The organism is Aeromonas sp. 1805 (genome assembly GCF_013085525.1).
Taxonomy (GTDB): domain Bacteria; phylum Pseudomonadota; class Gammaproteobacteria; order Enterobacterales; family Aeromonadaceae; genus Aeromonas; species Aeromonas hydrophila.
Genome location: NZ_CP038515.1, coordinates 956,912 through 1,013,279, shown reverse-complemented (window position 1 = coordinate 1,013,279; position 56,368 = coordinate 956,912). Strand labels below are relative to the sequence as shown.

Here is a 56,368-nt window from a genome sequence, read left to right as displayed (position 1 = left end):
CTGCTAATTTTCGCCCCATTCATGAAATTGGTAATACCAATTTAACAAAGCAGCCTCATGCCCTATCTCAAGATTACTCAACCCAAGTTGGCCGACGCCATTGTCGCCGAGCTGGAACAGATGATTCTGGAAGGCAGTTTGCAGCCGGGCCAGAAGTTGCCGCCCGAGCGGGAACTGGCCATCCAGTTTCAGGTGTCGCGCCCCTCGCTGCGCGAAGCCATCCAGCGCCTCGAGGCAAGAGGACTCTTGTATCGTCGTCAGGGCGGCGGCACTTACGTACAAAACGCCTTGAGCAAAGGGATCGCCGATCCCCTGTTCGAGCTGCTCAGCACTCACCCGGAAGCCCAGTATGACCTGCTGGAGTTTCGCCACGCACTGGAAGGCATCTGCGCCTACTATGCTGCGTTACGGGGTACGGACGCCGATTTCGAGCGCATCCGTCAGGTGCAGTCCGCCATCGAGGAGGCCGGTCAGCAAGGCTCGCTGGTCAGCGAATCCGCTGCCGTCACCCAGTTCTATCTGGCGGTGGCCGAGGCGTCCCACAACGTGGTGCTGCTGCATCTGCTGCGGGCCATGGGCCCCATGCTTGAGCAGAACATTTTACGCAATAACGAAATTCTGAATCGCCGTCCGGGAGTGGTCGCCAAGATCCGTCGCCATCGCGCGCATCTGATCGAGGCTATCCTGTCGGGGGCTCCGGAGCGGGCCAGGGCAGCTTGTCATGAGCACCTGGCCTTTATCGAGGACACCTTGTTGGATATGCAGAGGGAAGACAGCCGGATCCAGCGATCCATGCGTCGGATCCGTCAGCAGGAAAACTAATCCCACAAGGCTTTATTGTCGAATGCTTGCGCCCTTCGCCGTGCAATGCCGTGCAATCACAACAAAATAGGAACCAGCCATGTCTGATATCCTGAAGAACGATGTGGACCCGATAGAAACGCTGGAGTGGCTTGCCTCTCTGGAATCCCTGCTGCGTGAAGAGGGTCCCCAACGCGCTCAGTTCATCCTTGAACAGTTGGCCGAGAAAGCCCGCGCAAGCGGTGTGGACGTGGCTGCCAAGGCAAACCGCGATTACATCAACACCATCCCGTCCAGCGAAGAGCCGGACTACCCGGGCGACCTGGAGATGGAGCGCCGCATTCGCGCCATCATCCGCTGGAACGCCATGATGATCGTGCTGCGCGCTTCCAAGAAAGACCTGGACCTGGGTGGTCACATGTCTTCCTTCGCTTCTTCCGCGACCATCTACGAAGTCTGCTACAACCACTTCTTCCGCGCTCGCAGCGAGAAGGACGGTGGCGACCTGGTCTACTTCCAGGGGCACATCTCCCCGGGCATCTATGCCCGTGCCTTCGCCGAAGGCCGTCTGACCGAAGAGCAGCTGGACAACTTCCGTCAGGAAGTGGATGGCAAGGGTATCCCTTCCTACCCGCACCCGAAACTGATGCCGGACTTCTGGCAGTTCCCGACCGTCTCCATGGGTCTGGGCCCCATCGCCGCCATCTATCAGGCTCGCTTCCTGAAGTACCTGACCGACCGTGGCATCAAGGATTGCTCCGAGCAGACCGTTTACGCCTTCCTGGGTGACGGCGAGATGGACGAGCCGGAAGCCAAGGGTGCCCTGACCGTTGCCGTACGTGAAAAGCTCGACAACCTGGTATTCGTGGTCAACTGCAACCTGCAGCGTCTGGATGGTCCGGTTGTCGGCAACGGCAAGGTCATCAACGAGCTGGAAGGTCTGTTCTCCGGCGCTGGCTGGGACGTCACCAAGGTTATCTGGGGTCGCAAGTGGGATGAGCTGCTGAAGAAAGACACTTCCGGCAAGCTGATCCAGCTGATGAACGAGACCGTGGACGGTGACTACCAGACCATGAAGTCCCGTGATGGCGGCTACGTGCGTGAGCACTTCTTCAACCGTTACCCGGAAACCGCCGCGCTGGTCAAAGACATGACCGACGAGGAGATCTTCGCCCTGAACCGCGGTGGTCACGATCCTCGCAAACTGTTTGCCGCCTTCTCCAAGGCTGCGGCGACCAAGGGCAAGCCGACCGTGATCCTGGCCAAGACCATCAAGGGTTACGGCATGGGTGAAGCGGCCGAAGGCAAGAACATCGCTCACCAGGTCAAGAAGATGGATCTGGGCTCCGTGCGTCACCTGCGCGATCGTTTCAACCTGCCGGTCACCGACGAGCAGCTGGAAACCCTGCCGTACCTGAAGATCGAAGAGGGTACCGAAGAGCACAAATACCTGCACGCCCGCCGTGCCGCGCTGAAGGGCTATGTACCGACCCGTCTGCGCGAGAGCACCACCAAGCTGGAAATCCCGGCGCTGGATGCTTTCGGTCCGCTGCTGGGTGAGCAGGCGCGCGAAATCTCCACCACCATGGCGTTCGTGCGTTCCCTGAACGTGATGCTGAAAGACAAGTCCATCGGCAAGCGCATCGTCCCGATCCTGGCTGACGAAGCCCGTACCTTCGGTATGGAAGGTCTGTTCCGCCAGATCGGTATCTACAGCCCGCACGGTCAGCAGTACACCCCGCAAGACCGCGACATCGTCTCCTACTACAAGGAAGACAAGCAGGGTCAGGTTCTGCAAGACGGTATCAACGAGCTGGGCGCCATGTCCTCCTGGCTGGCTGCTGCGACCTCTTACAGCACCAACGATTGCCCGATGATCCCGTTCTACATCTACTACTCCATGTTCGGCTTCCAGCGGATCGGCGACATGGCGTGGGCAGCCGGTGACCAGCAAGCCCGTGGCTTCCTGCTGGGTGCGACCTCCGGTCGTACTACCCTGAACGGCGAAGGTCTGCAGCACGAAGATGGTCACAGCCACATCCTGGCCAACACCATCCCGAACTGCGTCTCCTACGACCCGTCCTACGCTTATGAAGTAGCGGTGATCGTACAGGACGGTCTGCGTCGCATGTACGGTGAGAAGCCGGAGAACGTCTTCTACTACATCACCACCCTGAACGAGAACTACGCCATGCCGGCCATGCCGGAAGGCGCCGAGGAAGGCATCCGCAAGGGTATCTACAAGCTGGAAACCGTGGCCGGCACCAAGGCCAAGGTACAGCTGCTGGGTTGTGGCTCCATCCTGGGTCACGTGCGCACCGCCGCCCAGATCCTGGCCAGCGAGTACGGCATCGGCTCCGACGTGTTCAGCGTCACCTCCTTCAACGAGCTGGCTCGTGACGGTCAGGACGCGGATCGCTGGAACATGCTGCACCCGAACGCCGATGCTCGCGTACCGTACATCGCTCAGGTACTGGGCAGCGAAGCCACCATCGCCGCGACCGACTACATGAAGTCCTTCGCCGATCAGGTGCGTGCCTTCGTACCGACCGAGAACTACCGCGTGCTGGGTACCGACGGTTATGGCCGTTCCGACAGCCGTGCCAACCTGCGTCGTCACTTCGAAGTGAACGAATTCTACGTGGTGGTTGCTGCCCTGACCGAACTGGCCAAGCGCGGCGAGGTAGACAAGCAGGTTGTGGCCGATGCCATCGCCAAGTACGGCATCGATGCCGACAAGGTCAACCCGCTGTACGCGTAAGAGGATCAAGTGTCGTGCCGGGACTTGCTGCCCGGCACGACCTTGCAAAGGTTAACGCGAGAGACGCGTGACAGCAGTCGGTCACGCGGATGCACGCAAGAGGATAAAGCACAATGTCCAAACAGATTATGGTGCCGGATATCGGCGCCGATGAAGTTGAAGTCACCGAGATCATGGTGGCCGTGGGTGACAAGGTCGAACTCGATCAGTCCATCATCGCGGTAGAAGGCGACAAGGCCTCCATGGAAGTACCGGCCCCGTCCGCCGGTATCGTCAAAGAGATCCTGATCAAGGTGGGTGACAAGGTTGCCACCGGTTCCCAGATCATGATCTTCGAAGCCGAAGGTGCTGCCGCACCTGCGCCGGTTCAGGCCGCTGCACCGGTTGCAGCCGCGCCGGCTGCCGCTCCTGCCGCTGCCGCTCGCAAAGACGTGCACGTGCCGGACATCGGTGACGATGAAGTGGACGTGACCGAGATCATGGTTGCCGTGGGCGACATGGTTGAAGCCGATCAGTCCATCATCGCCGTGGAAGGTGACAAGGCCTCCATGGAAGTGCCGGCACCGTTCGCGGGCCGTGTGGTCGAGATCAAGGTCGCCGCCGGTGCCAAGGTCTCTACCGGTTCCCTGGTAATGGTCTTTGAAGTGGCTGGCGCCGCCCCTGCCGTTGCTGCTGCACCGGCCCAGGCTGCCGCTCCCGTGGCTGCTGCCCCGGTTGCCGCCGCTGCCAAAGAGGTCAATGTACCGGATATCGGTGGCGACGAAGTCGAAGTCACCGAAATCATGGTCGCCGTGGGTGACAAGGTTGAAGCCGACCAGTCCCTGATCGCCGTGGAAGGTGACAAGGCCTCCATGGAAGTGCCTGCGCCGTTCGCCGGTGTGGTCAAAGAGATCAAGGTGAAGGCGGGTGACAAGGTCTCCACCGGTTCCCTGATCATGGTATTCGAAGTGGCTGGTGCTGCTCCGGCCGCCGTAGCTGCCCCGGCTGCTCAGGCTGCCGCCCCGGTCGCTGCTGCCCCTGTTGCCGCAGCTCCGGCTCCGGTTGCTCAGGCTGCTGCTGCCTCCGACTTCGTTGCCAACGATGCCTACGTACACGCCTCTCCGGCCGTGCGCCGTCTGGCGCGCGAGTTCGGTGTCAACCTGGCCAAGGTGAAAGCCTCCGGTCGCAAGGGCCGCATCGTCAAAGAAGACGTGCAAGCCTACGTGAAGGATGCGGTCAAGCGCGCCGAGTCTGCTCCGGCTGCAGGTACCGGCACTGGCAACGGCAACGGCATGAGTGTGCTGGCGTGGCCGAAGGTCGATTTCAGCAAGTTCGGTGATGTGGAAGAGGTCGATCTGACCCGCATCCAGAAGATCTCCGGTCCGAACCTGCACCGCAACTGGGTCATGATCCCCCATGTCACCCAGTTCGACGAAGCCGATACCACCGAGCTGGAAGCGTTCCGCAAAGAGCAGAACGCGATGCTCGAGAAGCAGAAGGCAGACGTGAAGATCACCCCGCTGGTGTTCATCCTGAAAGCCGCCGCCAAGGCACTGGAAGCCCACCCGCGCTTCTGCAGCTCCCTGTCCGAAGATGGCAGCAAGCTGATCATGAAGAAGTACATCCACATCGGTGTGGCGGTGGATACCCCCAACGGTCTGGTTGTGCCCGTGGTGCGCGACGTCAACAAGAAGGGCATCATGGAGCTGTCTCGCGATCTGGCCGAGATCTCCAAGAAAGCCCGTGCCGGCAAGCTGACCGCTGCCGACATGCAGGGCGGTTGCTTCACCATCTCCAGCCTGGGTGGCATCGGCGGTACCAGCTTTACCCCGATCGTCAACGCGCCGGAAGTGGCCATCCTCGGCGTCTCCAAGTCCGAGATGAAGCCGAAGTGGAACGGCAAAGAGTTCGCGCCGCGCCTGATGCTGCCGCTGGCCCTGAGCTACGACCACCGCGTCATCGATGGTGCCGATGGAGCTCGCTTCATCACCACCATGAACGGCGTGCTGTCCGACATTCGTCGACTGGTCCTGTAAGTGAGAGGGCGGGCCCAGAGCCTGCCCTTTTTACTTCTCATTTCATTAACAGGATTGTAAACTTGCCCCGTTTTTTTCACGGCTGCAGCCGCCTCGTTCTGGTTTAAGACTGCGCTGTCCGGGGATATAAGAACGACAAAGAGGTCATGATGAGTAAAGAAATCAAAACCCAGGTCGTAGTACTGGGTGCTGGCCCTGCCGGTTATTCCGCTGCCTTCCGTGCGGCTGACTTGGGTCTGGATACCATTATCGTCGAGCGTTACTCCACCCTGGGTGGCGTCTGCCTGAACGTGGGTTGCATCCCGTCCAAGGCGCTGCTGCACGTCGCCAAAGTCATTGAAGAAGCCAAGGCGCTGGCCGAGCACGGCATCGTCTTCGGTGCCCCGCAGACCGACATCGACAAGATCCGTCTGTGGAAAGAGAAAGTCATCAACCAGCTGACCGGCGGTCTGGCTGGCATGGCCAAGATGCGTAAAGTACAGGTTGTTAACGGCTTCGGTAAGTTTACCGGTCCGAACACCCTCGAGGTGGAAGGCGCCGACGGCAAGACCACCGTGACCTTCGACAACGCCATCATCGCTGCCGGTTCCCGTCCGGTGAAGCTGCCGTTCATCCCGCATGATGATCCGCGCGTATGGGACTCTACCGATGCGCTGGAGCTGACAACCGTTCCTGGCAAGCTGCTGGTTATCGGTGGCGGCATCATCGGCCTGGAGATGGGGACCGTGTACTCCTCCCTGGGTTCCGAGATCGACGTGGTGGAATTTGCCGACCAGCTGGTACCGGCTGCCGACAAAGACATCGTCAAGATCTACACCAAGCGCGTGGCCAAGAAGTTCAACATCATGCTGGAGACTAAGGTCACCGCAGTTGAAGCCCGTGAAGATGGCCTGTACGTCTCCTACGAAGGCAAGCATGCCCCGGCCGAGCCGGTGCGTTACGACAACGTGCTGGTTGCCGTAGGTCGTGTGCCGAACGGCAAGATGCTGGATGCCGAGAAGGCCGGCGTTGCCGTGACCGAACGCGGTTTCATCGAAGTGGACAAGCAGCTGCGCACCAACGTGGCGCACATCCACGCTATCGGTGACATCGTTGGTCAGCCGATGCTGGCTCACAAGGGTGTGCACGAAGGCCACGTGGCTGCCGAAGTCATCGCCGGCAAGAAGCACTACTTCGATCCGAAAGTGATCCCGTCCATCGCCTACACCGAGCCAGAGATGGCCTGGGTTGGTCTGACCGAGAAGGAAGCCAAGCAACAAGGGCTGAACTTCGAAGTGGCTACCTTCCCGTGGGCGGCCTCGGGTCGCGCCATCGCGTCCGACTGCTCCGACGGCATGACCAAGCTGATCTTCGACAAGGAGAGCGGCCGCGTCATCGGTGGCGCCATCGTGGGTACCAATGGTGGTGAACTGCTGGGTGAAATCGGTCTGGCCATCGAGATGGGTGCCGACGCCGAAGACATCGCGCTGACCATCCACGCTCACCCGACTCTGCACGAGTCCGTGGGCCTGGCCGCCGAAGTGTTCGAAGGCTCCATCACCGACCTGCCGAACGCCAAGGCCAAGAAGAAGAAGTAATTTGCTTCTGCCTGTAAAAAAGCCGCTCAATCGAGCGGCTTTTTGTTTTTCAGCGTCTGCTGGCGGTTTAGCAGCGCCCTTTTTTGGCCTGTCCCGGCGGACAGAAGGTACCGTAGCCTCCCCGATCCCCGTCGCTGACCCGGATCCGGGTATCGTCCACGCTCACGTCGGCGCCGTGCACTCGCACCGGCCCGCTGCTGCAGGCGCTGAGCAGACCGCCCAGCAAGATCATCACTACCAGCTTGCCCATAACTCCTCCTCTCATTTTCCTGATTATGGGGCATTTTCAGAGGCGGGTGGCGGCGGCGCAAAGCCCCTGCGTCACGGCCTGCCGTGGTGGCGACAGAGGGCGCCGCAGCGCCCTCTGACAAGTTGTGTCGAGGCAGCCAAAGGCTACAGGCGGAAGTGCCCGACCAGCTTGTCCAGCTCGCCGGAGAGCTGCTGCAGGCCGCGACTGGCATCGGTCAGCTGGTGGGCAATGTCGGCGGTCTCCATGGTGAGCTGGTTGATGTCTTCCACGTTGCGGTTGAGTTCGCCCACCACGCTCGACTGCTCTTCGGTGGCGGTGGCGACCTGGATGTTCATGTCGTTGATCTGGGTGATGTGGGCGGTGATCTGGCCGAGCGCGCCGTTGGCCTCGTCGGCCTGGGTCACGACGGCCAAGCTCTGGCTGCGGCCCTGGGTCATGGCACTGACGGCGCGGGCACTCTGCTCCTGCAACCGGTTGATCATGCCCTGGATCTCGGCGGTGGAGGCGGCGGAGCGGTTGGCGAGGTTGCGTACCTCGTCGGCCACCACCGCGAAGCCACGACCCTGCTCACCGGCGCGGGCCGCCTCGATGGCAGCGTTGAGTGCCAGCAGGTTGGTCTGCTCCGAGATGCTGCGGATGGTTTCCAGAATGCTGCCGATGGAGTCGGTCTGGGTCGCCAGCGACTCGATCACCCCGGCGACCTGTGCAATCTCGTCGGAGAGACCGACGATGCCGTGGCGCGCCTGGGCGACCACGCCGGCCCCCGCATCCGCCTGCTCGTTGGCCTGTCTCGCCACTTCTGCGGCGAGGGAGGCGTTGCCGGCGATCTCGGTGACGGTGGCGCCCATCTGGTGGATGGCGGTGGCCACCTGCACGGTGCGGTCGCGCTGGGCGGTACAGTTCTGCTGGGTCAGCTGGGCCTTGGCGGCCACCTCGTCAGCCGTGGCGGCCAGTTGGTGGGAGTTGCGGGCCACCTGCTCGATGGCGCTGTGGATCTTGCTGACGAAGTGATTGAAGCTCACCGTGATCTCCGCCAGCTCGTCATTGCCGTTCAGCTGGGCACGGGAATCCAGCGCCAGGTGTTCGGCGGCATAGCCGATGTACTGCTGCAGGAAGCCGACCCGGCGCTTGAGGTTCATCAGGATGAGTACCGAGACCAGCAGCGAGATGAGGATGGCGCCGGTGATGATGCTGATCATCTGCAGCCGCCCGCTGGCATAGCTCTGTTCACCGAGCTGATGGCGCTGCTGGGCCTGCTGGATCAGGCCGTCGAGCAGGGCGTTGGCGTCCTTGCGCATGGTGCCATAGGTGACGGTATAGCGATCCCGATAGATGCCTCTTGCCGCTTCCATGTCACCTTGTTCCAGCGCTTGCAGCATGGGCGCCAGCTCGTTGCTCGCCATTCCTTCGAACTGGCTGAGCAGCTGCTGGGCATTGGCTTTGGCGGCGGGGTCGGTCTGGGCGGTGACGGCCTGTTGCATGGCCTGACGCATCTCGGGAATGTCCTCCTCCCGGCTCTCCTTGACCCGGGTGATCACCCCCTTCGCATCCTTGAGGGAGGTATCCTGCAGCAGCATCATGTCGATGCCGACCCGCATGCGGGGAATGCGCGACACCACCTCCGCCATGGCCCGCATGGGGGTGGCGGTGTTCTGGTAAAGCTCGGTGGATTGTTGCTGGATGGTGCCCATGCTCTTGAGGCTGGCACCGCCCACCAGCAGCAGGGCGAGACAGGGCACGGTGACAGCCAGGATCAGCTGCAATTTGAGCGTCAGTTTACCTTCTAGCATGGGTTTTCCTCGCTGATCATGACGATGTGAATTATCAGAGTATAAATCGACGGATTTGGCGCCAACTTGAGTTTTTGTTAACAAACGACCAACAAAAAGGGGCGCCATAGCGCCCCTTATGATGTCAGAAGTCTTAAAGCCGGAAGTTGCCGACCAGCTTGTCCAGCTCGCCGGAGAGGTGCTGCAGGCTGCGGCTCGACTCGGTCAGCTGGTGGGCGATGTCGGCGGTCTCCATGGTCAGCTGGTTGATGTCCTCCACGTTGCGGTTGATCTCGCCCACTACGCTCGACTGCTCCTCGGTGGCGGTGGCGACCTGGATGTTCATGTCGCTGATCTGGGTGATGTGGGCGGTGATCTGGCCGAGGGCGCCGTTGGCCTCATCAGCCTGGGTCACCACTTCCAGACTCTGGTTGCGGCCCTGGGCCATGGCGCTGACGGCGCGGGCGCTCTGCTCCTGCAGCCGGTTGATCATGCCCTGGATCTCGGCGGTGGAGGCGGCGGAGCGGCTGGCGAGGTTGCGCACCTCGTCGGCCACCACCGCAAAGCCGCGGCCCTGCTCCCCGGCGCGGGCGGCCTCGATGGCGGCGTTGAGCGCCAGCAGGTTGGTCTGCTCCGAGATACTGCGGATGGTGTCGAGGATGCTGCCGATGGAGTCGGTCTGGCTGGCCAGCGACTCGATGACCCCGGCCACCTGCTCAATCTCGCCGGAGAGGCCGACGATACCGTGACGGGCCTGAGCGACCACCAGGGCACCGGCGTCGGCCTGTTCGTTGGCCTGCTTGGCCACATCGGCCGCCAGCGAGGCATTGCCGGCGATTTCGCTCACGGTGGCGCCCATCTCGTGGATGGCGGTGGCCACCTGCACGGTGCGATCGCGCTGGGCGGTGCAGTTGTGCTGGGTCAGCTGGGCCTTGGCGGCCACTTCGTTGGCGGTGGCGGCGAGCTGGCGGGAGTTGCTCGCCACCTGCTCGATGGAGCCGTGGATCTTGGCTACGAAGTTGTTGAAGCCGGTGGCCACCTGGGCCAGTTCATCCCGCCCCTCCACCTTGAGACGCTGGGTCAGATCGCCGTCACCGCTGCCGAGTTCGCGGAACAGGCGGGCCAGCTGGTTGAGCGGGCGGCTCACCGAGCCGGCCAGCAGCATGCCGAGCAGTCCCATGCCGGCGGCGATGGCCAGGCTCACCAGCAGGATGTGCAGGCGGGCGCGATCCAGTTCGGCATAGATCTCCGCTTCCGGCACCTGAGCCACCAGATACCAGTCGAGCAGCGGAATGTAGCTGCTGGCCAGCACCACCGGCTGACCGTCGATCTCGGCGTGGGTGGCGGCAAAGGGCTGCTTGTTCAGCAGGTTGCCGCTGCCGCTTGCCAGCTGGGCCAGGCTATCACGGTCGATGCGGCTGGCGTCGGGGTGCAGCTTCACCTTGCCGCTGCCGTCGGTCATGAACACGAAGCCGCTGTCGCCGATGCGGAAGTTGGCGAGCATGCTGACCATGCTGTCGAGGGACTTGGCAAGGCCGGCGAGGCCGCGGCCATTGAGCTGCTGGAAGTTGACGAACAACTTCACCTCGCCGTTGCTTTCGCGAAAGATACTGAGCATCAGGTCTTGCTGGCTCTTGGTGTAGCCGTAGAACCAGGCATCCTGCTCCGGGGTGAGGTTGCGCAGGAAGCCATCCTGGTTGTAGTAGGCGGCGCTCTGGCGATCGGCGAAAGAGGCGGTGACCAGCCCGTACTGGGCTGCCATGTCCTTGAGCTGGTCGATCAGGATCGACTCCTGCTCCTTGGGCATGCCGCGGGCCACCCAGTCCAGCACGAAGCGATCGTTGGCCAGCTGTCTGGCGGCGCCGGCGACCGAGGTGAGATCCTTCTCGATCTCCTTGCCGATGCGCTGGGTCAGGTTGGGCAGCTCCTGCTCGAACATGCGGCTTTCGATCAACTGCTGCGCCGAGCGCTGGCTGAAGTAGCCTACCAGCAGGCAGGAGAGCACCACGGCCAGGGTGACCGTGGCCAGGATTTTCTGTTTGAGTGTCAGGCTTGCAAGCATAGGAGTGACTCGGGTGTGTGAACACGGGATTGAGGACATATTAGCGGCAGCCCGGCGCCACCCTTGATAGGCCGACCCACTTTATTGACGGATTACGTTTGCGCTCACATCGCCGCATGGGCGGCCAGCGTCGCAATGCATGCCGATATCCCCTGCGAACTGTTGCGGTTCGCCGGCCGCCCCTTATAGTAGGCTTCACTGCCTAGCTGGCTCGCCCTGGATTCAATGGAAAATCATATGCGCATCTTTCGTCGAGGATGGAACCCCCTGTTCCTGATATTGCTGGCCTGTCTGCCGCTGATGGCAGCGGCCCAGTCCGAGCGGCCCAAAATTGCCCTGGTGCTCAGCGGCGGTGGTGCCAAGGGGGCGGCCCACATCGGCATCCTCAAGGTGCTGGAAGAGAAGCGCATCCCGGTCGACATCATAGTGGGCACCAGCATGGGCTCCTACGTGGCGGGCATGTACGCCATGGGGCTCAGCGCCGAAGAGGTGGAGCGCACCACCCTTGCCATCGACTGGAACAAGGGCTATCAGGACAAGGTGGGGCGCGACGAGCTCTCCCTGCGCAAGAAGCAGCAGAGCGAGCAGTATCAGCTGCGTACCGACATCGGCGTCAATGGCGATTCGGTCCAGTTCCCCGACGGCTTCTTCCAGGGCCAGTCCATGGCCAGCCTGCTGCGCCACGCCACCTCCAATCTGCCGGTGCAGAAGAGCTTCGACGATCTACCCATTCCCTACCGCGCCATGGCCACCGACATGGAGACGGTGACCCCCTTCGTGCTGGACCACGGCAGCCTCGCCAAGGCGATGCAGGCGTCCATGTCCATTCCCGGCGCCCTCAAGCCGGTGGAGTGGGAAGGCCACATCCTGGCCGATGGCGGCACCGTCAACAACATGCCGGTGGACGTGGCCAAGGCGATGGGGGCCGACGTGGTGATCGCGGTGGACATCAGCGCCAAGCTGCGCACCCGCGAGTCCTTGAAGTCGGGGCTGGCCATGATCGATCAGCTCACCACCTACATGACCCAGGTCGGTACCGAGAAACAGAAGGCGCTGATGGGGCCCAGGGACGTATTGCTGACGCCTGAGTTCGGCAACATGGGCATCGCCGACTTCGCCCTGATGCCGGAGGGGATCAAGCTCGGGGAGCAGGTGGCCAACCGCGCCTCGGCCCAGCTCGATGTGCTCTCTCTCTCGCCCGCCGCCTATACCGCCTATCGCAACCAGAAGCTGAGCCGGCGCGCCGAGCGCAGCGGCCAGCCCGCCTACTACATCGACAAGGTGGAGATCATCAACAAGTCCCGTCTCTCCGACGAGACGGTGCACGCCATGCTGAAGGTGCGGCCCGACAAGATCCAGACCAACGAGAGCCTGGAGGCGGGCATTCGCCGGCTCTATGCGCTGGAGTCGTTCGATCGCATCACCTACGAGGTGGAGGAGCGGGGCGGCGAGAACGTGCTGGTGGTCAACGCCAGCGAGAAGAACTGGGGGCCGGGCTACCTCAACTTCCAGTTCGGCTTCTCCGATGACTTCGAGAGCAGCTCCAACTACAACGTGGGCATGTCCTACACCCTCACCAACGTCAACGACTGGGGCGCAGAGTGGCTGACCGAGGCATCGCTCGGCACCGCCAAGCACTTCAAGACCGACTTCTACACCCCGCTGGAGCCCTCCCAGACCTTTTTCGGCGAGGCGAGCCTGGCCTACGACAAGACCCAGCGTCGCATCTTCATCCCCGAGGAGACGCGGGCGGCGGATGAGGTGAGCTATGTCGACGCCGAGTACAACTTCACCAACGTCGATCTGGCGGTGGGCTGGAATCGTCAGCCCTGGAGTCGCCTCTCGCTCGGGCTGGAAGGGAAGGTGGGCGACATCGACGTGCGCAACGTGGCGGATGCCAAGGTGGATGCCTCCTCCTGGGGCCCCTATGTCCGCTTCGAGCACGATACCCTCGACAGCCGCTACTTCCCCTATCAGGGCGCCTACTGGGACATCAAGGGGGGGTACTCCGCCGTCCGGCTGGATAATAACAGTGACATAGATGATCGCTATGAGGGGGTCAACTACCACCTGGCGATGGTCAAGCCCTGGTCCTGGGACAGGCACAGCCTCAACCTGCTGCTGGAAGGCGGGGGTTCCACCTCCCAGGAAGAGTTGCCGCTGTTCGTGCAGGATCTGGGCGGGTTGTTCCGCATGTCCGGCTTCCAGCGCTATCAGCTGAGCGGCCGCTACAGCCTGTTTGGCGGGCTGCGCTACATCTACCGGGTGGCGGACAACGACTTCGGCGCGTTGCGGGCGCCGCTCTATCTGGGGGGCTCCCTCGAGCAGGGCGGGGTGTGGGACAAGGGTGAAGACATCAGCATGGAGAGCTCCTTCACCGCCGGCTCCGTCTACGTGGGGGTGGAGAGCTTCCTCGGCCCCATCTTCCTCGGCTACGGCATGGCGGAAGGGGGCAACGACATGTTCTATCTGCAATTGGGCAGCACATTCGAATAACGGTAAAATGATGCCTTTTTGTTAACTTATTTCTGGTGTGCCATTTATCCGTTTGTAAAACACCAGTAACTTTAGATGGTTATGTTGTTTTGATGAATATCTGTACAGGCTTTGGATTTTAATTAGTCGTTAAAACTTATATAGTGGGGGGCACCCTACGGGTGTCCCGCAAGGACGATCGCCGTGAGCGTGGGCGAACCCCAAAAAAAGACCAAAGAGGAATTAGTCGTGCTTGAAACATACCGTAAACACGTCGCAGAACGTGCCGCCGAAGGCGTGGTTGCCAAACCTCTGGACGCAGAGCAGGTCGCCGCCCTGGTTGAGCTACTCAAGAACCCGCCCGCCGGCGAACAAGACTTTCTGAAAGAGCTGTTGTCCTCCCGTATTCCCCCTGGTGTTGATGAAGCGGCCTATGTCAAAGCCGGCTTCCTCACCGCCGTCGCCAAGGGCGAAGCCCACTCTCCCATCCTGAGCGCTGCCGAAGCCGTCGAGCTGCTGGGCACCATGCAGGGTGGTTACAACATTCAGCCGCTGATCGACCTGCTGGACCACGCGACCCTGGCTCCTCTTGCCGCCAAGGGCCTCTCCCATACCCTGCTGATGTTCGACTCCTTCCACGACGTGGAAGAGAAGGCCAAGGCGGGCAATGCCCACGCCAAGCAGGTGATGCAATCCTGGGCCGACGCCGAGTGGTTCCTCTCTCGCCCTGAACTGGCCGAGAAGATCACCGTCACCGTGTTCAAGGTGACCGGCGAAACCAACACCGACGATCTGTCGCCGGCGCCGGACGCCTGGTCCCGCCCGGACATTCCGCTGCACGCGCTGGCCATGCTGAAGAACGCCCGTCCCGGCATCACCCCGGACAAGGATGGCGTCATCGGCCCCATCAAGACCATCGATGCCCTGAAAGAGAAAGGTTTCCCGCTGGCTTACGTGGGTGACGTGGTCGGTACCGGTTCTTCCCGCAAATCCGCCACCAACTCGGTGCTCTGGTTCATGGGCGACGACATTCCGCACGTGCCGAACAAGCGCGCCGGTGGTGTCTGTCTCGGCGGCAAGATTGCCCCGATCTTCTTCAACACCATGGAAGATGCTGGCGCCCTGCCCATCGAAGTGGACGTCTCCAAGCTGGAGATGGGCGATGTGATCGACATCTACCCGTTTGCCGGCAAGATCTGCAAGCACGGCACCGACCAGGTGCTGGCGCAGTTTGAACTGAAAACCGACGTGCTGATCGACGAAGTGCGCGCCGGTGGCCGTATTCCGCTGATCATCGGCCGCGGCCTGACCGACAAGGCCCGCGAAGCGCTGGGTCTGCCGTTCTCCACCGTGTTCCGCCGTCCACAGCCGGTGGCCGATACCGGCAAAGGCTTCACCCTGGCCCAGAAGATGGTGGGCAAGGCGTGCGGCGTGCAGGGCATTCGCCCCGGTACCTACTGCGAGCCCAAGATGACCACGGTCGGCTCCCAGGACACCACGGGCCCGATGACCCGCGACGAACTGAAAGATTTGGCCTGCCTCGGCTTCTCTGCCGACCTGACCATGCAGTCTTTCTGCCACACCGCGGCCTATCCCAAGCCTATCGACGTGCAGACTCATCACACCCTGCCGGACTTCATCATGAACCGCGGCGGTGTCTCTCTGCGTCCGGGTGACGGCGTTATCCACTCCTGGCTGAACCGCATGCTGCTGCCGGATACCGTGGGTACCGGCGGTGACTCCCACACCCGTTTCCCCATCGGCATCTCCTTCCCGGCGGGCTCCGGTCTGGTGGCTTTCGCCGCCGCCACTGGCGTGATGCCGCTGGACATGCCGGAATCCGTGCTGGTGCGCTTCAAGGGCGAATTGCAGCCGGGCATCACCTTGCGTGACCTGGTCCATGCCATCCCCTACGCCGCCATCCAGAAAGGGCTGCTGACCGTCGAGAAAGCGGGCAAGAAGAACATCTTCTCCGGCCGCATCCTCGAGATCGAAGGTCTGCCGACCCTGAAGGTGGAGCAGGCGTTCGAGCTGGCCGACGCCAGCGCCGAGCGCTCCGCCGCCGGTTGCACCATCAAGCTGGATAAAGAGCCGATCATCGAGTATCTGAAGTCCAACATCGTGATGCTGAAATGGATGCTGTCCGAAGGCTACGGCGACGTGCGCACCATTACCCGCCGCATCAAGGGGATGGAAGAGTGGCTGGCCAACCCGGTGCTGATGGAAGCGGACAAGGATGCCGAGTACGCCGAAATCATCGAGATCGATCTGGCCACCATCAAGGAGCCGATCCTCTGTGCGCCGAATGATCCGGACGATGCCCGCCTGCTGAGCGACGTGGCTGGCGACAAGATCGACGAGGTGTTCATCGGTTCCTGCATGACCAACATCGGCCACTTCCGCGCCGCTGGCAAACTGCTCGAGAAGTATCAGGGCGAGCTGCCAACCCGCATGTGGATCGCGCCGCCCACCAAGATGGACAAGGATCAGCTGACCGAAGAGGGCTACTACGGCATCTTCGGCCGGGTCGGTGCCCGCATCGAGATCCCGGGCTGTTCCCTCTGCATGGGCAACCAGGCGCGGGTAGCGGAAGGGGCCTCCGTGGTCTCCACCTCCACCCGTAACTTCCCGAACCGTCTGGGCAAGGGGGCCAACGTCTATCTGGCTTCTGCCGAGCTGGCTGCGGTTGCCGCCATCATCGGCAAGATCCCGACCGTGGCCGAGTACCTGCAGTACGCCAAGACCCTGGACGCCACTGCGGCCGACACCTATCGCTACCTCAACTTCAACGAGATCGCCTCCTACACCAAGAAGGCCGATGCGGTGATCCTGCAGCAAGCGGTATAAGGGTCGGCGTCACCATGGCGCTCCCGTGCTGATGCAAAGCCCCGGCCCGTGCCGGGGCTTTTGTTTGCATCCCCATCAGTTGTTGCTCGTTTTTTGCTCTCATTAGGGCCCGATTCAGCATCGGCTGTTAAGGTGGGCGGCCATGTTTGCTGTCTGGTCCCGCTATGCCGATATCACTGTCCAACCTGGATTTCTCCCGTCCCTGGCTGCGTCTGGGGTGTACCCTGCTGCTGTTCACGCTGCCCCTCGCACTCGGGTTGTGGATGCTCTACAACGGTCACCTGCAGATGCTGGATCGTCAGTCAGAGCGCTCGGCCCGGCAGGCGGTCACCCTGATGGAGACCATGCTGGCCCACGCCGAGAGCGCCAACCGTACCTTGCTGCCCTTGGTCGAACAGCCGTGCGAACAGGCCCTGTTCACCCTGCGTCAGCAGGTGGCGCTGGTGCCCTTCGTGCGTACCGTCAACCTGGTGGGGGAGCAGGGGATCTACTGCAACTCGCTGTTTGGCGCCATCCAGTGGCCGGATCGGGCCGAGAGTTACAGCGACGGGCGGCTGCTGGCGGGCAATCAGGTGCGGGCCGATCATCCCCTGCTGGTGCTGCGTGACAGCGAGGGCAGGGGGGCCGCCTTCAGTACCATAGACGGCGATTACCTGCGCTTCATGCTGGTGCTGAGCGGGCGGCCCTGTACCTTGCTGCTGCACGTAGGCAAGCAGTGGCTGGATGAGCGGGGCGTGCTGAGTGAAGGGGGTCAGCCGTTGCCAACCCTGGCCAGCCATGAAGTCCGTTCCGACCGTTACCCGCTCTCGATTTATGCCGGACACGAGATCCCCTCGCTCTGGTCCTCCCTGTGGCAGGCCCGGCAGTGGGCCATTATGGTGCTGTTTGGGCTCTGCTTCGGCTTTGCCCTGCTCATCTGGTGGTTGCTGGGACGGCCCCGCTCTCCCGTGGTGGAGCTGGCTCGCGCCCTGCGCAATCGGGAGTTTGTGCCCTATTTGCAACCGCTGGTGGCGGCGGGGAGCGAGCGGGTGATGGGGGCCGAGGTGTTGATGCGCTGGCAGCACCCGACGGCTGGGCTGATCCGCCCCGATCTCTTCATTCCCCAGGCGGAGGCGAGCGGTCTGATCGTGCCGATGACCAGCCTGCTGATGGAGGAGGTGGCCCGCGAGCTGAGCATGGAGCGCGACCTGGTGCCCGACGGGTTTCACATCAGCTTCAACATCAGTGCCGCCCACTGCCGCGACATGGCGCTGCTTGCCGAGTGCCGGCGCTTCCTCGATCACTTCGCGCCGGGCCAGGTGGTACTGGTGCTGGAGCTGACCGAGCGGGAGCTGCTGGTGGCGGATCCCCAGACCCTGGCGCTGTTTCGCCAGCTCGACGAGATGGGGGTCAGGCTGGCCATGGACGATTTTGGCACCGGCCACTCCAGCCTGCACTACCTGCAGCAGTTCCATGTGGACTATCTCAAGATAGATCAGTCGTTTATCGGCAGGATCGGCACTGAATCCCTGTCCGAGCACATAGTCGACAACGTGATCGATCTGGGGACCCGGCTCGGCCTCGCGCTGGTTGCCGAGGGGGTGGAGACGCGCCAGCAGGCCGACTACCTGAGAAGCAAGGGCGTCGACTACCTGCAGGGCTATCTGTTTGGCCGCCCGCTGCCGCTGCGCGACTTTCAGGCTGTGTTGGACCAGTCGCAGGCCGAGCCCGCGACGCCTGCGGTCTTGGCCTGAGCCATCAGGTGAGGGATTGCAGCCACTCCGCCAGTCTGGCGTGGGCACTGCCGGGAGCGGGCTGGGTGGGGGCGAGCAGGTGGTAGCCGGTGCCGTCGGGACAAAAGCCGAGCGGCGCCACCAGCAGGCCGGCCTCGATGTCGTCGCACACCTGCCGGTAGGGGCCGATGGCGACCCCCAACCCGGCGACGGCCGCCTGCAGGCTGAAGTAGAAGTGCTCGAAGGTTTGCCCCGGCGCCTCCTCGCCGGCGGACTGGCCGGCGTGCTGCAACCACTCCTGCCAGGCTCCCGGCCGGGTCTTGGTGTGCAGGCGGGGGGCAGCAGGGCGCAGGGCCGGACCGTTGGCCCCCGTCTCGAAGAACTGTGCCACCTTGCCCGGCTGGCAGACCGGCCCGGTCAGCTCCTCGAACAGCGGCTGGCTGTAGAGCTCGGCCGGCCACTGAAAGTCGTTGCGCCGGATGGCGAGATCGATGCCGCTGCCGAAGCTGAGAGCGCCGCCACCGGCCATCAGGTGCACGTCCAGCTCGGGATACAGGGCCTGGAAGGCGGGCCAGCGCGGGATCAGCCAGCGCATCAGCAGGGTTGGCTCGCAGGAGATGACCAGCGACGACGGCCGCCCCTGCCGGCGCAGCGCCTGCGCCGTCTGGCGGATACCGCCCAGCCCCTCCCTGACAGCCTGATAGAGCCGCTCCCCCGCCTCGGTCAGAAAGACCCGGCGCTGACGCCGCTCGAACAGCATGACCCCGAGATCCTCTTCCAGCAGGCGTACCGCCCGGCTGACCGCGCCGTGGGTGAGGTGCAGTTCGTCGGCGGCGCGGCTGAAGTGCTCGGTACGGGCTGCCACCTCGAAACAGCGCAGCGCGGTCAGGGCCGGCAGCGACAGGCTTTTCTGTGAATCATTCTCACCGTTCATGTCAGAAGTTATCGTTCGTTATTGGCGCTATGGCCAAATAAAATAGCCGATATTCCATGTAATCAGGACTATTTTCATGACCGAACTGTTAGCCGTAGTAGCCATTACCTTCTTTGCCGTCATCAGCCCGGGGCCCGACTTCGCCATGGTGTCACGTAACAGCCTGCTGCTCTCGCGCCGCAGCGGGGTGCTGACGGCGCTCGGCATCGGCGCCGGGGTCTGCGTGCACGTCACCTACACCCTGCTCGGGGTGGGATTGCTGATCCAGCAGTCGCTCTGGCTGTTCAATCTCATCAAGCTGGCGGGGGCCGCCTACCTTATCTTCCTCGGCATCAAGATGCTGCGGGCCAAACCGGTGACCGCCGAGGTGCTGGCCGAGCAGCCCGCTCTCTCCAGCATGGGGGCGCTGCGCACCGGTTTTCTGACCAATGTGCTCAACCCCAAGACCACCATCTTCATCGTCAGCCTGTTCATGCAGGTAGTGCAACCGCAGACACCGCTGGCGGTCCAGCTCGGTTACGGCGCCTTCATCGTGCTGGCCCACGCCGTCTGGTTCAGCGCGGTGGCGATCTTCTTCTCCACTGACTCGGTACGGGGTCGGCTGCTGGCGGTGCGCCACTGGATCGATCGGGTGTTTGGCGGGCTGCTGGTGGGATTCGGCATGCTGCTGGCACTGACCCAGCAGACGCGCTGAGGTGAGGGGAGAGGCGATCACCCCTATCCACCCTCGACTGTAGGGGCTTGTTTTTCATGCCTTGCGCCCCGCTTTTCGGTAGAATTGGCGCTCATTTTGACGTCAATAAAGATGAGGGGCGGTATGACGGTCAGGTTCCAGGCATTTCACAGCATCAAGGCGATAGGTCAGCGGGAGGTGCTGTTCAACTGGTCCAGGACCAATCCGCTCGGCGCACTGGAGCAGGTGTGGCGTCCGAAGAATCGCGACGAACTGCAGCAACTGCTGCGGGAAAACCCCGAGCGCAAGCTGCGCCTCATCGGTTCCGGCCTCTCCTTCGAACCCATCCACAGCGTCTATGCCGAGGGCAGCCAGGCGCTGCTGGTGGACTTGCACCACCTGCGTGGCCAGTTGGCGCAGACCGCCGACACCGTCACCTACCAGGCGGGCACCCCGCTCGACACCGTCTACGCCGATCTCATCGCCATGGAGCGGATGCTGCCTGCGTCCCCCGGCGTCATCGGCATCCAGACCCTGGGCGGTGCGCTCAGCACCGGCACCCACGGCCAGGGGCTGCACCAGTCCGCCCTGTGCGATGCGGTGGCGGCCATGACGGTCATGCTGGCCAGTGGCGACATCATCCGGGTGGATCGCACCGACTCGCGCTTCGGCGCCTTCGTGATGGGCATGGGGATGCTCGGCATCCTGCTCGAGGTCACCCTGCAGACCGTGCCGAATCGCATCATGCGCTGCACCAAGTTCACCACCGACTATCCCTTCCTGCTGGCGCACAATGAGCGGCTCAACCGCGAGCACGCCTTTGTGAAGAGCTGGTGGTTCGCCTGGACCGGCGAGAGCCACATCTGGCTGGTGGACCCGGCCTCCGAGGAGGAGGTGGCCCGCTACCGCGCCGGTGGCAGCGAGCCGCTGCTGCTGGATGGCGATATCGACGCCCGCATGAATGCCACCATAGATGCGACTCTGCAGAAGATGGCGAAAGATACCAAGGATGAGGCGCTGGCCGGCGAGCACTTCGAGACGGTGCGTCGCTTCAAGGATGCCTCCGATCTGGTGGGCAACGTCTATCAGATCCTCTGCAAGGGGATACCGGCGCCCCAGATCAACTGCGAAGTGGCGGTGCCGCTTCATCGCATGAACGAGGCGCTGGAGACTCTGCAAGCGTGGCAGCAGGCCAATCCGGGCGTGTTGCACTACCCCTTTATCCTGCGCTGTACTGGCCCTTCCGAGGCGTGGCTCAGCGCCGCCTATGATCAGTCGGTCTGCTGGATCGGGTTCCTGGTCTATCTGGCGGCGGACGGCACCTTCGTCAACGGCTCCATGGAGCAGATGCGCGAGCTGCAGCAACTGCTGGTGCCGCTTGGCGGCATCCCGCACTTCGGCAAGCACCTGGCGATGGATCTCTATGACTTCCCGGCGCTGCTGCCGCGCTGGCACGACTTCCTGGCCCTCAAGGGCGAGCTCGACCCCCACGGCCGCTTCGAAAACCGCTGGCTCGCCGACCTGTTTGCCAACCGGTAAGGATCTGACATGACCGATATGCAAGATACTCGTATCCCTGTGACCCTGCTGACCGGCTTTCTCGGCAGCGGCAAGACCACCTTGCTCAACCACTGGGTCAAGCAGCCCGAGCTTGGCGAATGCGCGGTGCTGATCAACGAGTTCGGCTCGGTAGGGCTGGATCACCACCTGGTGCAGCAGGTGGACGAGCAGGTGGTGCTGCTCGATTCCGGCTGCATCTGCTGCTCGGTGCAGGGCTCACTGGTGGAGGCGCTGCAGGGGCTGTTTATGAAGGCCATTCAGCGCAAGATCAAACCATTCAAGCGACTCATCATCGAGACCACTGGCCTCGCCGATCCGGCCCCCGTGCTGTTCACGTTGAGGGAGGAGGGCTTTATCGCCCAGCGTTACCGTTTCGACGGCACCGTCACCGTGGTGGATGCCGGCCATATCGAGCAACAGCTGGCGGCTCAGTATGAAGCGGTGAAACAGGTGGCGCTGGCGGATCTGCTGGTAGTGAGCAAGGGCGACCTGGTGGATGGCGAGCAGCTGGAGCGGGTCGAAGCCCAGCTGGCGGCCCTCAATCCGGCGGCCCCCATCGAGCGGGTCAGCAACGGGGTGCTCTCGCCCGCCGTGCTGGAGAAGCTGGGGGCCTACAACGAGGCGGCCGGGCGCGACGTTCGCCAGCTGCTGGCCTGGCTGCGCACCGAAGCCCCGAAACAGGGGCTGGCCTCGCCGATGCAGCCGAAGATGAAGCCGTTCGCCGCCAAGGTGGGCACGGCCGCGCCGACCCACTTCGAGCACGGCAACATCGAGAGTTTCGCCCTGCGCATCGGCGAGCCGCTCAAGCCGTCCCGCCTGCTGGCCGCCATCGACGCGGTGCAGGCGCAATACGGCGATGCGCTGCTGCGGCTCAAGGGCATATTGCAGCTGGAGGGGGAGAGCCAGCCGGTGGTGATCCACGGCGTCCATGGCCAGCTCTATCCGCTGCAGGCGCTGGGAGAGTGGCCGGAAGGCAAGGCCCAGTCCCGGCTGGTGTTCATCGTGAAGAGTCAGGACAAGGCGGGCATAGAGCGGCTGTTCCTTGATACGCTCAAGGCGCCCGAGCCCAGCCTGGAAGAGCAGCTCAGAGCCATGCTCGGCCAGCCTGATGCCTGATGTAATGAGATGACCCGCGCTTGCGCGGGTCTTTTTTTGTCTGAAGAGGAGGTGGCTGCAGATGCCCGATAGCACACACATGGTGACCCCTGCCCAGCGCAAATGGCTGCCGCCGCTCACGGCGGTCGGTTTCTTCATGCAGACGCTGGATGGCACCATCCTCAACACCGCCCTGCCGAGCATGGCCGAGACCCTGGGCGAGAGCCCGCTGCAGATGCAGTCGGTGATCATCGCCTACATGCTGACGGTGGCGCTGCTCATTCCCGCCTCTGGCTGGCTGGCGGACCGATTCGGCACCCGCCGCATCTATCTGGCCGCCATCCTGCTGTTCACCTTGGGGTCTTTGGCCTGCGCGGCCGCCAACTCCCTGCCGCTGCTGGTGGCGGCGCGGGTGCTGCAGGGGATCGGTGGCGCCTTGCTGATGCCGGTGGGCAGGCTGGCGGTGCTGCGGGTCTACAGCAAGCACGAGCTGCTGCGGGTGATGTCGTTCGTCACCATCCCCGGCCTGGTGGGGCCGCTGATCGGCCCGGCGCTGGGGGGCTGGCTGGTGGAAGTGGCGAGCTGGCACTGGGTGTTTCTCATCAACCTGCCGGTGGGGTTGCTCGGCTTTATCGCCAGCTGGTACTTCATGCCGGATCTGCGCCAGAGCACGGCCAAGTTCGACTGGCAGGGGTTCGTGATGTTCAGCGCCGGCATGGTGCTGGTGTCGGTGGGCCTGCAGGGGCTGGGGGAGCACAGCATCTCCACCGGCTGGGCGCTGTTTGCCCTGCTGTTCGGGCTGGCGGCGATGGCGAGCTACTGGCTCTACGCTGCCAATGCCGAGGAGCCGCTGTTCGGGTTGGGGTTGTTCAAGACCAGCACCTTCGCCATCGGCATCTGGGGCAACCTGTTTGCCCGGCTCGGCAGCGGCGCCATGCCGTTTCTTACCCCGCTGTTTCTGCAACTGGGGCTCGGCTTCTCGCCGAGCAAGGCGGGGATGACCATGATCCCCACCGTGCTGGGGGCCATGCTGACCAAGACGCTGGTGAACAAGCTCATTCCGCGCATCGGCTATCGCCGCATCCTGATCGGCAACACCCTGGCGCTCGGGGTGATGATCGCCAGCTTCTCCCTCATCGACAACCAGCTCCCCTACGGGGTGCTGCTGGGCTGGCTGATGGTGTTCGGCGCCATCAACTCGCTGCAGTTCTCCGCCATGAACACCCTGACCCTGCAGGATCTCAGCCCGGAGTTTGCCAGCAGCGGCAACGGCCTGCTGTCGGTGGTGATGCAGCTCTCCATGAGCCTGGGGGTGGCCATCGCCGCCAGCCTGCTGGGGCTCTTCTCTGCCGGCTCGTCGGCGGCGGATGGCCAGTGGTTGGGAGGTTTTCACCTCACCTACCTCTGTATCGGCCTGATGTCGATGCTGGCGGCGCTGATCTTTGCCCAGCTGGCGCGGGACAAGCGCTGAGCCGCAGGCTCAGGGGGCCGGCAGGTAGCTCACCTGGCAGGGCAGCTGGGTCAGCAGCCCGGCCAGGTGGGCGGTTTCCAGCAGGAAGGTCTGCTCGGGGTGGCCCGGGGTCCAGGTAAAGGCGTGGTGGGTCATGAGAGTGGGATCCACCAGCAGCGGGATGTCGGCGCGGGGCAGGAAGGGGCAGACCGCGCCCGGCAGGCAACCGATCTCGGCCTGCATCTCGTCGGCGGTGCAGATGGAGGGCTTGGCGCCGAGCGCCGCCTTGACCGCCTTGTTGTCGAGCCGGCCGTCCCTGTGGGTCAGCAACAGGGCGAAGCGGCCATCCTTGAACTTGAGAAACAGGGTCTTGCTGAACTCGGCCTGCCAGCCGAGGCGGGCTCTCACCTTTTCATCGGTGGCGTAGTCGAGGATGGGCTCGTGCTCGAAGCGCTGGTGGGGCAGCCCGGCCAGCAGCCGGCAGTTGAAGTCGTGAATGGTATCGAGTGGCATGGGGTTCTCCTGTGATGGCGGCCATCCTGCCACTTGCACCGGCGCAGGCCCAATCACGGTTTCTTATCCGTTATCAGCTCCGTCCATCAACGACAAGGGCACCGCGAGGTGCCCTTGTCGTTCAGTGGTGCTGCAATTCGCCCGCTGCCCAGTGAAAGGGGATGGGGCAGAGCCGTTGGGAAGCCTTGTCGTAACGCTCCCACAGCTCCCCGAGAGTACGGCCATCCAGCGGATGGCGCAGGGCAGGGGCCAGTTCGGCCAGCGGCCAGAGCACGAAGGCGTTGCTGAGGATCTCGCCGCGCGGCAGTACCAGCGGTGTCTCGCAGACCAGCTCGCCATAGAGCAGCAGATCGAGGTCCAGGGTGCGCGGGGCGAACTTCTTGGCGTCCGGCTCGCGGCCGTGGGCAAACTCCATGGCGCGCAGTCGCTGGCACAGGGTCGCCAGCGGCAGCTCGGTATCGGCGCCCACCACCAGGTTGTAGAAGGGGCGGCCGTTGAAGCCCACCGCCTCGCTCTCGAACACCCGGGAGACCTGCAGCTCGCCAAACTCGGCCTGCAGCGCATCGAGGCCGGCGCGGATATGACGCTCCCGCTCGATGTTGGAACCCAGGCTGATATAGATGCGGGTCATCAGTTGGCGCTCGCGGCCGGGGTGCGGTGACGCAGGATCTCGACGCCGACACCGGCGGCATTGGGGACGGCGCCCGGTTTGGTCAGGGTGACCTTGACCCACTGCACCCGTTCGTCGGCCAGCACCAGCATGGCGACCTGTTCGGCCATGGTTTCGACCAGCTCCACCACCTTGCTGGAGGCGTGATCACAGATCTTGCGAGAGAGGGTGGCGTAATCCAGTGCCAGCTTGATATCGTCGGTTGCGGCGGCGGGGCGGTTGTCGAACCCCATCTCGAGGTCGAAACAGAGCTTCTGGCGAATGCCTTTCTCCCACTCGTATACACCGATAGTGGTCAAAACCTCGAGTCCGCGAATAAACACCTTGTCCATGACAGTACTTCTTCTTTACTCTTGATGGGCTGTGATGACAGCGCAGGGATGCAGGCCTGGCCAGCGGATGAGTGCCGGCGGCCGGTTTGGGCGACAAGCGTTGGGCAACCCCACGTCGGCGCCAGAGAATGTGGCCCGCATCATACCCCATTCATATCGTGGTAAAAACGACCAAGATGACGGCCCTGACGATTTTGATGATTATTCTGGCCTACCTGGGCGGCTCGCTGTCCAGTGCGGTGCTGGTTTCCCGCATCACGGGTCTGCCGGATCCCCGTGATCACGGCTCCCACAACCCGGGGGCCACCAATGTGCTGCGCCTCGGTGGCCGGCTGGCGGCCGTGGTGGTGCTGCTGCTCGATGTGCTCAAGGGCACGGCTCCCGTCTACCTCGCCTGGTATCTGCAGATCAAACCCGTCTACCTCGGCTTTATCGGGGTGGCTGCCTGTCTCGGCCACATGTACCCCATCTTCTTCCACTTTCGTGGCGGCAAGGGAGTGGCCACGGCGCTCGGCACCATGATGCCCATCGGCTTCACCATGGGGGGCGCGGTGATCGGCACCTGGCTGCTGGTGCTGCTGGTGAGCGGCTATTCGTCGCTGGCCTCCATCATTACCGTGTTGCTGACCCCGCTCTTTACCTACCTGCTCAAACCGGAATACACGTTGCCGGTGTCGCTGCTCTCCTGCCTCATTCTGATCCGCCATCACGAGAACATTGCCCGCCTGCTGAAGGGGGAGGAACCCAGAGTCTGGGGCCGCCAGAATCGCGCCGAGCAGGAAGAAGTGCTGGAAATGGATGATCCTGAGCAAAAAAGAGACGAACGAGACAAAAAGTGAAATTTCCCGTTGACCACCTGCCTTAAAATCCGTTTAATAGCGCCCACGCCCAGATAGCTCAGTCGGTAGAGCAGGGGATTGAAAATCCCCGTGTCGGCGGTTCGATTCCGTCTCTGGGCACCAAATTTTGGTGCCATGAAATAAAAACTTGTTCATGCACAATGGTTTAAAGTGTGCCGGCTTAGCTCAGTAGGTAGAGCAACTGACTTGTAATCAGTAGGTCACCAGTTCGATTCCGGTAGCCGGCACCATTTGCCCAGATAGCTCAGTCGGTAGAGCAGGGGATTGAAAATCCCCGTGTCGGCGGTTCGATTCCGTCTCTGGGCACCACAATAAAGGCGATGAGATAGCGATATCTGGTCTCCAAAGTACAATTCCTCCTTAGTTCAGTCGGTAGAACGGCGGACTGTTAATCCGTATGTCACTGGTTCAAGTCCAGTAGGAGGAGCCAATTCAAAAGCCCAGCAGCAATGCTGGGCTTTTTCTTTGCCCGTTTGCCGCTGTCTGGCACTCACTGCGGACAATAAATGGGCCAACCGGCGCCAAGTTGTCGCATTGCTCACCCTGTCCCCTCCCCATCAGTGACTTCGTCGGCTCGGCTAGTATGATGGCTTGCTGAGTCCGTCTCCTGCCCGGTTCGGGTCATGCAGGCTTATCGGGTACCAGGCCCGGTGCAGGCAAACGGAACCGTTTCTTGAGCGAGGTCATCCATGAATGCAACAGAGCTTTGGCAGCTTTCCCCCGAACAGTTCAACGAGTGGCGCCGGGCCAACGACTATCCCCTGATCTGGGATCTGCTGGTGGCGTCGCTGCCCCATTTTGACGACTGGATGACGGAGCAGAAGATCGACAAGCAGGTGATCTTCCAGATCGGCATCGCCCGCTTCATCAGCTCCCGCTGCGTGCTGAGCCTGTGCCTCTACATGAGCGACGACAAGATCAGGCTCTATGAGACCGCCTCGAGCGCGCTGGAGTCCCTGCGCAAGAGCGGGTTGATCCGTGCCGAGACGCGCTTTGAACCCTACTGCATGTGGCTGGCCGGCAAGCACGGCAAGGACGAGGTGAAGCGGGTGCAGAGCCTGCTCTCGGTCTCCGAGAACAACAAGGGGGAGGCCCAGGTACTGGGCAAGCACCGCCTGCTCAACATCGGTGGCGTCGAGCTCAAAAGCCCCATCATCTCTGGCCGGCTGCTCGATTTCACCTGCCTGGATGAACTCTCGCTGGATGGCGCCGTCAACAACTCCAAGGTCTATCTGTGGCACTGCTCGGCCAAGGGGGTGAGGGTCAACGGCGGGGTGATCGGGCTCGATCTGTTCGACTCCCTGCTGTGGGACCACAGGGCCTGGGCCAAGAAACGGGAGCTGGCGCTGGAGGACGGGGTGTTTCAGGACTTCACCATCGAGTGCGAGGAGATCCGCTTTCACTCCTCCCGGGCGGTGCTGAAAAACTTCAACGTGCGGGCCAAGAACTTCGACGCCACCATGGAGCACACCAACCTGGACAAGGTGCAGGTGGCCTACAACGAGAATGGCCGGGTCGATCACAGCGAGGCCAGCAAGCTCTACCGCAATGCCAAGCGGCTCTTCTCCAGCGTGGGTGATACCGTCGATGCCGGCGAGTGCTACTACAAGGAGAAGCTGCACGAGATGAAGTCGCTGGCGAGCCCCAGGGAGCTGTTCAAGGAGTGCTGGCTGCGCAGCGGCTGGCTCAAGAAAGGCTGGCTCACCCTGCTGTGCTACCTGAAGTGCGCCGCCAAGTTCATCAGCTTCATCACCTGGGGCTTTGGCGAGCGGCCGATCCGCAGCCTGCTGCTGTCAATGGGGGTGATCCTGCTGGCGACCCTGACCTATTTTCTGGCGCCGGCCTCGGTCACCTACCACCACCTGGGCCGCTCGCTCTACTTCAGCATCGTCACCTTCGTGACCCTGGGCTATGGCGACATCTCCCAGACCTCCTCCCCGCTCCAACTGCTGTCCGCCATCGAGGCCTTCTGCGGCATGTTCCTGACCGGGCTGTTCCTGGCGGGGTTTGCCTCCAAGACCAAGCAGTATTGATGGGGTGTCGGCTACCGCTCGAGCGGGTCAGCCGGCTGGCGTGATCTCCTGCATCTTGAGCCAGAAGGCCTCCTGGCAGGGGTTGTGGAACAGCTTGCGGGCGGGTGTGATGGGAATGGGGCTGGTGACCACCCGGTAGCTGATCCAGCACTCCGGGCAGAGCTGCGGGGAGGACTCTTCGTCCAGCTCCAGCTGGTGGCAGAGGACCACGCCGTTGGCAAACCAGTAATGGGTCTGCCGATGATGCGTCAGGGGGCCGCTCTCGTCCTGCTCGCTGTGTTGTTCACTCTGCTGGCGGACGATGATCGCCGGCCCCGCCTGGCGATGGATGGCCCTGATGTAGGTCACGAGGTCGTTCATGGTGCTGCTGGATGAGTAGATGGATGGCCAATGGGGCGAGCTTACCCGCGCCGGCCGTGGACGGCAATCTCGCCCGCCGCTTGTCGGGTGGCGGGCATTCAGGAGAAAAGTGATGGGGATCCCTGCTGACAAGGCCGAGCTGCTGCTCGCCATCGAGACGAACTTCGGCAAGCTGCTCAAGGCCTTGCAGGCCGTCCCCGAGGGCCTGACACAAGAGCCGGTGATGGAGGGGCACAGCAAGGGCACCCGCATGAGCGTGGCCAATCTGGTGGCTTACCTCATCGGCTGGAATGAGCTGGTGATCAAGTGGATCGAGCGGGATGCGGCGGGTCTGCCGGTGGATTTTCCCGAGACCGGTTTTAAATGGAACGAGCTGGGCGGGCTGGCGCACAAATTCTATCGGGACTATGAGGGGCTGACCTACCCGCAGCTGCTGACCCGGCTGGTGGCGGCCAGGGCCCGCATCGTCGAGCTGATCGGGCAGTGCAGCGACGATGAGCTGTATGGTCGCCCCTGGTATGAACGCTGGCCGCTGGGACGGATGATCCAGTTCAATACCGCCTCGCCCTATCACAACGCCAACGGCCGGCTGCGCAAGTGGTTGAAGAGCGAAGGGGTGAAGCCGTAGGGCTCGTTGGCGGCCAGCATAGGCTAGAGGGCGGCAAGGCGCAGGTCTCCCCCCTTGTTTCGCTGGCAGGCCCCAGTTGTTATACTGCCGCCCCGTTTCGTCGCCGGGCTGGCCGTGGGCCGGCGCGCTGACGCGAGACGGGCAGACTGGACAGGATCGTCCGGCCACCCGTTTTTTCCTTCCTGGTTCAGCCGCGAGCGCGGCGAAGCGTCAATCCGTATGGCACGGGTTCGCGGCCAGCAGGAAGAGTCATTCAAGGAGCCCTTGTCGCAAGACAAGGGCTCCTGCTTTATGGGTGCCATAACAACAATACTCACCACACAGCGACAGATTTCAGGATTGGTATGGAAAATCAAGCAGTTAAAGATTCTCACCAGGGGGCAGCCTCCCTTCGCCGCTGGCTGGAGCCGGTATTGGTGCTGGTTATCCTCGGCAGCCTGTTTGGCTACCTCGGCAGCCAGATGGGCCTCTCCGCCCTGGTCAACACCCTGTTCAACACCGCCCACCAGCTGTTGCTCAATACTGTGCTCTTCATCATGGGCATTACCGTGCTGTCTGGCGCGCTCAGCCAGCTGCTCAGCGAGTTCGGGGTGATCCGCCTGCTGGAGGTGCTGCTGGCACCGCTGATGAAACCGGTGTTCCGGCTGCCGGGGCGCACCGCATTGGCGGCCCTGATGACCTTCTTCTCCGACAACCCGGCGGTGATCAGCCTCGCCAAGGACAGCCGCTTTCGCAAGGGCTTCACCCCCTGGCAGCTGGTGTCGCTCACCAACTTCGGCACTGCCTTCGGCATGGGACTGATCGTGGTGACCTTCATGGCCACCCTGCAACTGCCGGGCGGCGAGTCCACCGCCAGCGCGGCGCTGATCGGCCTGCTCGGCGCTCTCATCGGCTCCGTGGTGTCGACCCGGCTGATGCAGCGGATGATCCGCCCGCTGGTGGGGGAGACCCCGATCACCGACGAGGTGGCGAGCGTGGGGGCCAAACCGGGTCTGAGCCAGGAAGCCGCCCCGACCTGGCTGCGGGTGCTCAACGCCCTGCTGGACGGTGGCAAGTCCGGAGTGGAGCTGGGGATGGCGGTGATCCCGGGGGTGCTCATCATCAGCACCTTCGTGATGCTGCTGACCTTCGGCCCTGGCGAGCAGGGCTACAGCGGTGAGGCTTTCCAGGGGGTAGCGCTGCTGCCGGTGCTGGCGGCCAAGGTGGGCTGGCTGTTCGAGCTGCTGTTCGGCTTCACCCACGCCGAGCTGGTGGCCTTCCCGGTCACCTCGCTGGGGGCGGTCGGGGCCGCTATGTCGCTGGTGCCCCCCTTCATCGGCAAGGGCTGGATCACCGGCAACGAGGTGGCGGTGTTCACCGCCATGGGCATGTGCTGGAGTGGCTTCTTGAGCACCCACACCGCCATGCTGGATGCGCTCGGCTATCGCCATCTCACCTCCCGTGCCATCGTGGCCCACACCATCGGCGGCCTGTGCGCCGGAGTGGCGGCTCACCAGCTCTATCTTTGGCTGGGTTGAGCCATCAAGCAGCAAAAGGGCGCCTCGGCGCCCTTTTGCTTGCGTGGTCGTTCGGCGGCCTCACAGGTTGCCGGGTCTGGGGATGGGGATGCCGAGCAGGAAGTTGTCCATCATGCCGACCATGCGGCCCAGCTCCGGTTTGGTGATGGTGTCGTTGGCGCCCAGCTGCAGCGCCTTGTGGCGGTTGTCATCGCTCATCAGCGACGAGAACATGACGATGGGGGTGGTCTTGAAGGCGGGGGTATCGCGCAGCCGCTTGAGCAGGTGCATGCCATCCATGCGGGGCATCTCCACGTCGGTGATGATGCCGCTGACGAACTCGGCCACCGGGATCTTCTCCTCCTGCGACAGGCGATCGAACTCCATCAGCATTTCCAGCCCGTCGCCCCCGTCCTTGGCGGTCACCACGTTGTAGCCCGCAGTGCGCAGGGTGGTCTCGATCATCTTGCGGATGAAGGCGGAGTCGTCCACCACCAAAATGGTTTTGGCCTGGCGCATGGCCATCATGCGATCGTCGATGATGACCTTGCGATCCTGGGTCACATCGTACTTCTCCATGCTGAGCTCTGGGTTGATGTCGGCGATGATCTTCTCAAAGTCGAGGATCATGATGAGGTTGCCGTCGCGCCTGACCACGGCCACCACGCAGTCATTCTCGCCCGCCTCCAGGAACTGGCTGGGGGACTCCACATCCTCCCAGGAGACCCGGTGGATCCTGCTGACGCTGTCGATGAGGAAGCCGTTTGCCATCTTGTTGAAGTCGGTGACGATGACCACCTTGTTGCTGTTGTCCGGGTTGGTGCGGATGCCGAGCCAGCCGGCCAGATCCACCAGCGGGATCAGCCGTTCGCGCAGGGAGAAGACCCCCACCATGTGGCGCTGGGCATTGGGGTAGTCGGTGGTCTCTGGCACCCGGATCACCTCGCGCACCTTGGCGACGTTGATGCCGTAATAGGCTATTTTCTCGCGGCCATCGGGTAGCTGCTTCTTGAGGTGGAATTCGATGATCTCGAGCTCGTTGGTGCCGCTCTCGGTCAGGATGGATTTACGCTCTTCCCCGTCTTTGGACATCATGGTCACTCTCGTGCTTCTGGTTGCGCTGGCAGCACCCGCTGCGGTTTTCCCTCAGTATAGGAATGGATCCGCCGACGACGGCGGGATCCACACAAGATCGCCTCCATAACCGCTTGATCCCGCAGGCTGGAAGGCGCGTATCAGCCTATCAGGAAAAGCGCGGGGCGATGGAGAAGGCCATCACACTCGCCACAAGGGGGCTCGTCATGGAAGAGAGTGTTGTGGTGATCGGCGCTGGCGGAGGGCTGGGAAGCGCCTTGGTCGAACACTGGCTGGCGGCGGGCGCCGCGCCCGTCATCGCCGTCAGTCGCCAGCCGCAACCGGCGGGGCTCAACAGCAGCAAGCTGCACTGGCTGCGCTGCGATTACAGTGATGAACAGCTGGCAGAGGTGGTGGCCCGCATCGGCGAGCTGGCGCCGAGGCCGCGCTGGCTGGTGATCTGCAACGGCCTGCTGCAACAGGGCGGCATCCGGCCGGAGAAGCGGCTCGAGGCGCTCAACCTCGAGGCCATGACCCAGCTCTACCAGACCAACGCCCTGCTGCCGCTGCGCTGGATCAGCCAGCTGCTGCCGTTGCTGGGGTCGAGCCCCTGTACCCTGGCGGTGCTCAGTGCCCGGGTCGGCAGCATCGGCGACAACCGCGCCGGGGGCTGGTATGGGTATCGCGCCGCCAAGGCGGCTCTCAACATGTTGCTCAAGTGTGCCGCCATCGAGCTCGCCAGACGGGCGCCTGGCGTCAAGTTGCTGGCGTTCCATCCGGGCACGGTGGATACCCAGCTCTCGCGACCATTTCACGGCAACCTGGCCGCCGACAGCCTGCACAGCCCGCAACGGGCTGCCGCGCATCTGGTGACGCTGATGGCGCGGCTGACAGCGGATGGCGAGCTGAGCTACCTCGACTGGCGAGGCGAGCCTATCGAGTGGTAGCGGGCGGCAGCAGCCGGGCCAGCAGGCTGCGCAGCGCCTTGATGACCGCTGGCTTGCCAGCCAGTTGCAGCCTGGCCGCCAGTGCTCCCCAGTCGGCATATTGCCAGATGGTGGCGATCAGCAGTTGCCGCTCGGCGGGGTCAAGCTGCGCCAGTTGTGTCAGGTTGCCCGCCAGCCAGCGCTGCAGGCTGGGCTGGCACAGCTCGAACGGCTTGTGATGGTGGGCAAAGCAGGCCAGCTCATCCTGATCAAAGCCATCGAGCCCGCTCGAGCTGGCCTCACCATCTTGCAGGCACTGCCACACCAGCTCGGATTCAAGATTTTTCAGCTCGCCCGCCAGCAGGGTGGGCAGCTGGCGCACGAAACGCTGGTGCCAGCCGGCCAGCTCGGCGGTGCGGGCCGGTTGCAGCGCCTTGAGCAGCAGGGCGGCGTGGCTGCCGCTGGCGGCATCTCGCTGCAGGCCGATGCGCAGCACCCTGAGCCCGGCCTTGCGCCAGAATGGCAACAAGTCGGCGCTGGCCGAGAAGGCGGAGCCCAGATAGTCGAGCCCTGCCGCCTGATAATGCTGTTCGAGGTGGGCCAGCAGGAGCGACCCCAGCCCATGGCGATGGAGCGTCGGATGAATGGCGATGCGCATCACCCGGGCATAGCTGCGTGCGCCTGCGGTTTTGAAGCCGGCGTGCGCCAGCAGCGACTGGGGCAGCAGATGGCCGCGCGGACGGCGCCGCCCGGCCCAGATCGCCTCGGCCAGCTCGTCTGCTATCTTTCCTTCTCGGGCCACCAGCGCCACCCCGAGCAGATGTTGACCCTGCTCCAGCAGGTGGATGTCGAGGGCCGGGCTCTCCAGCAGGTAACGCAGGTCGCTCGGCGTGGTCTGGTAGTGGGCCAGCACCAGCAGGCCGAACACCCGATGGAGCAGCCCCTCATCGGCAGCCAGTGCATCCTGTTCTAGCCGGCGCCAGCCAGGCTGGGTGGGCGCTGGCGGCGTCTCGACCTCGGCATTGAGGCCAAGCAGCCGGAACACCAGCGGCTCCAGCGGATCCCGGCTGCTCCAGCGGATCGGCTCGGCCAGGTGGATCTCCTGCCAGCCGGGCGTCTCGCGATCGAGTACCCGCTTGAAGCGCAGGTGAAAACCGCGCCCGGTGCCCTCGTAGCCGTGCTCTGTGGTGGCGAAGACGATGCGGCCGTGCCGGGCCAGCATGGCTTCCAGCAGCGGGGTCGGAATGGCGGCCGCTTCGTCCACCAGCAGCAGATCGGGTTGCAGCGGTTCGTGCACCAGCCGATCCGGCGAGCAGTAGCTGAGCCTTGCCAGCAGCTGTGGCGCGTCTTCAAGGGCACGGGCGGCGTGGGCAAACAGGGTGGCGACCGTGGCCTGGGAGGGCGCCGTCACCACGATCTGCAGATCGGGTTGCTGGCGCAGCAGCTCGGCGGCGGCCAGCCCCAGCAGGCTGCTCTTGCCGCGGCCCCGATCCGCGCTCAACACCAGCGGGCGGCGGCGGTGACCGTGCAACACCTTGTGGATGGCGGGCAGGGCGTGCGCCTGATCACAGCTCCATGGCTGCGCTGGCCCAACCGGCTGCCACGGGGTCGTCGTGGCTGGTGGGATCAGATCGAGGGCAGGGTCACCCGCCAGCAGCCGCACCAGCCTAGCGAGAAAGCCGTGACCCGCCAGCACCATGTCCTCCGGTTGTGCCACCAGCCGTACCCGGTCTGGATCCGGCCAGGCTGGCCATTGGGTCCGCGGCGGGGTCAGCAACAGCAGCAGACCGCCTGCCCGCAAGGTGCCCGCCAGCGCCCCGAATGCGTCGGGGTGAAAACCGCTGAAAGTATTAAACACAAGCGTGTCGCACTCCTGACCGAGCCGCTGCAACGCCTTGGCTGCCGGTTGCGGGTGGTGCTCGCTCGGGCCGTCCCCCAGCCAGTAGCTGACGCCGCTTAGCAGCACCTCGGCTCGGGCGATGCAATCGGCCTCGTCACCTTCCAGCCAGATCAGCCGCCGTTCGCCGGTGCGGGTCAGCGCCTGGCGCAACTCGTCGAGCGCAGCCGGCATCATGAGGCGGTGCTGTCGGCCGGTTTGCGGGGCTCGAACATGCGATCCCCCATCTGGTCGATGAAGGTGTGCGCCTTCTGCACCATGAAGCGCTCCGCATCGGCGGGGTTGGCAAACAGATCGGAACGGATGAAGCGGTGGGTCTGCAGCACGCCATCCAGCTCCTTGGTGATGCGGCCAGCCAGTCGATACTGACCCCCTTCGGCCATGGGCTCGGGATAGATGAGGTAGCCGGCGTATTCGGTGGGAGTGACTTCGGCGACCGCAGCGGGCTGGCCGCCAAACAGGGCAGTGAACAGTTTCTTGAGCATGATGTTTCCCTCAGTGACAGGGCATTGTCACCAAGGGGTTGATGGCTGGCAAGCGGGGGATCTTATTACCAATCGTTATTTGCACTACGAACCATTCTCATTTAGATTTCATGGCAATCCAGCATGAGGTAAACACTATGTACGTCTGTTTGTGCCGCGGCATCACAGATTCCCAGATCCGCAAGGCGGTACAGGCAGGCAAGACCGAGTTTCGCCAGCTCAAGCAGTCGCTCGAAGTGGGTGCCCAGTGTGGCAAATGTGTGCGCATGACCATGGAGATCATCGCCGCCGAACTCGACAAGGCCGAGCTGGAACAGGCGCCGCTCTACTACGAGGTGGCCTGAGCAGGGCCTGTCGCCGGTTAAACCGGCCCGTCTTTTCAATCCCTTCCCGCAGGCGAGCTGGCTCGCCGGACCTTTTGTTGTCACTTTTCTGGACTAAGCTCTAAGGATCTCAGCCTCAGGCACGAACCAAGGAGCACTGTCGATGAAAGGAGATCCCAAGATCATTGCCCACCTCAACAAGGTGCTGGCCAATGAGCTGATAGCCATCAACCAATACTTTCTGCATGCCCGCATCTACGATGACTGGGGCCTCAAGGCGCTCGGGCACAAGGAGTATCACGAGTCCATCGATGAGATGAAACACGCCGACGAGCTGGTCAAGCGGGTGCTGTTTCTGGAAGGGCTGCCCAACTTGCAGGATCTGGGCAAGCTGCGCATCGGCGAGACGGTGGAGGAGATGCTGCGCTGCGACCTGTCGCTGGAGATGGATGCCATCCCGGATCTGAAGGTCGCCATCGCCTACGCCGAGTCGGTGCAGGATTACATCAGCCGCGACCTGTTCCAGGAGATCCTGGAAGACGAGGAGGAGCACGTGGACTGGCTGGAGACCCAGCTCGATCTCATCGATCGCATCGGGCTGGAGAACTATCAGCAGTCCCAGCTGCATCACGGCGGCTCCTGAATAGTTATGGCATGAAAAAACGATTTAAAAACCCGCTTCGGCGGGTTTTTTAATGTCTGGCTGCATAGCTTTTCATGAGGCTTATCATCATGAAAAGTAAGCTTATTTTTGTTAATCAGGTCGCAAAAAAGTACGCGGGAGAGATGCACTATTGGAACCCCTTATTGGGGACAAACAATAACAACGGTTAAAGGACTACACCATGCACTTCTTGCCCAACAAGCTGGCGCTGGCTTGCGCCATCGCACTCTCGCTCGCTGCCTGCAATGACAACAGCTCCAACGCCCCGGCGGATCCCGCCGCCACCAAGGCCTCTCTGATGCAAACCATGGACGAGGCCCTGCGCGAAGGCCAGGCGCTGGACCCCTACGGTTTTGCCATCGATGCCGCCAGTATCGCCAAGCGCAAGGCCCTCGACAGTTCCCTGCTCAAACGGCTGGATGCCCTGGACTCGAGCGTGCTGAGCGAACGGGACCGGTTGTTCTACGACATGATACGCTGGGATCTGCAGATCAACCTGGCGGGTTACGATCTGCCCCAGTCCCAGATCCCGATCCATCACTTCCGCAACCGGGTGGTGGATCTGGCCGATGAGGTGGGGGCCGCCCCGGCCAGCGGCAGGGCAACCCGCACCGTCGAGCGCGGCTTCGACTACTTCGAGCAGAGCTCGGCCGAGCGGGTTGCGCCGGGGGATGCCGCCTGGCGGCGCGATATCGATCGCCCGGCCGCAGCCCCGGTTCCGGTGAGCAAGGCGAGGGCCGCTACCGCGCCACTGGCCTGGTATCAGGAGCACCTCACCTGGCTCAAGGCCTATGACGGCTACCTTGCCGAGGTGAAGCACCAGTTCGAACTGGGCAGCGCCCAGGGCAACACCTTGCCGGACGAGCTGGTGGACCGGCTGCTGGCCCAGCTCAACAGCAAGCTGGATGGGGAGGCGATCGCCGGCGCCTATCTCGGCTGGCAGCAACTGCCGGGAGAGGCGGATGAGGCGCTGCGCAGCGAGTACAAGGGGGTGCTGGACAGCATCAACGGCCGCTATCTGGCGCTGCGCGACTACCTGGATTACCAGCACGGCGGCGCCTATGCGGTGCGCCTTGGCAGCGGCGAGTGCGACGACGGTTTCTGCGGCATGACCAACGGGCGCGACTGGTATCGCTGGCTGCTCAAGAAGCACACCACTACCGACATGACGCCGGAGCAGGTGCATGCGCTGGGGCTGAGCGAGGTGGAGCGGATCTTTGGCGCCATGGTCAAGGTGTGCCATACCGTCGGCAAGTGTGACAGCGACGACGTGACCCAGAGCAAGCAGAGCGGCCAGATCTACGCCTTCTTCCGCTATCTGAACGAGCCGGCCTTCTTCTATCAGAACCCGCTGGCGGTCTGGTCGGCCGGCCTCAACCCGGACAATGCAGCCGGGGCGACCCTGAGCGGGCCGCAGCAACAGGCGCTGGCCGAACACGAGCGGGCACTGCAGGAGTACAACGCCTTCAAGAGCAAGGCTGCGCTGGTGCTGCCGGACTTCTTCGATGCCGAGCGTACCATTCCCAAGCTGGATTACGAGGTGGTGCCCGTCTCCTATGCGGATGCGCCATACGGCGGGGTGGCCTGGTATCAGGACGGCAACCCGCAGACGGGCCGCAAGGGGCAGTTCTTCCTCAACACCTACTACCCCTATGGTCTGCAGAGCTGGAACATCAGCACCCTGCTGGCCCACGAGGCGGCGCCGGGCCACCACTTCCAGATCACCATCGCCCAGGAGTTGGCCGCCAAGGATCCCGACTTCCCGCAGTACGTGGCGAACGCCTCCTACACCGCCTATGCGGAGGGCTGGGCGCTCTACACCGAATACCTGGCGGATCACGACATGGGGCTCTATCAGGGGCGTGGTCTCTATGATCCGGCGGTGGGGGACGTGAAGGTCGAGGGCTCGTCCGCTTTCAACAACCAGCTGCAGTACTTCGGCCGCCTCAACGAAGAGATGCTGAGGGCCATGCGGCTGGTGGTGGATACCGGCATTCACTGGTATGGCTGGAGCCACGACCAGGCCGTCAACTACATGAAGGAGAACTCGGCGCTGGGGGCGGGGGACATCAGCTCCGAGGTGCCGCGCTACATGGCCTACACCGGCCAGGCGACCTCCTACAAGGCAGGCCAGCTGGCGCTGATCCGGATGCGGGAGTCGGCCGAGCAGGCGCTGGGCACAGGCTTTGACCTCAAGGCGTTCCACCACCATGTGCTGGAATACGGCATGCTGCCCATCTCGGTGCTGGAGCAGAAGAACAAGCAGTGGATTGAACAGTCGAAGTGATCACAGTTACGGCGCCCGGCAAGGCAACGGGCGCCGCTTTCGATTAGGATACGGCTCTATTCAAACAACACTGCTACGGATGATGTCCATGGAACAGATCGCCCGTGAGATGGCGGCCCACAAGCGAGTGGCGCTGGTGGCTCACGACAACATGAAGACCCCCCTGCTGAACTGGGTGATGCGGCGCAAGGAGGAGTTGAAGCTCCACCACCTCTACGCCACCGGCACCACCGGCACCATGCTCGGCAAGCAGGCACAACTGCCGATCACCTGTCTCTTCTCCGGCCCCATGGGGGGCGACCAGCAGCTCGGCGCCCTGATCGCCGAGGGCAAGATCGATGTGCTGATCTTCTTCTGGGATCCCCTCAATGCGGTGCCCCATGATCCGGACGTGAAGGCCTTGCTGCGCCTCGCGGCAGTCTGGAACATCCCGGTCGCCACCAACGAGGCGACCGCCGATTTCATCATGGACAGCCCCCACATGCGCCAGGCGTTCAGCGTGCAGATCCCGGACTACGCCGGCTATCTCAAGGCCAGAACCCAGTAACGGGGCAGAAACGACAGAGCCGGCCAAGGGGCCGGCTCTTTTTATTGGCGGGAACGAAGATCAGCGCTGGAAGCTTTTCTGCGCGAACTTGGGTCTGGCATTCATGATCTGCTCCACCTGCTCGTCGCTCATCTTGCCGCGCGATAACCCCAGCACCTTGTAGGTGAGCAGCGGCCGGGCCGGCAGGGCGATCATCAGGGCGCGGATCTGGTTCTCGTCCTCTTTCTCGCGCACCGGTTTGCCATAGGCATAGGTCAGTACGCCGGCATCCATCAGGTTTTTGACGGCAGGCTCGGTGATCGGCAAGTTTATGACGCTTTTGCGCTGCAGCACGAACTCGCGCAGTACCGCCTTCTCGTTGAAGTCGAGAAAGGAGATCATCTGGGCCAACTGATCCTGCTGGCGGCGGGACTGCCACTCGTCGCAGGCCCACTCCCAGGCGATCAGGAAGCCCTGACTGCAGAAGTAGGAGATGGCGATCAGCATGCCGACGCCGAGCCAGGCGGCGTGTGTGGCGGCCCACTGGCTGACGGCCCCCTTCATCAAACCGGCCGGAAACAGCAGGATGATGCTGCAGCAGAGCAGCAGCCAGACCATCAGCCAGTTGAGGCGGTTCAGTTGATAGAAATGTTGGATCCACCGTTTCATCGTTCACCCTTCCCAAATCAGTGTGGACAGTAGTCATCTCATAGCAAACGGTGTGCCAAGGAGAAGCATTCAGCGGCAGGGGAGTGGATCCGGACGGCAAAGATGGTGGATAGGGCGGTTACATTCCCTTACAACTTGTTGAGCGAATGATCATTAGTTTGCCTTGTGAGGCGGCGCTCAACTTGGTAAAAAGCCCGCACTGTCATAGGGGAGTAGCAACCCGCCCGTGATCCGGGCAGGGCTCATGTCAACATTCTTGGATCCTCAGATCCATGGCATGGGCGGCGATGGCATCCATCGCTCTGCAAGACCTTTGGCCTCGATATGCAAGCCAGCCGGGCGAGCCGTATCGGGTCCATTGGTTGTTCTGCTCGCCTGGCGGTTACTCATCATGCTGATCACCCTGCTGTTATTTCTGCTCTCTGCCGTCACCATCTATCTGGCCTGCGAATATTTCGTCAACGGCATCGAATGGACCGGCCACCACTTCAAGTTTTCCCAGAGCGCCACCGGCTCCCTGCTGGCGGCCCTCGGCACGGCCCTGCCCGAATGCATCGTTACCCTGACCGCATTGCTGATGGGGGATGCCCCCTCTCAGCAGCAGATCGGGATAGGCGCCGCCCTCGGCGGTCCGCTGGTACTCTCCACCATTGGTTATGCCGCCGTCGGCGTGACCCTGCTGTTGTGCATGAGCCGCGAGCACAGGGCCATCGATGGCGAGGTGCAGCGCGAGATAGGCCGCGATCAGGCCTGGTTCGTCGGCATCTTCCTGGTGGCGGTCGCCCTCGGCATGGTGGCCTTCACCGGTAAAACCTGGCTGGCCCCGCTGTTCGTGCTGGTGTATCTGGTCTATGTGCGGCGCGAGCTGAAACAGACCGACAGCCACGAGGTCGAGTTGCCAGAGCCCCTCAAGCTGGATCCGGGTGCCGAGATCCCGGCGCTCGGCAAGGTGCTGCTGCAAACCCTGGTGGCGCTGGTGGTGGTGGCGCTGGCGGCCCAGCTGTTCGTTCACCAGCTGGAGAGCATGGGCGAGCTGTTCGGCCTCTCGCCGGTGCTGGCAGCCCTGTTGCTGAGCCCGGTGGCGACCGAGATGCCCGAGCTGATGAACGTGCTGATCTGGGTGCGGCAGGGCAAGCACCGGCTGGCGCTGGCCAATATCTCGGGGGCCATGATGATCCAGGGCACCATTCCCAAGGCGTTCTGCCTGTTGTTCACCCCCTGGCTGCTGGACAGCACCATGATGGTTTCCTCGCTGGTGACGCTGCTGGCGGTTGTGCTGTTGTGGTGGGGGTTCAGTCGGGAGCGGATGACGGCGAGCAGGCTAGCCTGGGTGGGGCTGATCTATCTTGGCTTCTGCGGCTGGCTGATGGCGAACTGAGGCACCAGCCACATCGCATGCAAAAGGGCGGGATCATGTCCCGCCCTTGTTGTTGTCATCATCCCTTGCCGGCCGATGCCGGCAAGGAGGTCAGAACTGCTGGAACCAGCGCTGGATCTGGGCCGGATCCTTGCTCTGGGTGAGCGAGAGCATCAACAGGATCCGCGCTTTTTGCGGGTTGAGGGTCTCGGCGGCGACGAAGCCGTATTTGGCGTCATCGATCTCGGCATCCAGAGTGGTGGAGCCGGTCGGTACGCGGGCAGAGCGCACGACGCGGATACCATCCTTGCTCGCCTTGGCCAGGGTGTCGAACAGGGTGTGGTAGAGGTTGCCGTTGCCCACCCCGGCGCTGACGATGCCGTCGAACTTGGCATCCACCATCGCCTTGGCCGGCAGATCGGTGGCGTTGGCGTAGCTGTAGACGATGCCGACCTGCGGCAGCTTGTCGAGCTTGCTCACGTCAAACGGGGTCTTGCTGGTGTGCAGGCGGGCCGGGCTGCGCTGATAGTCGATCTTGCCGTTGTGGATGTAGCCGAGCGGGCCGAAGTTGGGGGAGGCGAAGGTCTGCACCCCTGTGGTGTTGGTCTTGGTGACGTCGCGGGCATCGAGCACGGTGTCGTTCATCGCCACCATGACGCCACGCCCCTTGGAGGCGGGGTCAGAGGCGGTCACCACGGCGTTGTAGAGGTTCATCGGACCGTCGGCGCTCATGGCGGTGGAGGGACGCATGGCGCCGACCAGCACTACCGGCTTGTCGCTCTTGACGGTCAGGTTGAGGAAGTAGGCGGTCTCTTCCATGGTGTCGGTGCCGTGGGTGATGACGATGCCGTCCACGTCATCCTTGGCCAGCAGCTCGTTGACCCGCTTGGCCAGCTTGAGCCACACCTCGTCGTTCATGTCCTGGGAGCCGATCTTGACCACCTGCTCGCCCTGCACGTCGGCCACGTTCTTCATCTCGGGCACGGCGGCGATCAGGGTCTCGATGGCCACCTTGCCCGCTTCATAGTTGGATTGGGTGGCGGACTGTCCCGCACCGGCTATGGTGCCACCGGTCGCCAGGATATGAACCTGCGGCAGGGCCATGGCCAGGGGGAGAGGGTCAGGCCAACGACGGCGGCGAGCAGGGTCTTGCGGATCGGGAGAGTCATGCAGCAAATCCTTCTGAGGTGAGAAAAATTGCAGCAAGTTTGCGCTTTCTGTCGCCGGGGTTTGTGATGACTCTCACCAAAAAACAGCTGGGTACAGAATTTTAACCTGTTTTATACCTATATGGAGATAATTTAACTCGCCGAAAAGCCCTTGGCTTCGATCAGGGCGATCAGCTCGGCCTTGCTCAGTTCGCTCTCGATGACGGCCTTGCTGCTGGCAAAGTCGACGCTGGCGGTGCTGACGGCAGGCTGGGCCAGCAGGGCTTTTTGCAGGCTGGCGGCGCAGCCACCGCAGGACATGCCGGAGACGGTGAGTTCGATGGTCATGGGATATCTCCTCTGTTGATAGGCAGTCAGCGTAAAGCTGCCGCCCGCGGCAAGGTCAAGGGGGTGATGAGGGAGTGAGGGCCAGCACGTTTGCTGCTGGCTAGCCCATCAGTCCCAGGTAGTTCATCAGGGCTGCGCCCAGGCTGGTGCTGACCAGCGAACCCAGCGTAGTGGTGGCGATGATGTTGGCTGCCAGCACGCTGTCGCCCCCCATGGCGCGGGTCATCACATAGCTGGCTGCGGCGGTGGGGGTGGAGCTGATGAGAAACAGGATGCCAAGTGCCTGCGGGCTGAAGCCCAGCGCCCAGGCCCCCATCACCAGCAGCACCGGGATGCAGAACAGCCGGTTGACGGTGGCCCAGCCGGTCAGCAGGGCGCCCCCGCGCAGGGCTTTGAGATTGAGGCTGGCACCGGTGCAGAGCAGGGCCAGCGGCAGGGTCATGTTGGCAAAGTAGTTACCGGTGGTGATCACCAGCTGGGGCAGCTCTATGCCCAGCAGGCCGAAGGGCAGGGCGGACAGAATGGCGATGATGAGAGGGTTTTTGGCGATCCCCTTGAGGATCGGCTTGATCCCCTTGCTGCCCCCCAGACTGCGGGTCAGGGTGATCACCGCGAGCACGTTGTAGAGCACGGTGACCGAGCCCACCAGCAGGGCGGCGGCGCCGATCCCCTCGGCGCCGTAGGCGTTCTGTACATAGGCCAGCCCCATGATCCCCATGTTGCCGCGAAAGCTGCCCTGCACGAAGATGCCGCGCTGGCGTCGCTCGGGGATGAAGCGGGCCGCCAGCAGCTCCAGCACCAGAAAGCCGGTGAGGGTGCCGAGCAGGCCGTAGAGGATGAGCCAGGGGCTCGGCATGGTGGAAAAGTCGGTGCGCACCATGCTGAGGAACAGCAGGGCGGGCAGGGTGACCTGGAACACCAGGCGGGAGGCGGACTCGACAAAGCTGTCGGGCAACAGACCCAGCTGCTTGAGCCAGATGCCGAGCAGCAGCACCACGCAGATGGGGCCCGTGATGGAGAGGGAGAAGTGCAGACTTGCCAACAGATCCATAATACGCGTCCTGTGCGATGGCGAATGGCACGGCGTTCGCCGGGGCCAAAGGGGCATTCTAACGCCATGGGCTTGTATTCACAGGGGTTAATCACAACAATGTGGGCAATTCCACCGCCGAGCCCCTGTGAGCCACTTCATGGACAAAAAACTGACCATCCTCGATATCGCCCGACTCAGTGGTGTCGGCAAGTCGACCGTCTCCCGGGTGCTCAATCAGGATCCCAAGGTGAAGCAGGCGACCCGCGATCGGGTGGAGCAGATCATCGCCGAACACGGCTTCGTGCCGAGCAAGTCGGCGCGAGCCATGCGCAGCCAGAGCCAGCAGGTGGTGGGGATCATCGTCTCGCGGCTCGACTCCAGCTCGGAAAACCAGGCGGTGCGCGGCATGCTGGAGACCCTCTACCAGCGCGGTTACGACGCCGTGCTTATGGAGAGCAAGTTCTCCCCCGCCAAGGTGCAGGAGCATCTGGCGGTGCTGGAGCGGCGCGGGGTGGATGGCATCATCCTGTTCGCCTTCAACGACCTGGACTATGCCGCCATGGCGCCGCTCAGGGAGAAGCTGGTGCTGGTGGCCCGCGATCACCCCGGCTTCTCCTCGGTCTGTTTTGACGATGCCGGTGCAGTGCACACCATGCTGGACCAGCTCGCCGCCCGCGGCATTCGCGATATCGCCTACCTGGGGGTGGATACAACCGACCTCACCACCGGACAGCGCCGGCTCGACGCCTACCTCGACTACTGTGTTGAGCAGGGGCTGGCGGCGCGCAGCGCCCTCGGCGATCTCAGCCTGCAGAGTGGCTACCGGCTGGCGGGGGAGCTGCTCACCCCGACTACCGGCGCTCTGGTCTGCGCCAGCGACACCCTCGCCATCGGCGCGGCGAAGTACCTGCAGGAGCAGGGGCGCAGCGAGGTGCTGGTGACCGGCCTTGGCAACAACCCCATGCTCAGCTTTCTCTTCCCCAACGCCCTCAGCCTGGATCTCGGCTACAAGGGGGCGGGCGAGCAGGCGGCCCGTCAGCTGCTCGGCCAGATCGAGCAGGATCTGCCCCCGCTGGCGACCATAGCCCCCAGCCACCCGCTGTGATTGCCATCACCTAGTCCTGCACAAAAACTGTGCTTTTTGTGAGCTCGGCCACGAAATGGGAACGTTCCCATTTTGATCTGGCCAGATTGTCGGCATGCTAAATGGGAAAGATACCAAAAACGCTCGGGCCCACTGACTGGCCCAAAAGGGCGACGCAGACCAATATCAATGGAGTCACAGAGGGAAGACTCATGTCCAAGATCAACGCACAACACCTGGCCACGCTCATCGACAAGATCGGTGGCAAGGAGAACATCGCCACCGTCAGCCACTGCCTGACCCGGCTGCGCTTCGTCCTCAACGATCCGGCCAAGGCCGACAGCAAAGCCATCGAAACCATCCCGGCGGTGAAGGGGAGCTTCACCCAGGGCGGCCAGTTTCAGGTGGTCATCGGCAACGAGGTGGAGCAGTGGTACAAGGCGCTGACCGAAGAGATCGGCGTCAGCGGCGGCAGCAAGGAGGCCGCCAAGCAGGCGGCGCGCCAGAACATGAATCCGCTGGAGCGGGGCATCTCCCATCTGGCGGAGATCTTCGTGCCGCTGCTGCCCGCCATCATTACCGGCGGTCTGATCCTGGGCTTTCGCAACGTCATCGGCGACATCAAGATGTTCGACGATGGCACTCACACCCTCACCGAGATCAGCCAGTTCTGGGCTCAGGTGCATGCCTTCCTCTGGCTGCTGGGCGAGGCGATCTTCCACTTCCTGCCGGTGGGCGTCTGCTGGTCTGCGGTCAAGAAGATGGGTGGCTCCGAGATCCTGGGTATCGTGCTCGGTATCACCCTGGTCTCCCCGCAACTGATGAACGCCTACGGCATCGGTCAGCAGACCCCAGAGGTGTGGGACTTCGGCCTGTTCGTCATCCAGAAGGTGGGTTATCAGGCCCAGGTCATTCCGGCCCTGCTGGCGGGGGTATTCCTGGCCTGGGTGGAGACCAACCTCAAGCGCATCATTCCGGCCTATCTCTATCTGGTGATCGTCCCCTTCATCTCCCTGCTGCTGGCGGTGATCGTGGCCCACGCCTTTATCGGTCCGTTCGGTCGCTGGCTGGGTGACGGCGTCGGCTTTGCCGCCAAGGCCGCCATGACAGGTTCGTTTGCTCCCATCGGAGCCGCCCTGTTCGGCTTCCTCTATGCGCCGCTGGTCATCACCGGCATCCACCACACCACCAACGCGGTGGATCTGCAGCTGATGCAGAGCATGGGTGGTACCCCGATCTGGCCGCTGATCGCCCTCTCCAACATCGCCCAGGCGTCTGCGGTCGTCGGCATCATTCTGATCAGCCGCAAGGAGAACGAGCGGGAGATCTCGGTGCCTGCCGCCATCTCCGCCTACCTTGGGGTGACCGAGCCGGCCATGTACGGTATCAACCTCAAGTACAAGTTCCCCATGCTGTGCGCCATGGTGGGCTCCAGCCTCGCAGCCCTCATCTGCGGTTTCGCCGGGGTGATGGCCAACGGCATCGGGGTAGGGGGCCTGCCGGGCATCCTCTCCATCCAGCCGCAATACTGGGCCGTTTATTCCCTCGCCATGCTGGTTGCCATCGTAGTGCCTGTGGTGCTGACCCTGCTGGTCTACAAGCGCCAGCAGGCGGCCGGCAAGCTGGCCCAGGCCAGCGCCTGATCCCACGCATCAGGGCGACCCGCAGGGGTCGCCCTCTCCCTTTTTCATTCGAGACAAGAGCAAGACCCATGAGCCAAACACCCTGGTGGCAGAGCGCCGTGATTTACCAGATTTACCCCAAGAGCTTTCAGGATTCCGCTGCCCGTGGCACCGGCGATCTCAAGGGGATCATGGCCCGCCTCGACTATCTCAAGACCCTCGGTGTCGATGCCCTCTGGCTGACTCCGGTTTACGTTTCCCCGCAGGTGGACAACGGCTACGACATCGCTGACTACCTTGCCATCGACCCCGCCTACGGCACCATGGCCGACTTCGAGGCGCTGCTGGCTGCCGCCCACGCGCGCGACATCCGCATCGTGATGGATATCGTGGTGAACCACACCTCCACCGAGCACGCCTGGTTCAAGTCGGCGCTGGGGGATAAAAACAGCCCCTACCGCGACTACTACATCTGGCGCGATCCGGTGGATGGCGGTGTGCCCAACAACTGGCAATCCAAATTTGGCGGCAGCGCCTGGGAGCTCGATGAGCTCACCGGTCAGTACTACCTGCACCTGTTTGCCCGCGAGCAGGCGGATCTCAACTGGGAAAACCCGGCGGTACGTGCCGAGGTGAAAAACATCATCCACTTCTGGGCCAAGAAGGGGGTGGATGGGTTCCGGCTCGACGTCATCAACCTCATCTCCAAGGATCAGGCGTTCCCGAACGACGAGGTGGGCGATGGCCGCCGCTTCTACACCGACGGGCCGCGCATCCACGAATTTTTGCAGGACGTGAGCCGCGACGTCTTCGCCCCGGTCGGTGCCATGACGGTGGGGGAGATGTCCTCTACTTCGCTGGAGGATTGCCAGCGCTACGGCGCGTTGGATGGCTCCGAGCTCTCCATGGTGTTCAACTTCCACCACCTCAAGGTGGATTACCCCAACGGCGACAAGTGGACCAAGGCGCCGTTCGATTTCCTCGAGCTCAAGCGCATCTTCAACCACTGGCAGAGCGGCATGCACGGCAAGGGGTGGTCGGCGCTGTTCTGGTGCAACCACGATCAGCCGCGCATCGTCTCCCGCTTCGGTGACGAGGGCGAGCATAGGGTGGTGGCCGCCAAGATGCTGGCCAGCACGCTGCACGGTTTGCAGGGCACTCCCTACATCTATCAGGGGGAGGAGATCGGCATGACCAACCCCGGTTATCAGCACATCGATGACTACCAGGATGTGGAGAGCCGCAACATCTTCGCCATCAAGCAGGCTGAAGGGATGAGCGAGGCCGAGATCCTGGCCATTCTCGGCGCCAAGTCCCGCGACAACTCGCGCACCCCGATGCAGTGGAGCGCCGCCCCCAACGCCGGCTTCACCAGCGGAACGCCCTGGCTCAAGCCCGCCGCCAACTACCCGGTGATCAACGCCGAGGCGGCGCTGGCCGACCAGAGCTCGGTGTTCTGGCACTACCGGGATCTGATCCGCCTGCGCAAGACTCATCCCATCTTCACCCAGGGGGATTATCAGGAGCTGCTGGCAGGGCACCCGCAGATCTGGGCCTATGCCCGCCGTGCCAACGGCCAGACATTGCTGGTGGTGAGCAACTTCTACGGCGAGCCGGCCACCTTCGCCCTGCCGGACGAGCTGGCCACCGGCAAGGGGCGCCTGCTGCTGGGCAACTACCCCGATAGCCCGGCCCGGCCGCAGTCCTGTATGCTGCGCCCTTATGAATCCCTGATCTGGCTGGTGGAGTAGACGATGAGCGAGGTGATGACAAAGACGGCGGTGCGCGGCGTGGAGTGGCAGAAGATGGTAGCAGGGGCGCCTTATGATGCAGGCGACCCTGAACTGAAAGCGGCGCGCGAGCGTTGCCGCAGGCTCTATCACACCTTCAACACCAGCTGGCAGGAGAAACCGGCGCGGGATGCCCTGCTCCATGAACTACTGGGCGGCCGTGGCCAAGCGTGCGCCATCAACCCGCCGTTCTTTTGCGACTATGGTGCCAACATCTTCGTGGGGGAGAACTTCTACGCCAACGTGGGCTGCACCATCCTCGATGTGTGCGAGGTGCACATCGGCGACAACGTGCTGCTGGCGCCCGGGGTGCAGATTTACACCGCCGCTCACCCGGTGGCGGTGGCGCCGCGCATCAAGGGGGTGGAGTTCGGCAAGCCGGTACGGATCGGCCACAACGTCTGGATCGGTGGCAGCGTCGTCATCTGCCCCGGCGTCACCATAGGGGACAACAGCGTCATCGGCGCGGGTTCGGTGGTGACCAAGGATGTGCCGGCAGGTGTGGTGGCGGCCGGCAACCCGTGCAAGGTGTTGCGGCCGATGACGGCGGAGGAGCTGGCGGCGGTCTGACCCAGCCGGGGCGGGCAATCCCGCCCCGGTTGACCTCTGGCGCCGCGTTCAAGGCGCCATCCTTCATCGCATTTCTTCCCAAGGACGTGCCGGCCCGACCCGGCAGCCGTTCTCACCTCAGGCAGGCAGCAAGGCTCCGCAGCGTTTGTGCTGTTTCATGACCACCAGGGTCTTGAAGCTGCGCACCTGCTCCCTGGCATGCAGCACCCGCCGGGTAAACAGGTCGTAGCTCTGCATGTCCCGTGCGGCGACCTGCAGCACGAAGTCCTGCTCCCCCGTGACGTACCAGAGGTCCATGACCTCCGGCTCCCCTTGCAAGCTGGCAATCATCTCATCGACGATGCGGCCGTGATCCCGCTCCAGCGTCACGAGCACCAGCATGGTGATGGGCCAGCCCATGGTGGCCGGTGCCACCAGTGCCACTTCCCGTTCGATGAGTTCTGCCTCCCGCAGCGCCCGCACGCGGCGGTAACAGGCCGGCGCCGAGAGGCCGACCCGGTGGGCCAGCTCGGGGATCGGCAGGCGGGCATCCTGCTGCAGTTCGGCGAGGATGAGCAGATCGAATTTGTCGGTCATGGGAAGAGAGATAAAAATTATCGAATAGGGCCAGTTTTAGACCGAAATTACGGCCGTCGCCAGATATATTTTACTTCTCATTGTCTGCTCAGGTTTGAACAAGATGCCGCCGAACACCACTGCTTTCTCCTCCCTGCTGGCGGTCATCCTCGCCATGCTGTCGATTACCCTCGGCGCCTCGCTGGCCAAGTCCCTGTTTCCCCTGATCGGGGCTGCCGGTACCACCTTGTTCCGACTGGGATGCGCCGCCCTGCTCCTCTCGCTGGTGTTTCGGATCTGGCGAATGCCCTTCGATCGACGCACCCTGCTGGGGGCCATCCCCTATGGGCTGTCGCTGGGAGCAATGAATCTGCTCTTCTATCTGGCGATCGAGCGGATCCCCCTCGGCGTGGCACTGGCCATCGAGTTCATCGGCCCCTTGACGGTGGCGCTGCTCGGCTCGCGCCATCGGGCAGACTTCCTCTGGCTAGCGCTGGCCATCGTCGGCCTGCTGTTATTGCTGCCGCTGCGGGCGGCCGAACAGACCCTCGATCCCCTGGGGGCGGCGTTGGCGCTCGGGGCCGGGGTGTTCTGGGGGCTCTATATGCTGACCGGCAAGCGTGCCGGTGCCCTGCTGGGGGCGCAGGCACCGGCTCTGGGCATGTGGGTGGGAGCCTTGCTGGTGCTGCCCTTCGGCCTCGGTGGTGCGAGCGAGGCCACCTTCACCCTGCCCGTGGTGCTGACTATCGTGGGGGTAGGGCTGCTCTCCAGCGCGATCCCTTACTCCCTCGAGATGTTTGCCCTGCGCCGGCTGCCGCTCAAGAGCTACGGCATTCTGACCAGCGGTGAACCCGCCATGGGGGCCCTGATGGGGTTGCTGTTGCTGGGGGAACAGTTGCCCCCGGCCCAGTGGCTAGGGATAGCGGCGATCATCGTCGCCTCCATGGGTACCACCTGGCAGGGCGGGCGCCGGCGCACTGAGCCGGCGTGATCTGCCGGGCCCGTACGGCAGCCGAATTATCCTCATGACCTCGCCGGTGGGGGTCTGCTCTTCGCTGAACCCGGGATGTACAGCCACTTCAGATTTTTTGAACATCTAGGCCAGTTTATCTCGCTAACAATGGCGAGCCTGGATGTTTAATATTCACTCAACGCTTAGGCAGGAACGCCAAGCGGCCAAATAACTGGTCGTTCAAGGCTGTGGCACTCTCAAACAGGGTGCCGGATGTCGGTGAAAGAACAACACACTATTTGAATAACCTCTTGCAAGGATGCATTGATTCGGGCCCGTCGGCCCAGGCAATGACATAAAAACCAAGAGAGTGAATGAACATGAAAAACGTAATCAAGATGCTGGCCGTTGCAGGCCTGATGACCGCAGGTTTCGCCCAGGCTTCCGTTCCGGCTGACTTCAACGCCGCCCCGGGCGTGCTGTTTGTGAACTGGCACGCGACCGCCGCCGTCGAAGGCAAGGCCAACCCCATGCTAGAAGTGCGTGACGAGTCTGGCGACGTGGTTGCCTCCGTCCATGCCAACCTGATGGGCACCCAGCAAGTGCAGATCCCGAGCCGCACCCAGGGCAACCTGACCGTGAGCCTGGGTGATCAGAGCAGCGACTACCGCATCCCGTTCGGTATCGGCAGCGGCAAGCAGCGCTAAGCCGACGACGCCCTGGCGCGATGGCCGCAGACCGCACCGGTTTGACCGATACTGTCCCCGGCCATGATCGCCACAGTGGCGTGAAGATGCAGAGTGCTCAGAGAGAAGGCCCCGCCATGCGGGGCCTTCTGCTTTTCGTGTTCGGTTGGCCGGGTCTCACAGCTTGAGCATGATGTGGCGCGGCACCGTGTAGTCCTCCAGCGCGTAGAGGGAGAGATCCTTGCCGTAGCCGGACATCTTCATGCCGCCGTGGGGCATCTCGGAGGTGAGCATGAAGTGGGTGTTGATCCAGGTGCAGCCGTACTGCAGGTGGCTGGCCACCTTGCTGGCAAGGCCGAGATCCCGGGTCCAGACCGAGCTGGCGAGGCCGTAGTCCGAGTCGTTGGCCCACTGTACCACCTGCTCGGCGTCGCTGAAGCGGGTCACCGACACCACCGGGCCGAACACCTCCCGGCGCACGATTTCATCCTCCTGGCGGGCATGGGCGATCAGGGTCGGCTCGAAGAAGAAGCCGTTGCCTGGGCGGATCTTGCCCCCCGCCGTCACCTCCACGTGACCGCTGCTCTGGGCCCGCTCCACGAAGCTGGCCACCCGGTTGCGCTGCCGGTCCGAGATGAGCGGCCCCATCTCCACCCCCTCCTCGCGCGGACCGCCCACCTTGATGGAGGCGACCGCCTCGGTCATGGCGGCGACAAACTTGTCGTAGATCTTGCCCTGGGCATAGATGCGGCAGGCGGCGGTGCAATCCTGGCCGGCGTTGTAGAAGCCGAAGGTGCGAATGCCGGCCACCACGGCCTCCAGGTCTGCATCGTCGAAGATGATGACCGGTGCCTTGCCCCCCAGCTCCAGGTGGGTTCGCTTCATGGTGCGGGCGGCGCTCTGCAGGATCTTCTGGCCGGTGGCGATGTCACCGGTGAGCGACACCATGCGCACCAGCGGGTGCTCCACCAGCGGCGCCCCCACGCTCTCGCCCCGGCCACAGACGATGTTGATGACGCCGCGCGGGAAGAGCTCGCTGGCGAGCTCCGCCAGGCGCAGGGCGGTGAGCGGGGTCTGCTCGGAGGGTTTGAGCACCACCGTATTGCCGGCGGCGAGTACGGGAGCCATCTTCCAGGCCGCCATCATCAGCGGATAGTTCCAGGGGGCGATACTGCCCACCACCCCGATGGGGTCACGGCGGATCATGCTGGTGTGCCCCTCGATGTACTCCCCGGCGAGTGGCCCCTGCAGGCAGCGGGCCGCGCCAGCGAAGAAGCGGAAGCAGTCCACCACCGCCGGCAGCTCGTCATTGAGCACCGCCAGATAGGGCTTGCCGCAGTTGAGGGATTCGAGCGCCGCAAACTCCTCGGCGTGGCGCTCGATGGCGTCGGCCAGGCGCAGCAGCAGGGTACTGCGCTGGGCCGGGGTAGTGCGGCTCCACTGGGCGAAGGCGCGCTGGGCGCCGTTCACCGCCCGGTTCACCTGCTCGAAAGAGGCTTCTGGCACCGAAGCGAGAAGTTCCCCGGTGGCCGGGTTGAGGATGGGCTCGGCCTGGCCGTCACCGGTGACGAACTGACCGTCGATCAAGAGTTGGGTAGAGAGTTTCATGGTTGCATCCTTGCGCACGCGTTGAGTCGTTATTTGCCACTGCCGGCGACGTCCTGGCCGTCGCGGGTGAGGTAGTAGGCAAGCAGAATGGGAATGGTGGTGAAGGCCACTATGATGAGCGCCACCACGTTGGTGACCGGCCTGTCCCGTGGCCGGATCAGCTCCTGATACATCCAGATCGGCAGCGTGGTCTGCTGGCCAGCGGTGAAGGTGGTGACGATCACCTCGTCAAAGCTGAGGGCGAACGCCAGCATGCCCCCCGCCAGCAGCGCGGTGGCGAGGTTGGGCAGGATCACGTAGCGCAGGGTCTGGAAGCCGTCGGCCCCGAGATCCATCGACGCCTCGATGAGGCTCTGGTTGGTACGGCGAAAGCGCGCCAGGGCATTGTTGTAGACCACCACCACGCAGAAGGTGGCGTGACCGATGACGATGGTCCAGAAGCTGAAGGGGATCTCCATCACTCCATAGGCGGAGCGCAGCGCGATGCCGGTGACGATACCGGGCAGGGCGATGGGCAGCACCAGCAAGAGTGACACTACCTCCTGGCCGAAGAAGCGGCTGCGGGCGATGGCCCCCGCCGCCAGGGTGCCAAGTACCATGGCGGCCAGCGTCGCCAGCCCAGCTACCTCCAGCGACAGCTGGATGGCGCGCCACACGTCGGGGCGGTTGAGGGTCACCTCGAACCACTTGAGGGTGAGCCCGGGCGGCGGGAACTGGTAGCTCTTGCTCTCGCTGGTGAAGGCGTAGAGGAAGATGAACAGGATCGGAAAGTGCAGGAACAACAGGCCGCCGATGGCCGCGTACTTGAGCAGGCCGGAGGGCTGGCTGCCATGGTCCCGTTTCATGGAGGTATTAGAGCGCATCGAAGGCCCCCAAGCGTTTCGCGATGGTGAGGTAGATGGCGATGATGAGGATCGGCACCAGCGAGAAGGCGGCGGCGAAGGGCAGGTTGCCCGCCGTCCCCTGCTGCATGTAGACCACCTGACCTATGTACATGGTGGAGTTGCCTATGATGCCGGGGATGATGTAGTCACCCAGCGTCAGGGAGAAGGTGAAGATGGAGCCCGCCACCACGCCGGGCAGGGCCAGCGGCAGGATCAGGGTGCGAAAGGTCTGGGCCGGGGTGGCGCCGAGATCGCCGCTCGCCTCAAGCAGGGAGCGCGGGATCCGCTCCACCGCCGCCTGGATGGGCAGGATCATGAAGGGCAGCCAGACGTAGACGAACACGATGAAGGTGCCGATGCGGGAGAACGAGAGCGACGGCCCGCCGATCACCGGCAGCGAGAGGATGGCGTCCAGCAGCCAGTCCAGTCCCAGGGTGTCTGCCAGCCAGCTGATGACCCCCTCCTTGGCCAGGATCAGCTTCCAGGCGTAGACCCGCACCAGATAACTGGACCAGAGCGGCAGCATGATGCCGACGTAGAACAGGGCCCGGGTCTTGCCGCTGGTGTAGCGCGCCATGTAGTAGGCCACCGGAAAGCCGAGCAGGGCGCAGGCCAGGGTTACCAGCAGCGACATGCCGACGGTGCGCAGGATCACGTCCAGGTTCTCCGCTCGCAGCAGGGCGACGAAGTTCTGCAGCCCCAGCTCGTGGCGGATCTGGCCGCTGAACTCGTCCAGCCCGAAGAAGGCGTTGGAGAGCAGCATCAGCAGGGAGCCGACATAGATGATGCCAAGCCACAGCAGGGGCGGCCCGAGCAGAATGGCCAGCAACAGACCCGGCCGCCCGTAGAGCAGGGTGGAGAGGCGCCGCAGCGGCCGATAGGAGAGGGGGGCAGTGGGTTGGCTCATGGCAAGGCTCGCACTGTGGGGGGCGCTCATGGTTGAGCTCCCAGGGGGGCGGTGTGCAGGCGATGGATCGCCTGCTCCGGCCAGCTGAGGCTGACCCGGGCGCCACGGGGCAGGCGGGCCTGGCCCTCGTTGGGGTAGTTGACGATAAGCTCGAGCTGCTCGCCAAGATCGACCCGGTAGCGCACGAAGGGGCCGAGGTACTCCACCTCGCGCACCTCCCCTGACCAGCCCGGCGAGCCGGCCTCGGCGAGCCGGATCCGCTCCGGGCGCACCATCATCTGGCGAGCATCACCGCACAGCCGGCGGGCCTGCTCCCCCTCGAACAGGTTGACGGTGCCGACGAAGCGGGCGACGAAGGGGGTGGCGGGGGCGTCGTAGATGGTATCCGGCGCGGCAATCTGCTCGATCTTGCCCTGATTGAAGATGCAGATGCGGTCGCTCATGGAGAGCGCCTCCTGCTGGTCGTGGGTGACGAAGATGAAGGTGATGCCGAGCTGGCGCTGCAAGGCTTTCAGTTCGAGTTGCATCTGCTCGCGCAGCTTGAGGTCGAGCGCCCCGAGCGGTTCGTCCAGCAGCAGGATGCGTGGCTGGTTGATCAGCGCCCGGGCGATGGCGATGCGCTGGCGCTGGCCGCCGGAGAGCTGGCCCGGCTTGCGGTTGCCGACGCCGGGCAGGCGCACCAGCTCCAGCATCTCGTCCACCTTGCGGTAGCGTTCCGCCTTGGCGACCCCCTTGAGCATCAGGCCGTAGCCGATGTTGTCGCGCACATCCATGTTGGGAAACAGGGCGTAGTCCTGAAACACGGTATTGAGGTTGCGATCGTAGGGGGGGACGGTGGAGCAGGGCTCGCCGAACAGCCGGATCTCCCCCTCGCTCGGGTATTCGAAACCCGCAATCATCCGCAGGCAGGTGGTCTTGCCAGAACCGCTCGGCCCCAGCAGGGTGAAAAACTCGCCGGCCGGGATCTGGAAGGAGATGTCGTCGACCGCCTTCACCTCGCCATAGTGGCGGCTGACCCGGTCAAATTGTACGGCATTCATGGGACGTCCTTGTCTGTGTGGGAAGCGGGCCGGACTCCTGTCCGGCCCCATATCGGCATTTACTGAGGCACCTCAGCGACCACCCAGGATGGCGATATAGTCCGAGACCCAGCGGTAGTAAGGCACGCAGGTTCCCTGGCTCTTGCACTGGGTGACGGGGGTACGCCAGAAGCGCACTCGATCGAAGTTGTCGATGCCGTTGGTCTTGCACCCCTCTTTCCCGAGCAGGGCATTGCCCTCGCAGGCGGCCGGCACTACGGGTACGGAGCCGAACCAGGAGGCGAGATCCCCCTGCAGCTTGTTGTTGAGGGAGTGCTCCAGCCACTTATAGGCACAGGTGAGGTTCTTCGCCTCGCTGTGCACCATGCTGGTGTCGGCCCAGCCGGTGACGCCCTCCTTGGGCACCGTCGTGGCGATGGGCTGCTTGTCGGCAATCAGGGTATTGGCCTGGAACGGCCAGGAGCCTGAGGCCACCACCCCCTCGTTCTTGAAGTCGTCGATCTGGACGAAGGCGTCGTGCCAGTAGCGCCCCACCAGCTGACGCTGCTGGCGCAAGAGGTCGAGGGCGGCCTTGTACTGATCCTCGTTCAGCTCGTAGGGATCCTTGATGCCGAGCGCCGGCTGGTGGCTCATCAGATAGAGGGCCGCATCGGCGATGTGGATGGGGCCGTCGAACGCCTGCACCCGCCCCTTGTTGGACTTGCCGTCCGGCAGGGTCTGCTCTTCGAACACCACGCTCCAGGAGTCGGGTGCCTTGGGGAACACCTTGGTGTTGTACATCAAGATGTTGCCGCCCCACTGGTAGGGCACGCCATAGTGCTTGCCGTCCACCGTGTGCCAGGGGGCATTCTGCAGGCGGGGGTCTATCTTGCCGTAGCTCGGGATGAGCGCCAGGTTCAGCGCCTGCACCTTGCCGCCGGCGATGAGGCGCAGGCTGGCATCGCCGGAGGCGGTCACCAGATCGAAGCCCCCCTCGTTCATCAGCGCCACCATCTCGTCCGAGGTGGCGGCCGTCTTGACGTTGACCTTGCAGCCGGTCTCTTGCTCGAAGCCGGTGACC

The 56,368-nt window shown here is 63.3% G+C and carries 47 protein-coding genes, 4 tRNA genes, 1 pseudogene and 1 riboswitch (1 of these 53 only partly in view); of the genes and pseudogenes, 31 read left to right on the top strand and 21 right to left on the bottom strand.

The window, feature by feature from the left end:
* The first annotated feature begins 57 nt into the window (after positions 1–57).
* The 4 genes from pdhR (at position 58) to lpdA (ending at position 7,154) form a co-directional block, all read left to right on the top strand.
* Positions 58–822, top strand: a complete 765-nt coding sequence (gene pdhR, locus E5E96_RS04810) for a pyruvate dehydrogenase complex transcriptional repressor PdhR (RefSeq protein ID WP_011707564.1) — start codon at positions 58–60, stop codon at positions 820–822.
* 79 nt (positions 823–901) lie between these two features.
* Positions 902–3,562: a pyruvate dehydrogenase (acetyl-transferring), homodimeric type gene (gene aceE / locus E5E96_RS04805; protein WP_011707563.1), complete on the top strand. Its 2,661-nt coding sequence runs from the start codon at positions 902–904 to the stop codon at positions 3,560–3,562.
* A gap of 113 nt (positions 3,563–3,675) precedes the next feature.
* The gene (gene aceF / locus E5E96_RS04800) at positions 3,676–5,577 is read left to right on the top strand and encodes a pyruvate dehydrogenase complex dihydrolipoyllysine-residue acetyltransferase (protein ID WP_171281659.1); all 1,902 of its coding nucleotides are present in this window, start codon (positions 3,676–3,678) and stop codon (positions 5,575–5,577) included.
* A 149-nt stretch (positions 5,578–5,726) separates the two neighbouring features.
* Positions 5,727–7,154 carry a dihydrolipoyl dehydrogenase gene (gene lpdA / locus E5E96_RS04795; RefSeq protein WP_017409445.1) on the top strand — a complete coding sequence of 476 codons (1,428 nt, stop codon included), beginning with the start codon at positions 5,727–5,729 and terminating at the stop codon, positions 7,152–7,154.
* A gap of 67 nt (positions 7,155–7,221) precedes the next feature.
* On the opposite strand, the gene E5E96_RS04790 is transcribed toward lpdA, so the two are convergent.
* From E5E96_RS04790 to E5E96_RS04780, 3 genes are all read right to left on the bottom strand, one after another.
* On the bottom strand, positions 7,222–7,404 hold the full coding sequence (locus E5E96_RS04790; RefSeq protein ID WP_171281657.1) for a hypothetical protein: 183 nt from the start codon (positions 7,402–7,404) through the stop codon (positions 7,222–7,224).
* Between the two features lie 143 nt (positions 7,405–7,547).
* Entirely contained in the window at positions 7,548–9,194 is a 1,647-nt protein-coding gene (locus tag E5E96_RS04785) for a methyl-accepting chemotaxis protein (RefSeq protein WP_029304719.1), read from the bottom strand.
* A 133-nt stretch (positions 9,195–9,327) separates the two neighbouring features.
* Positions 9,328–11,235 carry a methyl-accepting chemotaxis protein gene (locus tag E5E96_RS04780; RefSeq protein ID WP_041216960.1) on the bottom strand — a complete coding sequence of 636 codons (1,908 nt, stop codon included), beginning with the start codon at positions 11,233–11,235 and terminating at the stop codon, positions 9,328–9,330.
* A 237-nt stretch (positions 11,236–11,472) separates the two neighbouring features.
* Here E5E96_RS04780 and E5E96_RS04775 point away from each other — a divergent pair, with 237 nt between their 5' ends.
* The 3 genes from E5E96_RS04775 to E5E96_RS04765 all read left to right on the top strand — a co-directional run bounded on the left by E5E96_RS04775 (position 11,473) and on the right by E5E96_RS04765 (position 18,290).
* On the top strand, positions 11,473–13,731 hold the full coding sequence (locus E5E96_RS04775) for a patatin-like phospholipase family protein (RefSeq protein ID WP_171281656.1): 2,259 nt from the start codon (positions 11,473–11,475) through the stop codon (positions 13,729–13,731).
* Between the two features lie 228 nt (positions 13,732–13,959).
* Positions 13,960–16,557 (top strand): bifunctional aconitate hydratase 2/2-methylisocitrate dehydratase, encoded by a 2,598-nt coding sequence (acnB, locus tag E5E96_RS04770; protein ID WP_171281655.1) that lies wholly within the window; start codon positions 13,960–13,962, stop codon positions 16,555–16,557.
* A 164-nt stretch (positions 16,558–16,721) separates the two neighbouring features.
* Positions 16,722–18,290, top strand: a complete 1,569-nt coding sequence (locus E5E96_RS04765; RefSeq protein WP_171281654.1) for a cyclic diguanylate phosphodiesterase — start codon at positions 16,722–16,724, stop codon at positions 18,288–18,290.
* 4 nt (positions 18,291–18,294) lie between these two features.
* Here E5E96_RS04765 and E5E96_RS04760 read toward each other — a convergent pair whose 3' ends face one another.
* Positions 18,295–19,203: a LysR substrate-binding domain-containing protein gene (locus tag E5E96_RS04760; protein ID WP_171281653.1), complete on the bottom strand. Its 909-nt coding sequence runs from the start codon at positions 19,201–19,203 to the stop codon at positions 18,295–18,297.
* Positions 19,204–19,279: 76 nt separating this feature from the next.
* Here E5E96_RS04760 and E5E96_RS04755 point away from each other — a divergent pair, with 76 nt between their 5' ends.
* The 4 genes from E5E96_RS04755 to mdtD all read left to right on the top strand — a co-directional run bounded on the left by E5E96_RS04755 (position 19,280) and on the right by mdtD (position 24,002).
* Complete coding sequence (locus E5E96_RS04755) at positions 19,280–19,897, top strand: LysE family translocator (RefSeq protein WP_171281652.1); 618 nt, start codon at positions 19,280–19,282, stop codon at positions 19,895–19,897.
* Positions 19,898–20,020: 123 nt separating this feature from the next.
* On the top strand, positions 20,021–21,415 hold the full coding sequence (locus E5E96_RS04750; protein ID WP_171281651.1) for a D-arabinono-1,4-lactone oxidase: 1,395 nt from the start codon (positions 20,021–20,023) through the stop codon (positions 21,413–21,415).
* A 9-nt stretch (positions 21,416–21,424) separates the two neighbouring features.
* Positions 21,425–22,552: a GTP-binding protein gene (locus E5E96_RS04745; protein WP_045788914.1), complete on the top strand. Its 1,128-nt coding sequence runs from the start codon at positions 21,425–21,427 to the stop codon at positions 22,550–22,552.
* A 61-nt stretch (positions 22,553–22,613) separates the two neighbouring features.
* On the top strand, positions 22,614–24,002 hold the full coding sequence (mdtD, locus tag E5E96_RS04740; RefSeq protein WP_029302083.1) for a multidrug transporter subunit MdtD: 1,389 nt from the start codon (positions 22,614–22,616) through the stop codon (positions 24,000–24,002).
* Positions 24,003–24,011: 9 nt separating this feature from the next.
* Here the strand turns inward: mdtD and E5E96_RS04735 are convergent, their stop codons facing one another.
* The 3 genes from E5E96_RS04735 to folB form a co-directional block, all read right to left on the bottom strand.
* Positions 24,012–24,494, bottom strand: coding sequence for a YbaK/EbsC family protein (locus tag E5E96_RS04735; RefSeq protein WP_106551659.1), 483 nt, complete (start codon positions 24,492–24,494; stop codon positions 24,012–24,014).
* A 121-nt stretch (positions 24,495–24,615) separates the two neighbouring features.
* On the bottom strand, positions 24,616–25,125 hold the full coding sequence (folK, locus tag E5E96_RS04730) for a 2-amino-4-hydroxy-6-hydroxymethyldihydropteridine diphosphokinase (protein ID WP_011707548.1): 510 nt from the start codon (positions 25,123–25,125) through the stop codon (positions 24,616–24,618).
* The gene (folB, locus tag E5E96_RS04725) at positions 25,125–25,496 is read right to left on the bottom strand and encodes a dihydroneopterin aldolase (RefSeq protein WP_011707547.1); all 372 of its coding nucleotides are present in this window, start codon (positions 25,494–25,496) and stop codon (positions 25,125–25,127) included. Before folB ends, folK begins: the two co-directional genes overlap by 1 nt.
* A 176-nt stretch (positions 25,497–25,672) precedes the next feature.
* On the opposite strand from folB, the gene plsY reads away from it, so the two are divergent.
* From plsY to E5E96_RS04695, 6 genes are all read left to right on the top strand, one after another.
* Positions 25,673–26,335: a glycerol-3-phosphate 1-O-acyltransferase PlsY gene (gene plsY / locus E5E96_RS04720; protein WP_016352149.1), complete on the top strand. Its 663-nt coding sequence runs from the start codon at positions 25,673–25,675 to the stop codon at positions 26,333–26,335.
* Between the two features lie 47 nt (positions 26,336–26,382).
* Positions 26,383–26,458: transfer RNA gene (locus E5E96_RS04715), tRNA-Phe, on the top strand.
* 52 nt (positions 26,459–26,510) lie between these two features.
* Positions 26,511–26,586, top strand: a tRNA-Thr gene (locus E5E96_RS04710).
* Positions 26,587–26,589: 3 nt separating this feature from the next.
* A tRNA-Phe gene (locus E5E96_RS04705) sits at positions 26,590–26,665 on the top strand.
* Between the two features lie 45 nt (positions 26,666–26,710).
* Positions 26,711–26,786, top strand: a tRNA-Asn gene (locus E5E96_RS04700).
* A gap of 259 nt (positions 26,787–27,045) precedes the next feature.
* Positions 27,046–28,389, top strand: coding sequence for a potassium channel family protein (locus tag E5E96_RS04695; RefSeq protein ID WP_039213987.1), 1,344 nt, complete (start codon positions 27,046–27,048; stop codon positions 28,387–28,389).
* 27 nt (positions 28,390–28,416) lie between these two features.
* On the opposite strand, the gene E5E96_RS04690 is transcribed toward E5E96_RS04695, so the two are convergent.
* Entirely contained in the window at positions 28,417–28,749 is a 333-nt protein-coding gene (locus E5E96_RS04690; protein ID WP_171281650.1) for a hypothetical protein, read from the bottom strand.
* A gap of 112 nt (positions 28,750–28,861) precedes the next feature.
* Here E5E96_RS04690 and E5E96_RS04685 point away from each other — a divergent pair, with 112 nt between their 5' ends.
* Positions 28,862–29,377, top strand: coding sequence for a ClbS/DfsB family four-helix bundle protein (locus E5E96_RS04685; protein ID WP_171281649.1), 516 nt, complete (start codon positions 28,862–28,864; stop codon positions 29,375–29,377).
* A gap of 344 nt (positions 29,378–29,721) precedes the next feature.
* Positions 29,722–30,894 carry a nucleoside recognition domain-containing protein gene (locus E5E96_RS04680; protein ID WP_029302089.1) on the top strand — a complete coding sequence of 391 codons (1,173 nt, stop codon included), beginning with the start codon at positions 29,722–29,724 and terminating at the stop codon, positions 30,892–30,894.
* 60 nt (positions 30,895–30,954) lie between these two features.
* Here E5E96_RS04680 and E5E96_RS04675 read toward each other — a convergent pair whose 3' ends face one another.
* A complete protein-coding gene (locus tag E5E96_RS04675) occupies positions 30,955–31,968 on the bottom strand; it encodes a chemotaxis protein (RefSeq protein ID WP_011707542.1) in 1,014 nt (337 codons plus the stop codon).
* A gap of 206 nt (positions 31,969–32,174) precedes the next feature.
* On the opposite strand from E5E96_RS04675, the gene E5E96_RS04670 reads away from it, so the two are divergent.
* Positions 32,175–32,894 (top strand): SDR family NAD(P)-dependent oxidoreductase, encoded by a 720-nt coding sequence (locus tag E5E96_RS04670; RefSeq protein WP_171281648.1) that lies wholly within the window; start codon positions 32,175–32,177, stop codon positions 32,892–32,894.
* Here E5E96_RS04670 and E5E96_RS04665 read toward each other — a convergent pair.
* Together E5E96_RS04665 and E5E96_RS04660 are read right to left on the bottom strand one after the other, a co-directional pair.
* Positions 32,881–34,947: a tRNA(Met) cytidine acetyltransferase TmcA gene (locus E5E96_RS04665; protein WP_171281647.1), complete on the bottom strand. Its 2,067-nt coding sequence runs from the start codon at positions 34,945–34,947 to the stop codon at positions 32,881–32,883. The genes E5E96_RS04670 and E5E96_RS04665 overlap by 14 nt on opposite strands.
* Positions 34,944–35,255: an HlyU family transcriptional regulator gene (locus tag E5E96_RS04660; RefSeq protein WP_011707539.1), complete on the bottom strand. Its 312-nt coding sequence runs from the start codon at positions 35,253–35,255 to the stop codon at positions 34,944–34,946. The genes E5E96_RS04665 and E5E96_RS04660 overlap by 4 nt, the downstream gene beginning before the upstream one ends.
* A 137-nt stretch (positions 35,256–35,392) precedes the next feature.
* On the opposite strand from E5E96_RS04660, the gene E5E96_RS04655 reads away from it, so the two are divergent.
* From E5E96_RS04655 to E5E96_RS04640, 4 genes are all read left to right on the top strand, one after another.
* A complete protein-coding gene (locus tag E5E96_RS04655) occupies positions 35,393–35,599 on the top strand; it encodes a bacterioferritin-associated ferredoxin (RefSeq protein ID WP_016352142.1) in 207 nt (68 codons plus the stop codon).
* A gap of 142 nt (positions 35,600–35,741) precedes the next feature.
* Entirely contained in the window at positions 35,742–36,221 is a 480-nt protein-coding gene (bfr, locus tag E5E96_RS04650) for a bacterioferritin (protein ID WP_011707537.1), read from the top strand.
* A 202-nt stretch (positions 36,222–36,423) separates the two neighbouring features.
* Complete coding sequence (locus E5E96_RS04645; RefSeq protein ID WP_171281646.1) at positions 36,424–38,529, top strand: DUF885 family protein; 2,106 nt, start codon at positions 36,424–36,426, stop codon at positions 38,527–38,529.
* 88 nt (positions 38,530–38,617) lie between these two features.
* A complete protein-coding gene (locus E5E96_RS04640) occupies positions 38,618–39,076 on the top strand; it encodes a methylglyoxal synthase (RefSeq protein WP_010635987.1) in 459 nt (152 codons plus the stop codon).
* Positions 39,077–39,136: 60 nt separating this feature from the next.
* On the opposite strand, the gene E5E96_RS04635 is transcribed toward E5E96_RS04640, so the two are convergent.
* A complete protein-coding gene (locus E5E96_RS04635; RefSeq protein ID WP_010635988.1) occupies positions 39,137–39,724 on the bottom strand; it encodes a superinfection exclusion B family protein in 588 nt (195 codons plus the stop codon).
* Positions 39,725–39,919: 195 nt separating this feature from the next.
* Positions 39,920–40,026, top strand: a riboswitch (yybP-ykoY riboswitch).
* Positions 40,027–40,115: 89 nt separating this feature from the next.
* Here E5E96_RS04635 and E5E96_RS04630 point away from each other — a divergent pair.
* Entirely contained in the window at positions 40,116–41,102 is a 987-nt protein-coding gene (locus E5E96_RS04630; RefSeq protein ID WP_253264704.1) for a sodium:calcium antiporter, read from the top strand.
* A gap of 90 nt (positions 41,103–41,192) precedes the next feature.
* Here the strand turns inward: E5E96_RS04630 and ansB are convergent.
* The 3 genes and pseudogenes from ansB to E5E96_RS04615 form a co-directional block, all read right to left on the bottom strand.
* Positions 41,193–42,250: pseudogene (gene ansB / locus E5E96_RS04625) on the bottom strand (L-asparaginase 2).
* Between the two features lie 132 nt (positions 42,251–42,382).
* Positions 42,383–42,577 carry a heavy-metal-associated domain-containing protein gene (locus tag E5E96_RS04620; protein ID WP_011707532.1) on the bottom strand — a complete coding sequence of 65 codons (195 nt, stop codon included), beginning with the start codon at positions 42,575–42,577 and terminating at the stop codon, positions 42,383–42,385.
* Positions 42,578–42,677: 100 nt separating this feature from the next.
* Positions 42,678–43,628 carry an AEC family transporter gene (locus tag E5E96_RS04615; protein WP_171281644.1) on the bottom strand — a complete coding sequence of 317 codons (951 nt, stop codon included), beginning with the start codon at positions 43,626–43,628 and terminating at the stop codon, positions 42,678–42,680.
* Between the two features lie 139 nt (positions 43,629–43,767).
* Between E5E96_RS04615 and treR the strand changes: the two genes are divergently transcribed.
* The 4 genes from treR to E5E96_RS04595 all read left to right on the top strand — a co-directional run bounded on the left by treR (position 43,768) and on the right by E5E96_RS04595 (position 48,676).
* Complete coding sequence (gene treR, locus E5E96_RS04610) at positions 43,768–44,715, top strand: trehalose operon repressor TreR (RefSeq protein ID WP_171281643.1); 948 nt, start codon at positions 43,768–43,770, stop codon at positions 44,713–44,715.
* A gap of 191 nt (positions 44,716–44,906) precedes the next feature.
* Entirely contained in the window at positions 44,907–46,337 is a 1,431-nt protein-coding gene (treB, locus tag E5E96_RS04605) for a PTS trehalose transporter subunit IIBC (protein ID WP_016352136.1), read from the top strand.
* A 68-nt stretch (positions 46,338–46,405) separates the two neighbouring features.
* A complete protein-coding gene (gene treC, locus E5E96_RS04600; protein ID WP_171281642.1) occupies positions 46,406–48,067 on the top strand; it encodes an alpha,alpha-phosphotrehalase in 1,662 nt (553 codons plus the stop codon).
* Positions 48,068–48,070: 3 nt separating this feature from the next.
* Positions 48,071–48,676, top strand: a complete 606-nt coding sequence (locus E5E96_RS04595; RefSeq protein WP_171281641.1) for a sugar O-acetyltransferase — start codon at positions 48,071–48,073, stop codon at positions 48,674–48,676.
* Positions 48,677–48,793: 117 nt separating this feature from the next.
* Here E5E96_RS04595 and E5E96_RS04590 read toward each other — a convergent pair whose 3' ends face one another.
* Entirely contained in the window at positions 48,794–49,252 is a 459-nt protein-coding gene (locus tag E5E96_RS04590) for an Lrp/AsnC family transcriptional regulator (protein WP_016352133.1), read from the bottom strand.
* A gap of 103 nt (positions 49,253–49,355) precedes the next feature.
* Here E5E96_RS04590 and E5E96_RS04585 point away from each other — a divergent pair, with 103 nt between their 5' ends.
* Both E5E96_RS04585 and E5E96_RS04580 read left to right on the top strand, forming a co-directional pair.
* Positions 49,356–50,222: a DMT family transporter gene (locus E5E96_RS04585; protein WP_050490575.1), complete on the top strand. Its 867-nt coding sequence runs from the start codon at positions 49,356–49,358 to the stop codon at positions 50,220–50,222.
* Between the two features lie 335 nt (positions 50,223–50,557).
* Complete coding sequence (locus tag E5E96_RS04580) at positions 50,558–50,890, top strand: hypothetical protein (protein WP_016352131.1); 333 nt, start codon at positions 50,558–50,560, stop codon at positions 50,888–50,890.
* Between the two features lie 156 nt (positions 50,891–51,046).
* On the opposite strand, the gene E5E96_RS04575 is transcribed toward E5E96_RS04580, so the two are convergent.
* The 5 genes from E5E96_RS04575 to E5E96_RS04555 form a co-directional block, all read right to left on the bottom strand.
* On the bottom strand, positions 51,047–52,477 hold the full coding sequence (locus tag E5E96_RS04575) for a gamma-aminobutyraldehyde dehydrogenase (RefSeq protein ID WP_139703977.1): 1,431 nt from the start codon (positions 52,475–52,477) through the stop codon (positions 51,047–51,049).
* A gap of 29 nt (positions 52,478–52,506) precedes the next feature.
* Complete coding sequence (locus tag E5E96_RS04570; protein ID WP_019840685.1) at positions 52,507–53,322, bottom strand: ABC transporter permease; 816 nt, start codon at positions 53,320–53,322, stop codon at positions 52,507–52,509.
* Between the two features lie 7 nt (positions 53,323–53,329).
* Positions 53,330–54,298 carry an ABC transporter permease gene (locus tag E5E96_RS04565; protein WP_024944801.1) on the bottom strand — a complete coding sequence of 323 codons (969 nt, stop codon included), beginning with the start codon at positions 54,296–54,298 and terminating at the stop codon, positions 53,330–53,332.
* A complete protein-coding gene (locus E5E96_RS04560) occupies positions 54,295–55,308 on the bottom strand; it encodes an ABC transporter ATP-binding protein (protein WP_171281640.1) in 1,014 nt (337 codons plus the stop codon). The genes E5E96_RS04565 and E5E96_RS04560 overlap by 4 nt, the downstream gene beginning before the upstream one ends.
* A gap of 72 nt (positions 55,309–55,380) precedes the next feature.
* A protein-coding gene (locus E5E96_RS04555) for an ABC transporter substrate-binding protein (RefSeq protein ID WP_016352126.1) crosses the window boundary here: on the bottom strand, positions 55,381–56,368 show its 3' portion. 158 nt of this gene lie beyond the right edge of the window; only the last 988 of its 1,146 coding nucleotides appear in the window; the start codon falls outside the window, past its right edge; its stop codon occupies positions 55,381–55,383.

Excerpts from the sequence above, each read along its gene's own strand:
- E5E96_RS04735 (WP_106551659.1), bottom strand. The coding sequence starts at position 24,494 with ATGCCACTCGATACCATTCACGACTTCAACTGCCGGCTGCTGGCCGGG.
- E5E96_RS04595 (WP_171281641.1), top strand. The coding sequence starts at position 48,071 with ATGAGCGAGGTGATGACAAAGACGGCGGTGCGCGGCGTGGAGTGGCAG.
- E5E96_RS04665 (WP_171281647.1), bottom strand. The coding sequence starts at position 34,947 with ATGATGCCGGCTGCGCTCGACGAGTTGCGCCAGGCGCTGACCCGCACC.
- treB (WP_016352136.1), top strand. The coding sequence starts at position 44,907 with ATGTCCAAGATCAACGCACAACACCTGGCCACGCTCATCGACAAGATC.
- E5E96_RS04560 (WP_171281640.1), bottom strand. The coding sequence starts at position 55,308 with ATGAATGCCGTACAATTTGACCGGGTCAGCCGCCACTATGGCGAGGTG.
- E5E96_RS04575 (WP_139703977.1), bottom strand. The coding sequence starts at position 52,477 with ATGAAACTCTCTACCCAACTCTTGATCGACGGTCAGTTCGTCACCGGT.
- E5E96_RS04745 (WP_045788914.1), top strand. The coding sequence starts at position 21,425 with ATGACCGATATGCAAGATACTCGTATCCCTGTGACCCTGCTGACCGGC.
- E5E96_RS04755 (WP_171281652.1), top strand. The coding sequence starts at position 19,280 with ATGACCGAACTGTTAGCCGTAGTAGCCATTACCTTCTTTGCCGTCATC.
- E5E96_RS04635 (WP_010635988.1), bottom strand. The coding sequence starts at position 39,724 with ATGAAACGGTGGATCCAACATTTCTATCAACTGAACCGCCTCAACTGG.
- E5E96_RS04760 (WP_171281653.1), bottom strand. The coding sequence starts at position 19,203 with ATGAACGGTGAGAATGATTCACAGAAAAGCCTGTCGCTGCCGGCCCTG.
- lpdA (WP_017409445.1), top strand. The coding sequence starts at position 5,727 with ATGAGTAAAGAAATCAAAACCCAGGTCGTAGTACTGGGTGCTGGCCCT.
- E5E96_RS04615 (WP_171281644.1), bottom strand. The coding sequence starts at position 43,628 with ATGGATCTGTTGGCAAGTCTGCACTTCTCCCTCTCCATCACGGGCCCC.
- E5E96_RS04765 (WP_171281654.1), top strand. The coding sequence starts at position 16,722 with ATGCCGATATCACTGTCCAACCTGGATTTCTCCCGTCCCTGGCTGCGT.
- bfr (WP_011707537.1), top strand. The coding sequence starts at position 35,742 with ATGAAAGGAGATCCCAAGATCATTGCCCACCTCAACAAGGTGCTGGCC.
- treR (WP_171281643.1), top strand. The coding sequence starts at position 43,768 with ATGGACAAAAAACTGACCATCCTCGATATCGCCCGACTCAGTGGTGTC.
- E5E96_RS04640 (WP_010635987.1), top strand. The coding sequence starts at position 38,618 with ATGGAACAGATCGCCCGTGAGATGGCGGCCCACAAGCGAGTGGCGCTG.
- aceE (WP_011707563.1), top strand. The coding sequence starts at position 902 with ATGTCTGATATCCTGAAGAACGATGTGGACCCGATAGAAACGCTGGAG.
- folB (WP_011707547.1), bottom strand. The coding sequence starts at position 25,496 with ATGGACAAGGTGTTTATTCGCGGACTCGAGGTTTTGACCACTATCGGT.
- E5E96_RS04570 (WP_019840685.1), bottom strand. The coding sequence starts at position 53,322 with ATGAAACGGGACCATGGCAGCCAGCCCTCCGGCCTGCTCAAGTACGCG.
- treC (WP_171281642.1), top strand. The coding sequence starts at position 46,406 with ATGAGCCAAACACCCTGGTGGCAGAGCGCCGTGATTTACCAGATTTAC.
- mdtD (WP_029302083.1), top strand. The coding sequence starts at position 22,614 with ATGCCCGATAGCACACACATGGTGACCCCTGCCCAGCGCAAATGGCTG.
- E5E96_RS04695 (WP_039213987.1), top strand. The coding sequence starts at position 27,046 with ATGAATGCAACAGAGCTTTGGCAGCTTTCCCCCGAACAGTTCAACGAG.
- E5E96_RS04590 (WP_016352133.1), bottom strand. The coding sequence starts at position 49,252 with ATGACCGACAAATTCGATCTGCTCATCCTCGCCGAACTGCAGCAGGAT.
- E5E96_RS04690 (WP_171281650.1), bottom strand. The coding sequence starts at position 28,749 with ATGAACGACCTCGTGACCTACATCAGGGCCATCCATCGCCAGGCGGGG.
- E5E96_RS04785 (WP_029304719.1), bottom strand. The coding sequence starts at position 9,194 with ATGCTAGAAGGTAAACTGACGCTCAAATTGCAGCTGATCCTGGCTGTC.
- E5E96_RS04790 (WP_171281657.1), bottom strand. The coding sequence starts at position 7,404 with ATGGGCAAGCTGGTAGTGATGATCTTGCTGGGCGGTCTGCTCAGCGCC.
- E5E96_RS04655 (WP_016352142.1), top strand. The coding sequence starts at position 35,393 with ATGTACGTCTGTTTGTGCCGCGGCATCACAGATTCCCAGATCCGCAAG.
- E5E96_RS04585 (WP_050490575.1), top strand. The coding sequence starts at position 49,356 with ATGCCGCCGAACACCACTGCTTTCTCCTCCCTGCTGGCGGTCATCCTC.
- aceF (WP_171281659.1), top strand. The coding sequence starts at position 3,676 with ATGTCCAAACAGATTATGGTGCCGGATATCGGCGCCGATGAAGTTGAA.
- E5E96_RS04580 (WP_016352131.1), top strand. The coding sequence starts at position 50,558 with ATGAACATGAAAAACGTAATCAAGATGCTGGCCGTTGCAGGCCTGATG.
- E5E96_RS04680 (WP_029302089.1), top strand. The coding sequence starts at position 29,722 with ATGGAAAATCAAGCAGTTAAAGATTCTCACCAGGGGGCAGCCTCCCTT.
- E5E96_RS04660 (WP_011707539.1), bottom strand. The coding sequence starts at position 35,255 with ATGCTCAAGAAACTGTTCACTGCCCTGTTTGGCGGCCAGCCCGCTGCG.
- E5E96_RS04645 (WP_171281646.1), top strand. The coding sequence starts at position 36,424 with ATGCACTTCTTGCCCAACAAGCTGGCGCTGGCTTGCGCCATCGCACTC.
- E5E96_RS04670 (WP_171281648.1), top strand. The coding sequence starts at position 32,175 with ATGGAAGAGAGTGTTGTGGTGATCGGCGCTGGCGGAGGGCTGGGAAGC.
- plsY (WP_016352149.1), top strand. The coding sequence starts at position 25,673 with ATGACGGCCCTGACGATTTTGATGATTATTCTGGCCTACCTGGGCGGC.
- E5E96_RS04565 (WP_024944801.1), bottom strand. The coding sequence starts at position 54,298 with ATGAGCGCCCCCCACAGTGCGAGCCTTGCCATGAGCCAACCCACTGCC.
- E5E96_RS04750 (WP_171281651.1), top strand. The coding sequence starts at position 20,021 with ATGACGGTCAGGTTCCAGGCATTTCACAGCATCAAGGCGATAGGTCAG.
- E5E96_RS04775 (WP_171281656.1), top strand. The coding sequence starts at position 11,473 with ATGCGCATCTTTCGTCGAGGATGGAACCCCCTGTTCCTGATATTGCTG.
- E5E96_RS04620 (WP_011707532.1), bottom strand. The coding sequence starts at position 42,577 with ATGACCATCGAACTCACCGTCTCCGGCATGTCCTGCGGTGGCTGCGCC.
- pdhR (WP_011707564.1), top strand. The coding sequence starts at position 58 with ATGCCCTATCTCAAGATTACTCAACCCAAGTTGGCCGACGCCATTGTC.
- E5E96_RS04685 (WP_171281649.1), top strand. The coding sequence starts at position 28,862 with ATGGGGATCCCTGCTGACAAGGCCGAGCTGCTGCTCGCCATCGAGACG.
- folK (WP_011707548.1), bottom strand. The coding sequence starts at position 25,125 with ATGACCCGCATCTATATCAGCCTGGGTTCCAACATCGAGCGGGAGCGT.
- E5E96_RS04780 (WP_041216960.1), bottom strand. The coding sequence starts at position 11,235 with ATGCTTGCAAGCCTGACACTCAAACAGAAAATCCTGGCCACGGTCACC.
- E5E96_RS04675 (WP_011707542.1), bottom strand. The coding sequence starts at position 31,968 with ATGATGTCCAAAGACGGGGAAGAGCGTAAATCCATCCTGACCGAGAGC.
- E5E96_RS04630 (WP_253264704.1), top strand. The coding sequence starts at position 40,116 with ATGCTGATCACCCTGCTGTTATTTCTGCTCTCTGCCGTCACCATCTAT.